Source organism: Pseudoxanthomonas sp., from assembly GCF_036845285.1.
GTDB lineage: Bacteria > Pseudomonadota > Gammaproteobacteria > Xanthomonadales > Xanthomonadaceae > Pseudoxanthomonas_A.
This window is the reverse complement of record NZ_DAIUEE010000020.1, coordinates 1-47,201: the sequence shown is the minus strand read 5'-3', so window position 1 is coordinate 47,201 and position 47,201 is coordinate 1. Positions and strand designations below refer to the sequence as shown.

Sequence of the window (47,201 nt, the reverse complement as noted above, 5' to 3'; positions counted from 1 at the left end):
CCAGGTGCGTGAGAGTGAACGCTCATGCGGGTTGCTGGAGTTTTGCAGGGGCGACCAGGTACGCGTGGCGCTGGATCGCGGCTGCGCCGGTTTCGTCGTCAAGGAAGCCGCGCCGATGGAACTGGAACTCGCACTGCGCGCCGCCGCCAGCGGCCAGGTGTTCCTCAGCCCGCAGGTGTCGTCGAAGATGCTGGCACCGATGCTCAATCCGCAGCGCCCCACCGGCATCGCGGCGCTGTCGCCACGCCAGCGCGAGATCCTGCGCCAGCTCGGCAGTGGCATGAGCAGCAAGGAAATCGCCGCGCAGCTCGGCATCAGCGTCAAGACGGTCGAAACGCATCGCGCGCGGATGATGGAGTCGCTCGGCTGCCGTCGCGCCAACGATCTGCTGCTGCTGGCCGCGCGCCACCAGCACGAACTGGCCTGAGCCTTGCAGTACACCCCGGGCGACGCCCTTTCCGTGACGGAATCCCGTGATCGCAACGCCGCGCCGGGCGCCCGTTCCCGCCATTGAACCGACGTCGTAGGGGAAACCCTGACGGCGCGTGGGGCGTGCCCGCAACACGACCAGAAACGCCCTGATTTTTTTTCCGTCACCCGCCCCGCACAGTGTCAACACGATGTGAAGCCGACCTCGGCACGCCATCGAATCGGGGACGACGGGAATGAAGACGGGACTTTCCACCCAGCTCGGGCAGCAACTCCACCTGACGCCGCAACTGTTGCAGTCGATCCGGCTGCTGCAGCTGGACGGCCTGCAGCTGGAACTGGAAGTGCGCCGTGCGCTGGATCTCAATCCGCTGCTGGAAGTGGAAGAAGCGCAGGACGCCGAACCGGCGGGCGACATCGAAGTGCTGCCCGCCCAGGAAGCCGCAGCGCTCGACACCGCCGCCTTCGACGAACTGCCCGAGTCCAGCCTGTGGGACGTGCCCGGTGCGGGCTGGCAGGACGGCGACGACGACCGCATGCAGCGCGTCGAGGCCGGCGAGTCCAGCGACCCGCACGTGCGCGTGCTCGATCGCCTGGCGCTGGAACTGGATGACCGCGCGCTCGACGTGGTCGCCTTCTGGCTGGAGCACACCAACGACGCCGGCTACTTGGAGCAGGCGCCCGACACCCTGGCGCTGCTGGCCTCGGCCCGCTTCGACCTGACCACCGATGCCGCACTCGCCCTGCGCGACCGTCTGCTGCGCGGCGAATTCCCCGGCCTGACCGCCGCCGACGTGCGCGAATGCCTGCAGGTGCAGCTGGACTGCCTGCAGGGCCGCGTGCCGGCCCGCCATGTCGCCCACCGCATCGTCACCGACGGCATGGCGCTGCTGGCCGCCCACGAATACGACGCCCTCGCCCGGCTGCTGGACCTCGAACTGGACCAGGTCATGGAAGGCGTGCGCCTGGTGCTGTCGCTGGATGCCCGCCCGGGCGCCTCGCTGGCTCCGGCCCCGACCGGCTACATCGTGCCGGACGTGGTCGCCTGGCATGCCGACTGCGCCTGGCGCGTCGCGCTGAACCCGGCCACCACCCCGCGCATCCGCGTCAATGCCATGCAGGAGCGCGCACTGGACCAGGCCGGCCCGTCCGAAGGCGCCGGCAAGCTGCGCGAACTGCTGCAGGAAGCCCGCTGGCTGACCCGCGGCCTGTCGATCCGCTACGACACGCTGCTGCGCACCGCACGCGCCATCGTCGAGCGCCAGGCCGGCTTCCTGACGCAGGGCGACGAAGCCATGGCCCCGCTGACGCTGAAGGAAGTGGCCGACGCCATCGGCATGCACGAGTCCACCGTTTCGCGCATCACCACCGGCAAGTACATGCAGACCCCACGCGGCACCTTCGAGCTGAAGCATTTCTTCGCCGTGCGGCTGGAAGGCGCCAACGTGTCCGGCCCGGCCGTGCGCGCCATGGTGCGCCGCCTGATCGACGCCGAGCCGGCGGGGAAGCCGCTGGCCGACGAGGCCATCGCCGGCCTGCTGGCCCGCCAGGGCATCCACATCGCCCGCCGGACCGTGGCGAAGTACCGGGAACAGCTCGATATCGCTCCCGCCCGGGAACGCCGACGCGCTACCGTATCCGTCTTGGCCAAAGCCGGATAACGGAGCACGACCGCAATGAGCAAGATCACCGTACTGCTGGTGGACGACCACGAAGGTTTCATCAACGCCGCCCTGCGCCACCTGCGCAAGGTGGAGTGGCTGGACATCGTGGGCCGCGCCAGCAATGGCCTGGAAGCCATCGAGCGCTCCGAAACCCTGCGCCCGGACGTGGTGCTGATGGACCTGGCCATGCCGGAGATGGGTGGCCTGCAGGCCACCCGCCTGATCAAGACCCAGGACGCACCGCCCTTCATCGTGATCGCCAGCCATTTCGACGACGCCGAGCACCGCGAACACGCGATGCGCGCCGGTGCCGACGACTTCGTCAGCAAGCTTTCCTACATCCAGGAAGTCTTGCCCATCCTCGAAAAATTCAAAGAGCGCCGCCATGAGTGAATCCCGCATCCTCGTCATCGACGCCGACGCCCCGCGTGCCGAACGCCTGGCCGGACTGCTCGAATTCATGGACCTGACACCCCGCTGGGTCTCCAGCGCCGGTGACGTGGATGTCCGCCGCGCCCGCCCGCACGACTGGCTGGCGGTGGTGGTCGGCTCGCTCGACGACAAGAAGGCCACCGACGGCTTCTTCGCCTGGCTTGGCAAGGCCCAGCTGCCGCCGCCGGTGCTGCTGCTGGAAGGCGACACCGCCGCCTTCGCCGCCGCCCACGGCCTGCACGAGGCCGGCGTGTGGACACTGGAAAGCCCGATCCGCCATGCGCAGCTGGAAGCCTGCCTGCGCCGCGCCAGCCTGAAGCGGCTGGACACCGAACACCAGGCGCAGCAGGTCACCACCAGCGGCCCGACCGGCAACAGCCCGGCCGTCGTCCGCCTGCGCCGCATGATCGAGCAGGTCGCCAATTTCGACACCACCGTGCTGGTGCTGGGCGAATCCGGCACCGGCAAGGAAGTGGTGGCCCGCGCCATCCACGACCAGTCCCCGCGCCGCGACGGGCCGTTCGTGGCCATCAACTGCGGCGCCATTCCGCCGGACCTGCTGGAAAGCGAACTGTTCGGCCACGAGAAGGGCGCCTTCACCGGTGCGCTGAGCGCCCGCAAGGGCCGCTTCGAGATGGCCGAGGGCGGCACCCTGCTGCTGGACGAGATCGGCGACATGAGCCTGCCGATGCAGGTCAAGCTGTTGCGCGTGCTGCAGGAGCGCAGCTTCGAGCGCGTCGGCGGCAACCAGACCATCCGCTGCAACGTGCGCGTGATCGCCGCTACCCATCGCAACCTGGAAGCGCGCATCGCCGACGGCCACTTCCGCGAAGACCTGTTCTACCGCCTCAACGTGTTCCCGATCGAGATGCCGGCGCTGCGCGAGCGCGCCGACGACCTGCCCGACCTGGTGATGACCATCGCAGCGCAGCTCTCCCGCACCGGCCGCGGCGAAGTGCGCTTCGCCAGCGACACCCTGCAGGCACTGCGCGCCTACGCCTGGCCGGGCAACGTGCGTGAACTGACCAACCTGGTCGAACGCCTGGCCGTGCTGCATCCCGGCGGCCTGGTCCGCGTGGCCGACCTGCCCAAGCGCTACCAGCCGGAAGGCATGGAGGCACTGGTCGTCGACGCACCGGCTGCGGTCGTCGCCGCGCCTGCCGCCGCACCGCTGCCGACGGCCGTCGTGGCCGCCGCGGCGATGCCGGCCGACCGCCTGCCCGACGCCGGCATCGACCTGCGCGAACACATCGCCCAGATCGAACTGAACCTGATCCGCGATGCGCTGGACCGCGCCGGCGGCGTGGTGGCGCATGCCGCCCAACTGCTGGGCCTGCGCCGCACCACGCTGGTGGAAAAGCTGCGCAAGTACGGCATCGAGCGCGAGGAAGTGGCGCTGGCGACGGAAAACTGACTGGGCGCGGGCACGGTTTCCGGCACGGGTCTTGCAACTGATCAGGCAAGACACTCCGACGACCGAAGCGCCCGCCCATGTCCGACGTCACCTCCATCCTCTCGCAGATCCGCAGTTACCAGCACCAGGTCGGTACCCGCGCACTCGAGCCGATGCCGAACCCGGGCGCATTCACGCCTAACCGGGTGGGGCTGGAGCAGCCGGGCGTCAAGGCACCGAGCTTCGGCGACACCCTGCAGAACGCACTGGAAGGCGTGAACAACGCGCAGAAGACCTCCGGCGCGCTGGCACAGGCCTTCGAACTGGGCGATCCGCGCGCCGACCTGGCGCGGGTGATGGTGGCCGCGCAGCAGTCGCAGGTCGCCTTCCGCGCCACCGTCGAAGTGCGCAACCGCCTGGTGCAGGCCTACCAGGACGTCATGAACATGCCGCTGTAAGGCGGCGCCCTTCCCTCTTCCCTAGAACCGACCCGTCGCCATGGCCCTCACGCTGTCCAAGGAAGCCCTGAAGGAATCGCTGACCGCCGACAAGGCCGGCGCGGCGCTGACCAAGATCCAGGACGCGCGCGTGTTCAGGCAGATGGGTACGCTGCTGCTGATCGCCGGCGCGGTCGCGGTCGGCATGATGGTGTTCTTCTGGTCGCAGAAGCCGGCCTTCACCCCGCTCTACACCGGCCTGGATGCCAAGGCCACCGCCGAAGCGACCGACATGCTGCGCGCGGCCAAGATCCCGTTCCAGCTGGACCAGGCCTCCGGCGCGATCTCGGTGCCGGAGGAAAACCTGCACGATGCCCGCCTGAAGCTGGCCGGCGCCGGCCTGGCCGAAAGCGGCCGCCTCGGCTTCGAGATGATGGAACGCGATCCCGGTTTCGGCGTCAGCCAGTTCGTCGAGAATGCGCGCTACCAGCATGCGCTGGAAACCGAACTGGTCCGCACCATCACCACGCTGCGCCCGGTCCGCGACGCGCGCGTGCACCTGGCCATCCCCAAGCCCAGCGCGTTCACCCGCCAGCGCGAAGTCGCCAGTGCGTCGGTGGTGCTGGATCTGCGCTCGGGCACGATGCTGGAGCGCAACCAGGTGGATGCCATCGTGCACCTGGTGTCCTCGTCGATCCCCGACCTGGCGCCCGAACGCGTCACCGTGGTCGACCAGAGCGGCCGCATGCTGACCATCAGCGACCCGAACAGCGAGGCCGCGCTCAACGCCGCGCAGTTCGAACGCGTGCGCAAACTGGAAACCTCGTTCAACGACCGCATCCGCGAGCTGCTGGAGCCGCTGACCGGCCCCGGCCGCGTCAACGCCGAAGTCGCCGTGGACATGGACTTCTCGGTCACCGAGGAAGCCCGCGAGACCTTCGCCAACGATCCGGCCAAGATCCGCAGCGAACAGGTCAGCCAGAACACCACCAGCGCCGGTACCGGTCCCGAGGGCGTGCCCGGCGCCACCAGCAATACGCCGCCGGGCCAGAACGCCGCGGCCGCCACGCCGAATCCCGCCGCGCCGGTGGAAACCGCCAGCAGCGCGACCCGCAACTTCGAGATGGACCGCACCCTGCAGCACACGCGCCAGCCGGCCGGTCGCGTGCGCCGAGTCACCGCCGCGGTGCTGGTCGACCATGTGCCGCGCACCGGCGAGAACGGCAAGGCCGTGATGACCGCGCTGGACGCGGCCACGCTGACCCGCATCGAAGCCCTGGTGAAGGAAGCCGTGGGGTTCGATGCCGCGCGCGGCGATTCGGTGTCGGTGATGAACGCTCCGTTCGTGCGCGAGACCGAAGCCCCGGTGGACGTGCCGTTCTGGGAAAGCCCGTGGCTGCACAACCCGATGGTGCGCGACATCGCGCGCTACGGCCTGGGCGCACTGGTGGTCATCGCGCTGCTGTTCGGCGTGCTGCGCCCCGCCATGCGCCAGATCATCAACCCCGCCGCGAAGCAGAAGCGCGTCGACGAGGACGGCGTCGACATCAGCGTCATGGACGACCGCGACGAGGACGGCGTGGTCGCCACGCTGTCGCACGATCACGCGCCGCCGATGCGCGCCCTGCCCTCGGACGCCTACGAAGATCGCCTGCGCCAGGCGCGCGAGGCCGTGAAGACCGATTCCAAGCAGGTCGCGCAGGTGGTCAAGGACTGGGTGGCCAGCGATGAGTAACGCACAGGACACCACGCTGTCCGGCGTGCAGCGCGCCGCCGTGCTGCTGCTCTCGCTGGGCGAGGAAGACGCGGCCGAAGTGCTCAAGCACATGAACGCCAAGGAGGTGCAGAAGCTCGGCATCGCCATGGCCACCATCTCCGGCATCAGCCGCGAGCAGGTGATGCAGGTCATGTCCAACTTCGGCGACGCGCTGGACAAGCAGACCTCGCTCGGCATGGGCGCGGACGACTACGTGCGCAAGGTGCTGGTGCAGGCGCTGGGCGAAGACAAGGCCGGCAGCCTGATCGACCGCATCCTGCTGGGCCGCAACACCACCGGCCTGGACTCGCTGAAGTGGATGGACCCACGCGCCATCGCCGACCTGGTACGCAACGAGCATCCGCAGATCATCGCCATCGTGCTGGCGCACCTGGACAGCGACCAGGCTGCCGATACGCTCAAGCTGCTCGCCGAACGCACCCGTACCGACGTGCTGCTGCGCATCGCCACGCTGGACGGCATCCCGCCCAACGCGCTGAACGAACTCAACGAGATCATGGAGCGCCAGTTCGCCGGCAACCAGAACCTCAAGGCGTCCAGCATCGGCGGCGTCAAGGTCGCCGCCAACATCCTCAACTTCATGGATTCCGGCCAGGACCAGGCGATCCTGGGCAGCATCACCCAGGTCGACGCCGACCTCGGCGCGCGCATCCAGGACCTGATGTTCGTGTTCGACAACCTCGCCGACCTCGGCGACCGCGAACTGCAGGCGCTGCTGCGCGAAGTGCCGAACGACAGGCTGGGACTGGCGCTGCGCGGTGCCGACGCCAAGGTGAAGGAAAAGATCACCCGCAACATGTCGCAGCGCGCGGCGCAGATCCTGCTGGAAGACATGGAAGCGCGCGGTCCCGTGCGCCTGTCCGATGTCGAAGGTGCTCAGAAGGAAATCCTCGCCATCGTGCGCCGGCTGGCTGACCAGGGCGTCATCGCCCTCACCGCCAGCGCCGAGGAAATGGTATGAGCACGCCCCCGCCGCTGCGCTGGATGCCGGCGCCGCTCGATGTCGTGCTGTCCGACGCCGCCGCCGAACAGGACGCGCCGCCGCTGGTGCCACCCACGCTGCAGGAAATCCAGGCCATCCAGGATGCCGCCTACCGCGAAGGACTTGAGCGCGGCCTGGCGGAGGGCCATGCCGAAGGCTTCTCGCAGGGCCAGGCGGACGTGCGCCGGCTCGCCGCGCAGATGGAAGGCATCCTCGACAACTTCTCGCGCCCGCTCGACAGGCTGGAGAACGAAGTGGTCGCCGCGCTGTCCGAACTCGCCGTGCGCATCGCCGGTGCACTGGTCGGCCGCGCCTACCAGACCGACCCGGTGCTGCTGCAGGAACTGGCCACCAGCGCGCTCGACGCCGTCGGCGGCTCGCAGCGCGAGGTCGAACTGCGCCTGCATCCGGACGACATCGCCGCACTGACGCCGGTGCTGGCGATGACCGCGCACACCCGCCTGACGGCCGACACCTCGTTGAGCCGCGGCGACCTGCGCGTACACGCCGAGAGCGTGCGCATCGACGGCACCCTGGAGGCGCGCCTGCGCGGCGCGCTGGATACCGTGCTCAACCGCGGAGTACGCGCATGAGCGCACAGCCGCTGGAATGGCTGACCGCCCGCGACCTGCGCCTGTCGGCGCGGCTGGCGCAGATCAATCCCGAACTCGGTGGCCGTGGCCTGATCCGCGAGGGCATCCTGCGCCGCGCCGTCGGCCTGACCCTGGAAGCGATCGGCTGCGAAGCGCCGATGGGCGCGACCTGCAAGGTGGAGGTCGTCGATGGCGGCTGGGTCGATGCCGAAGTCGTCGGCTTCTCCGGCGAGCGCACCTACCTGATGCCGAGCGCCGAACTGCATGGCCTGCTGCCGAACGCGCGCGTGGTGCCCTCGCGCCGCCGCGGCGGCGTGGAAGTCGGCGAAGGCCTGCTGGGCCGCGTGATCGACAGCGACGGCGTGCCGCTCGACGGCCGTGGCCCGATCCGCGCCGAAGGCAGCGTCAGCCTCGCCGGCGTGGCGATCAATCCGCTCTCGCGCGAACCGATCACCCAGCCGCTGGACGTCGGTGTGCGCGCGATCAACGCACTGCTGCCGATCGGCCGGGGCCAGCGCGTCGGCCTGTTCGCCGGCTCCGGCGTCGGCAAGTCGACGCTGCTCGGCATGATGACCAAGTACACCGCCGCCGACGTGATCGTCGTCGGCCTGATCGGCGAACGTGGCCGCGAAGTGCGCGATTTCGTCGAGACCACGCTGGGCCCGGCCGGCCTGGCGCGCGCCGTCGTCGTCGCCAGCCCCGCCGACCGTCCGCCGCTGGCGCGCCTGCAGGGCGCCTACCGCGCCACCGCCATCGCCGAATGGTTCCGCGACCAGGGTCTGAACGTGCTGCTGCTGATGGATTCGCTGACCCGCTTCGCACAGGCGCAGCGCGAGATCGGCCTGTCGGTCGGCGAACCGCCCACCACGCGCGGTTACCCGCCGTCGGTGTTCGCGCGCCTGCCGGCGCTGGTCGAGCGCGCCGGCAACGGCGCGAAGGGCCGCGGTTCGATCACCGCGTTCTACACCGTCCTGACCGAAGGCGACGACCCCCAGGATCCGATCGCCGACGCCGCACGCGCCATCCTCGACGGCCACATCCTGCTGTCGCGCCGCGTCGCCGACAGCGGCCTGTACCCGGCGATCGACGTGGAATCGTCGGTCAGCCGCGTGGTCACCGAAATCGCCGACGAAACCTGGCGCGACCGCATCCGCAAACTCAAGCGCCTGCTGTCGGCCTACACCAGCAACCGCGACCTCATCGCCATCGGCGCCTACCAGCGCGGCAACGACCCGACCGTGGACGAAGCGCTGGAGCGCTGGCCGGAGATCGTCGAGTTCCTCGGCCAGGACGTCGCGCACGCCGCCGACCTGCCAAGCAGCCGGGCCGCCCTGGAATCGCTTGTCCAACGCAATGCCGCCGTCGGCATCCCGCTGCCGACCGGCCCGCAGTAACGCAAGGAACCCGCGCCATGATGCAATCCCGCCGAATCGATCCCCTGCTGCGCCGCGCCCAGGAGCACGAGGATTCCGTCGCCCGCGAGCTGGCGGAACGCCAGAACGCGCTGGCGCAGCACGAATCGCGGCTGGAGGAACTGCGCCAGTACGCCGAGGACTACGCCAACAGCCAGATGGCCGCGACCAGTCCGGCGCAGCTCGCCAACCGTCGCGCCTTCCTCGAGCGCATCGACCAGGCGCTCAAGCAGCAACTGCAGAACGTCGACCGCAGCCGCGCCAGCGTGGACATCGAACGTGACCGCCTGCTGCTGGCCAGCCGCGACAAGCAGGTGCTCGAACAGCTGGCCGCCAGCTATCGCGTGCAGGAAAAACTGATCGTCGATCGCCGCGACCAGCGCGAGATGGACGACGTGGGCGCACGCCGTGCCCGGCTCGCCGCGACCGCCCGCGAGAACGAGGACGCCTGATGCCGTCGCCGATGTCCGCACTGAACGTTGCCCTCAAGTCGCCGTCCCCGCCGGCGGCATCGGGCAGCAGTGCGTCCACGGGCGAGGATTCCGCGAAGAAGCCGGCGTTCGACGACATGGTCCGTCGCCCCGTGAAGCGCGATGACGCGCCGCGCGCCCCCCATGCACGCGCCAGCGACACGAAGGAACCGGTCCGGCAACGTCCGGACAAGGCCACCAGCAAGCAGGACGAGGCTGCGGCTGCATCCGTCGAGGACGAGAAGCCCGAAGATGCCGTCGTGGCGTCCGCGTTGCCACCGGTCCTGCTGGAACTGCCATCCGCCGTCGCCATACTGCCGGCGGACGCGCCGGCCAACGTACTGGTCGATCCGCCTGGCGCTCCCGTGCCCGGCGGCGCGCTGCCGGCGGCCAACGCCATCGTTGCCGATGCCCTGCTGGCGGGCGCTCGCGCGACGATTCAGACCGCGCTGCCTGGCGCGCCGATAACGAACATGACGACGGACGCCAGCGGCGACGCCGGCCCGGCCATCGCCAGCGGAAACGCCGCAACGCCGCTGCCCGCGGCCACGAGCACGCCCGCGACCGCGATCGATGCCAAGGCGCCGCTGCAGAACCTGCTCTCCTTCGCCACGCATCTGGCCAGCGGCCACGTCGCCGCGGCCGTGCCCGAGGCGATCACCCTCGGCCGCGACCTGGTCGACGCCTTCCGCAACGAGGACGGCGACGCGCCCGCACCGACCGGCCACCTGCTGGCCGGCGTCGGCGCATCCAACCAGGTGCTCGGTCTGTCGCGCACCGACACCGTCAACGCCACGCAGGCACCGAGCGCCGACCTGCACGGCGGCCACTTCGACGATGACATCGGCGACGCCGTGCGCTGGATGGCCGACCAGAAGATCGGCCATGCGCACATCAAGATCACGCCCAACGACCTCGGCACGGTCGAGATCCGCCTGCGCCTGGACGGCGACCGCGTGCATGCCGACTTCAGCAGCGCCCAGGCCGACGTCCGCCAGGCACTGGAAAGCAGCCTGCCCCGCCTGCGCGAGATGCTCGGCCAGCACGGCTTCCAGCTGGCCCATGCCGACGTGGGCCAGCAGCATGCGCCGCCGTCGCGGGGCGGCGGATCCAGTGCCGACGGTGACACCGGCGATGCCGCCGAACCTGCCACCGAAGCACCCCGCACCGTCCGCATGACCGCCCACGGCCTGGTCGACGCGTACGCGTGATGGTTCACCTGTCGGTGGACCCGACTGTGGGAGCGACGTAAGTCGCGAAAGCCATCTATCGGTAGTGGTGTACCGTCCGCCGCCAACGATCTCGGCTTCGATATCGCGACTTACGTCGCTCCCACATCAACCTGCACCGGCCTCCACCCGTCAAAACTCCGTCGGCCTCCAGTCGCCACCCCGGCACACCACTTGCATCACCTGGGCTGACCCCTCAGGAGATCCACCGCCGTGGCAGCCGCCGACAAGAACGCAAGCAAGTCCAAGACCGAGAAGGGCGACAAGCCCAAGGGCGGCAAGTCGTTGCTGACCATCGGGCTGGTGGCGGTGATCGCGGCCGCGGCCGCAGGTGGCGGTGCCTGGTACTTCACCAGTCATGGCGCGAAGGAAGAAAGCGCCGACGCGCCCAAGGCCAAGAAGCCGGGCCAGGTCCCGGCACCGGCCCAGTACTTCGCGCTGGAACCGCCCTTCGTCGTCAACCTCGTCGGCGAAGCCGGCGGCGCGCGCTACCTGCAGGTGGAAGTGCAGTTGATGACGCGCGACCCGGAAGCGATGACCGCCCTGCAGCTGCATGCACCCGCGATCCGCGCGCGCCTGCTGATGCTGTTCGCCCAGCAGGATGCCACCAGCCTGATGTCGCGCGAAGGCAAGGAGCGCCTGCAGAACGCTGCCCTCGGCGAAGTGAAGGCGCTGCTGGTCGCCGAAACCGGCAAGCCCTGCGCCGAGTCGCTCCTGTTCACCAGCTTCGTGATGCAGTGACGGAACCCCGCCGCCATGATGACCAGTGACCTGCTGTCGCAAGACGAGATCGACGCCCTGCTCAACGGCGTCGACACCGGCGCGATCGAGACCGAGGAGCCGCCGCACGATCCCACCGTGGCGCGCACCTACGATTTCGCCAGCCAGGACCGCATCGTGCGTGGCCGGTTGCCGACGCTGGAAATGATCAACGAGCGCTTCGTGCGCACGTGGCGGATCGGCCTGTTCAACATGCTGCGCCGCTCCGCCGAACTGTCGGTGCGTGGCATCGAGACGGTCAAGTTCAGCGACTACCTGCATTCACTGTACGTACCCACCAACCTCAACCTGGTCAAGTTCAAGCCGCTGCGCGGCGTGGGCCTGATCGTGTTCGAACCCAAGCTGGTGTTCACCATGGTGGACAACTTCTTCGGCGGCGACGGCCGCTACCCGGCGAAGATCGAAGGCCGCGAGTTCACCGCCACCGAGATGCGGGTGATCCAGCTGCTGCTGAAGCAGACCTTCGCCGACCTGATCGACGCCTGGGCGCCGGTGATGCCGGTGGATTTCGAATACATCACCAGCGAAGTGAACCCGCACTTCGCCAACATCGTCAGCCCGCGCGAGTACGTGGTGGTCAGCCGCTTCCACGTGGAGCTGGACGGCGGCGGCGGCGACCTGCACGTCACCCTGCCCTATTCCATGCTGGAACCGATCCGCGAACTGCTCGACGCCGGCATCCAGTCCGACCGCGTGCACGACGACGACAGCTTCCGCGTGACCATGCACGAGCAGTTGCGCACCGCCGAAGTGACCGTGTCCAGCGTGCTGGCGGAGAAGCGCATCAACCTGCGCGAACTGACCCGGCTGAAGGTCGGCGACATCCTGCCCATCGACGTACCGAAATCGGTGCCGGTCTGTGTCGAGCAGGTGCCGGTATTCACCGGCGAATTCGGCATCTCCAACGGCCAGAACGCGGTGAAGATCACCGCTCACCACCCGCCCGGAGGACGCCACCAGCCCTCCGCCATCGCCCGCCAGACCCTCGCACCCGTCGCCTTCCAGGACGCCACGCCATGATTCCCGAGAACGAAGAAGCCCTCGCCACCGCCTTCGGCGACACCGAGACCGCCAGCAGCGACCTCCACGCCGGCCAGGAAACGGACATGAGCCTGGACGTCATCCTCGACGTGCCGGTGACGCTGTCGCTGGAAGTCGGCCGCACCCGCATGCCCATCCGCAACCTGCTGCAGCTCAACCAGGGCTCGGTGGTGGAACTGGAGCGCGGCGCCGGCGAACCGCTGGACGTATTCGTCAACGGCACGCTGATCGCGCATGGCGAAGTGGTGGTGGTCAACGATCGCTTCGGCGTACGCCTGACCGACGTGGTCAGCCCCAGCGAACGCATCCGCCGCCTGCGCTGAGCACACCGCCATGCACGCCTTCGCCCTGCTCGCCACTGCCGCGGCACCCGCACAGAAGATCGGACAGCACGCACCGGCCACGCCCGGCATCGGCGGCGCGCTGGTCGGCCTGATCCTGGTGCTGGGCCTGATCCTGGGCCTGGCCTGGCTGCTGAAGCGACTGCCCGGCGCCGGCCTCGGCATCCGTCCCAGCGAACAGCTGCGCGTGGTGTCGATGCTGTCGGTCGGCGCCAAGGAGCGCGTGATGGTGATCGAGGTCGGCAAGGAACAACTGCTGATCGGCGTGAGCGCCGGCGGCATCACCACCCTGCACACGCTGCCCGAACCGCTGGTCGTCGCGCCCGCGCCGACGATGCCCAATTTCGCCGAACTGCTGGCCAAGCGCCTGCGCAAAGAGTCCTGAGATGCGTCGTTTCCTCCTCTCCCTGATCTGCGTGCTGTGGCTGGCCGCGCCGACGCTGGCGTTCGCGCAGGCCGCGACGGCACCCGCCGCCCCGACGGCGTCCGCACCTGCGGCACCGACCGCACCGACGCTGCCGGCCATGCCGAAGGTCGACGTGGGCCAGGTCGGCGACAACACGGTCAGCCTGCCGCTGCAGACGCTGCTGCTGATGACGGCGATCACGCTCATCCCGTCCGCACTGCTCGCGATGACGGCGTTCACCCGCATCATCATCGTGCTCGGCCTGCTGCGGCAGGCACTCGGCACGGGCCAGACGCCGTCCAACCAGGTGCTGGTGGGCCTGGCGCTGTTCCTCACCATGCTGGTGATGATGCCCGTCGGTGAAAAGGCGTGGGCCGAAGGCATGGCGCCGTACCTCAACGGCCAGATCGATTTCTCCACCGCATGGACGCTGACCACCGGTCCGCTGCGCGACTTCATGCTGGCGCAGGTGCGCGAGACCGACCTGATGACGTTCGCCGGCCTGGCCGGACACGGCAGCTACACCGGTCCGGACGCCGTGCCGTTCCCGATCGTCGTCGCCTCCTTCATCACCAGCGAACTGAAGACCGCGTTCGAGATCGGCTTCCTGATCTTCATCCCGTTCGTGATCATCGACCTGGTGGTCGCCAGCGTACTGATGTCGATGGGCATGATGATGCTGTCGCCGATGCTGGTCTCCGCACCGTTCAAGATCCTGCTGTTCGTGCTGGTCGACGGCTGGGTGCTGATCGTCGGCTCGCTGGCGGCGAGCTTCAATTGAAGCTGTGATTCGTGAAGGGTGATTCGTGATTGGAAGAATCAAAAGCCGATCAATGGATAGCACTCCTGTCTCTTCACGAACCACCAATCACCCTTCACCAATCACGGTCATCCAATGAGTCCCGAAACCGCCCTCACCGAACTGCGCGGTGGCCTGGAGATCGCCCTCTGGGTCGGTGGTCCGCTGCTGCTGGTCGTCCTGATCGTCGGCGTGGTCGTCGGCGTGATCCAGGCGGCCACCCAGCTCAACGAACCCACCATCGCCTTCGTGGCCAAGGCCATCGCGCTGACCGCCGCGCTGTTCGCCACCGGCAGCTACCTGCTGGGCGTGCTGGTGGAATACACGACGACGCTGTTCCAGCGGCTGCCGCACCTGATCGGCTGACGCGGCGGACACGACGCGATGGATGCCGCCACCCAGATGGTGATCGATGGCCAGCAGGCCTTCGGCATGATCAACGCCATCCTGTGGACGATGCTGCGCACCGGCGCGCTGCTGATGGCGGCGCCGTTGATCGGCACGCGCGCGGTGTCGGTGCGCGTGCGCGTCATGATCGCCGGCGCACTGGCGATGGCGCTGGCACCGCTGCTGCCGGGCACGCCCGACCGCATCGCCTTCGACGCCAGCACCGTGCTCAACGTGGCGCGCGAACTCGCCGTCGGCGCCAGCATGGGCTTCATGCTGCGACTCGCCTTCGAGGCGGGCGCGATGGCCGGCGAACTGATCTCGCAGGGCACGGGCCTGGCCTTCGCGCAGATGTCGGACCCCCTGCGCGGCGTCAATTCCGGCGTCGTCGGCCAATGGTTCTACCTCGCCTTCGGCCTGCTGTTCTTCACCGTCAACGGCCACCTGGCGCTGGTCTCGCTGCTGGTGGACAGCTACCGCTCGCTGCCGATCGGCACCGCCCTGCCGGACGTGCAGCAGGTGCTGGAAGTCGCGCCGATGCTGTTCACCCACATCCTGCGTGCCGCCGTGGGGCTGGCGCTGCCGGTGATGGTGGCGATGCTGGCGGTGAACCTCGCCTTCGGCGTACTGGGCCGTGCCGCACCGGCACTGAATCCGATCCAGCTCGGCCTGCCCACGGCGCTGCTGCTGGGCCTGTTCCTGCTCGCCCTGCTGGCGGGCGAACTGGGGCCGCCGGTGCAGCGGATCTTCGACCTGTCGTTTGACGCGGCGCGCCAGATCACCGCCTGACGAAACCTGGATTACCCAGCCGGAAGGGGGCCGGAACGCACGGTCGGCGGGCGCCGCGTGCGGGTTTCACATCGCGTTTGCGCCGTGTGTTCCACTCACTGCATGAATTTGTGCAGAATGGGGATGAGGGAACCGCGACATACGCCAGCGCACGGACTGGATCCCATCCAGCCCGATGCAGGAGCGCTTCCCCCGCAAACCGGAGATTGCCCGTGAGCCACAGCCCTACCCACAAGCGACGCACCAGTCAGGAAACACGGGAGGCCGTGCTCGCCGCTGCACGCAGGCTGTTCTTCACCAAGGGATTCGACCAGACCACGCTGATGGACCTGGGCGAGGAAACCGGTCTCAGTGCCCGCGGCGTGATCCTGCACTTCGAAACCAAGGCTGACATCATCGCCACCCTGCTGATCCGGGACTACACCGGTCGCAAGGCACCGATGGTGGAGCGTCCGCAGGGGTCGACGCACGCCCAGCGCATCCTCGACTTCTATTTCTGGATGGCGCGCGAGGATGCGGCCAACTTCATCGCCTTCCCGGCCCTGTGGAGCGTATCGGCCCGCTGGTCGCCGACGGTCGAGGCCGAAATGAACACCGCGCTGCGCCGCATGCGCGAACCGGTGCGGCTGGAACTCAGCCGTGGCATCGGCGCCGGCGAATTCCGCGGCCTGGACATCCAGCATGCCGACGAGATGATCTGGTAGAGCTACCAGCACGGCCTGCGCGCCGTGTCCGTCAACGGCGGGACGCCGGCGATGGCCGTGCCGCAAGTGTTCAAGACGCTGGAAGCGCTGTCGGCCTGAGGCCGCCGCAGCGCCCGATCGACGGTACGTAGCGGACGGTCTCCCGAGGGAGGCCGTTTTCGCTCATGCGAGGTGCGTCGCCGTGCGGCCGCCGCCTCTACGGTTGTTCTTCCTGTCGTTCCTCCCGTTCTCGCACCTCGCGGGACGATCGTCCTGGACGCGCGGCGGATCGCCGATTGCCGCTGCACCGCCACGCAAGGCAAGCGTGATGCGCATCACCCACGGCATCCGGCAACCGCCTACACTGCGCGGGGCCGCGCGTCGGCGCCGCTTTTCCGCTGTTTCCGTCGAGCACCATCTCCATCGATCCCCATCGCACGCATCCGGCCCTTTCCATGAAGCCGAAACGCCGAGACTTCCGCCTGGACATCATCGTCCTGCTGGGTGCCATCACGGCGATGACCATCGCCTCGTTCGGCGTCTACCGCGGCTGGCAGGGACACTGGGCGATGGCGGCGTTCGATGCCGCCGTGGTGCTGGCGGTGACCTCGCCGGTCGTCTACGCGTGGCGTAGCGGCGACGCCCGCGCCGGCAACGTCCTGGCCGTGTTCAACACCGGCGCGTCGTTCGGCGCCTGTGTGATGCTGGGCCATACCGCACTGGGGTGGATCTACCTGGTGCTGCTCACCAACTTCTTCATCGCCCACCGCTGGACGGCGGTGGTCTGCAACCTGCTGCTGATCGCCAGCCTGCAGTTGCTGCCGGGGTTTTTCCACGATGGCGTGCATGCGCTGTCGATGGCGGTCAGCGCGCTGCTGGTGACGGTGTTCTCGCTGATCTTCGCTGCCCGTACACAGGACGACCGCGCACAGCTGGAGCGGCTGGCGGCCATCGATGCGCTGACCGGCGTGCCGAACCGGCGCAGCATGGAGCGCGCCCTGGCGGACGCGGTCGAGCGGTTCCAGCGCGACGAATGCCGCTTCGGCCTGGTGGTGCTGGACCTGGACCACTTCAAGGGCGTCAACGACCAGTACGGCCATGCCGCGGGCGATGCCGCCATCGCCGACCTGGCCTCGATCCTGCGCTTCGAGATGCGCCGCAACGACCAGGTGTTCCGCTTTGGCGGCGAAGAATTCGTGGCGCTGCTGGAACTGGACAACCGCGACGCGCTGGAGTCCGCGACGGAGCGCATCCGCAAGGCGGTACGCGGCTCCCTGCGCGGCCCCGGCGGCCGCATCACCATCTCGCTGGGCGCCGCGCTGCTGCGCGACCAGGAAAAGACCTGGCACGACTGGTTCTCGCGCGCCGACGCCGCGCTCTACCGCGCCAAGTCGGCCGGCCGCGACAGCTACGTCATCGCGGATGACCTGTTCTAGCAGCGGACCGGGTCGCGTTGCCGTGGACGGCATCCACCTCCCGCACCCGCGACACCGTCATCCCAGCGCATCACCGTCGTCCCAGCGAAGGCTGGGACCCATTTACGCTTGTCCCGAAGAATCCGGTCCTCACAGGAAATGGATTCCAGCGTTCGCTGGAATGACGGAGGCAACACAACGACACGCCCCATCACCGTCGTCCCAGCGAAGGCTGGGACCCATTTACGCTTGCGCCGAAGAACCCGGCCCTCACGGGAAATGGATTCCAGCGTTCGCTGGAATGACGGAGGCAACGCAGCGTCACGCCCCACTACCGTCGTCCCAGCGAAGGCTGGGACCCATTTACGCTTGTCCCGAAGAACCCGGCCCTCACGGGGAATGGATTCCAGCTTCCGCTGGAGTGACGGAGGCAACGCAGCGTCACGCCCCATCACCGTCGTCCCAGCGAAAGCTGGGACCCATCTGGCTTGCCCCGTAGAACCAGGCCCTCACAGGAAATGGATTCCAGCGTTCGCTGGAATGACGGGAGCAACGCAGCAGCACGCCCCACTACCGTCGTCCCAGCGAAGGCTGGGACCCATTTGGCTTGCCTCGAAGAACGCGGCCCTCACAGGAAATGGATTCCAGCTTCCGCTGGAATGACGGAGGCAACACAACGACACGCCCCATCACCGTCGTCCCAGCGAAGGCTGGGACCCATTTACGCTTGTCCCGAAGAACCCGACCCTCACGGGAAATGGATTCCAGCTTCCGCTGGAATGACGGGAGCAACGCAGCGTCACGCCCCACTACCGTCGTCCCAGCGAAAGCTGGGACCCATCTGGCTTGCCCCGTAGAACCCGGCCCTCACGGGAGATGGATTCCAGCTTCCGCTGGAATGACGGTGACGGGCCATCCTGCGGGCAGCAGGATGCGCCCCTTACGATTCACTCCTGCTCCACCACCGGTACAGCACCGGCAATACCACCAGCGTCAGCAACGTCGACGATACGATGCCGCCGATCACCACCGTCGCCAGCGGCCGCTGTACCTCCGAGCCTGCGCCGACGTTGAACGCCATCGGCAGGAATCCCAGCGACGCGACGAGTGCCGTCATCAGCACCGGTCGCAGGCGGCCGAGTGCGCCTTCGACCACCGCTTCGTCCAGGCCCGTGCCCTGCTCGCGCAGCTTGCGGATGAAGGCGATCATCACCAGCCCGTTGAGCACCGCCACGCCCGACAGCGCGATGAACCCCACGCCCGCCGAAATGGACAGTGGAATGCCCCGCAGCGCGAGCGCCACCACGCCGCCGGTCAACGCCAGCGGCACGCCGGTGAACACGATGGCGGCGTCCTTCGCCGATCCGAAGGCCCAGAACAACAGCGCGAAGATCAACAGCAGCGTCGCCGGCACCACCACCGCCAACCGCTGGCTGGCCGAGATCAGCTGCTCGAACGTGCCGCCGTAGTCGATCCAGTAACCGGCCGGCAACCGCACCTCCGCGCCGATGCGGCCACGCAGGTCGTCGACGAACCCGCCCAGGTCGCGGCCGCGCACGTTGGCGGTCACCACCACGCGCCGCTTGCCGTTCTCGCGGTTGATCTGGTTGGGTCCGAGCGCGGTCTCGATCTTCGCCACTTCGCGCAGCGGCACCGTGCCCGGCGTCCCCGAGCGCCAACTGGCCGAGCGTGTCGACTCGTCCTCGTTGCCGGCACCACCGAGCGGAACGGGCAGGTCATGCAGCGCGGCCGGATCCTGCCGCAACGCCTCCGGCAGGCGCACGACGATGTCGAAGCGGCGGTCGCCTTCGAAGAGTTGACCGGCCACTTCGCCCCCGATGGCAGTCGCCACGGTGTCCTGCACGTCGCCCGGATTCAGGCCATAGCGGATCAACGCCTGGCGCTCCGGCGTGATGGTGAGCAACGGCAGTCCCGTGGCCTGCTCCACGCGCACATCCGCCGCGCCGTCGACGGATTTCGCCACCGCTTCGATGCGTTCGCCGACCTCCACCAGCGTGTCCAGATCGTCGCCGTAGAGCTTGATCGCCACGTCGGCACGCACGCCGGAGATCAACTCGTTCATGCGCATCTGGATCGGCTGGGTGAATTCGTAGTTGTTGCCGGGGATCTCGGCCAGCGCCCGTTCGAGTTCCGCCACCAGCGTCGCCTTGGGTTTGCGTGGATCCGGCCATTCGCTGCGCGGCTTGAGCATGACGAACGTATCCGCGACCGACGGCGGCATCGGGTCGGTAGCCACTTCCGCGGTCCCCAGCTTGCCGAACACGCGGCGCACTTCCGGGAACTGCGTGATCCGTGCCTCCAGTGTGGACTGCATGCGCACCGCCTGTTCCAGGCTGGTGCCGGGGATGCGCATCGCGTGCAGCGCGATGTCGCCTTCGTCCAGGCTGGGGACGAATTCGGTGCCCAGCCGCGTGGCCAGCAGGCCGCACAGCACGACCAGCACGAACGCGCCGCCCGCCACCGGCAGGCGCGCGCGCAGCGCCCAAGCCAGCACCGGTGCGTACACGCGCCGCGCCCATCCCATCACGCGGGTTTCCTTCTCCTGCACGCGGCCACGCAGGAACAGCGCGATGGCGGCCGGCACGAACGTCAGCGACAGCACCATCGCCCCGCTCAGCGCCAGCACCACGGTGATCGCCATGGGATGGAACATCTTTCCCTCCACGCCGGTGAGCGCGAAGATTGGCAGATAGACGGCGGTGATGATGCCGAGGCCGAACAGGCTGGGCCGGATGACCTCGGCGGTCGCCGATGCGGTGGCATCCAGGCGTTCCTCGTCCGTCAGCACGCGGCCCAGCCGGTGCTGCAGGTCGCCGAAGCGGCGCAGGCAGTTCTCGATGATGATCACCGCGCCGTCGACGATCAGGCCGAAGTCCAGCGCGCCCAGGCTCATCAGGTTGCCCGACACGCCGCCACGCACCATGCCGGTGAGCGTGAACAGCATCGACAGCGGGATTACCGCGGCCGTGATCAACGCGGCGCGGATGTTCCCCAGCAGCAGGAACAGCACCACGATCACCAGGATCGCGCCTTCGACCAGGTTCTTCGCCACCGTGCGGATGGTGCGGTCGACCAGCGAAGTGCGGTCGTACACCGGTTCCGCCCGCACGCCGTCCGGCAGGCTGCGGCTCGCCTCCTCCAGCCGTGCGGCGACCGCCTGCGACACTTCGCGGCTGTTGGCGCCGATCAGCATGAAGGTGGTGCCCAGCACGACCTCCTGGCCGTCCAGCGTCGCCGCACCGGTGCGCAGTTCCGGCCCCTCGCCCACCTGCGCCACGTCGCGCACGCGGATCGGCACGCCGTCGCGGCGGTCCAGCACGATGTCGCGGATGCCGTCGAGGTCGGCGACCTGTCCTGGTGCACGCACGAGGAACTGCTGGCCGTTGCGCTCGATGTAACCGGTACCGACGTTCCGATTGTTGCGCGCCACCGCCTGCACCACGTCGTGCAGGGTGAAGCCCAGCGCCACCAGCCGGGCCGGCTCTGGCGTGATGTGGATCTGCCGCGCGAACCCGCCGATGGTGTTGACCTCGGTCACGCCCGGTACGTTGCGCAACTGCGGTCGCACCACCCAGTCCTGCAGCGTGCGCAGGTCGGTGGCGGTGTACCGCGTGCCGTCCTGCTTGCGTGCCTTCGCGTCCGCTTCCACCGTGTACATGAAGATCTCGCCCATGCCGGTGGCGATGGGACCCATCTCCGGCTCCAGCCCGGCGGGCAGCTGCGACTTCACCTGCTGGATGCGCTCGCCGACCTGCTGGCGGGCGAAGTACACATCGGTGCCGTCCTTGAACACCACCGTGACCTGCGACAGGCCGTAGCGCGAGATCGAGCGCGTGTAGTCCAGTCCGGGCAGACCCGCGAGTGCGGTTTCCAGGGTGAAGGTCACGCGCTGTTCGGCTTCCAGTGGCGAATAGCCGGGCGCCTCGGTATTGATCTGCACCTGCACGTTGGTGATGTCGGGGGTGACGTCGATCGGCAGCTTGCCGAAGCTCCATGCGCCAACCGCGACCAGCACGAACGTCGACACCAGCATCAGCCAGCGGTGCGCGATGGCGAAGCGCAGGATGCGTTCCAGCAGGCCGCGCGGTTCCGGGGTGTCGTACTCAATGGTCATGCGAGGCCCCCGATTTCTCGATGTCGGCCTTCACCAGGTAACTCTGTTCGACCACCACCTGGTCACCCTCCTTCAGGCCGGACAGCACTTCGACCTGCCGCGCATCGCGCTTGCCGAGTTCCACCGGGCGCGCCTCGTACGCCTCGCCGACGCGCACGAACACCACATTCCCGTTGCGGAACGTCTGCAGTGCCGCGAGCGGAACCACCATCGCCGCAGGTTGCTGTTCAACGGTGATGCGCGCCTTCACGGCGGAGCCGGGTCGCCACAGGCCGTCGGCGTTCTGCAGCGTCGCGCGCGCGACCGTGCTCTGGCTGGCCGTCGCGGTGCCGGGTAGCACGCGCTCCAGCGTGGTCTGCGCGGTGGCGCCGTCGCTCAGCCGAGTCACCGTCACCGGCACGCCGGGCACGATGTGCTGCGCGTCGGACCCGAAGATATGCAGGTCCACCCACAGCGAAGACAGGTCGGCGACTTCGAACAGGGTCGCGCCCTCGCCCGCCACGCTGCCGACACTGGCGTTGCGCGCCAGCACCACGCCGCTGATCGGCGATGTCACCGTATAGGTGGTCAGGCTGAGGTTGCTTTCCACGATCGCCAGCGTCTGGCCGGCCCGCACGCGATCGCCCACATTGACCGCGAGGCGGCGGATCGAACCGGGAAAACGCGCGGCGACATTGGCCACGCGGCCTTCCGCCGGCGTCAGCAGTCCCTGCACTTCATGCTCGTCGGCGATCGTGCCGGCCTGCACCGGCGCGACGCGGATGCCGGCATCCTCGGCGATCTTCGCGCCGATGGTGGTGCGGCCTTCATAGCTGTCGTAGGTCCAGCGCAGCGACCTGCCTTCGATCTTCGCCAGCACCTCGACGCCGAAGGAATGCGGTTCGCCGACCACGCTCTTCGCCAGCAGGCTGCCATCGGCCTGCGGCTGCAATACGTGGCTTTCGCTGACATTGCCGAGGCGGACCAGACGGACCTCCACGCTGCCCGCCGCGGCCGGCAGCGGCTTGCCGTCGCGGTAAAGCCACGCCTGCCAGGTGGGTGGCGTGCCTGCTTCGGCGATGGCCAGCTCGACCGTGAAGCCGGCCTGCGTCAGCAGGCGGCCACCGTGCCCGCCGCGCAGGGCGTCTCCATCGCCCTGCGCACCGGCTCCATCGTGGCCATGGCCGGCTTCGCTGTCGTGGCCGTCGTTCTTGCCGCCGCATGCGGCCAGCACCAGGGACAGCGCGAGCGCGCTCATCAGGGGACGCAACGTCATGGGGAGGTTCCTTGTTCAAGCATCGGCGGCGGCACCACGAGGGCCTGGCCGGTGAGGCGCTGCAGTTCGATCAGCGCGAGATGGGCTTCCAGTGCGGCATCCAGTTGCTGCCGGCGCGCTGCGGTGGTCTCGGACTGCAGTTGCGCCCATTCGAGGTAGCTGATGGCACCACCGCGGTAGGCGCGCTCGGCGGCCTGTTCGGCACGCAGCAGGCGCGGCAGCACGTCGTCGCGCGTGCGCTGCACGTCGAGCTGCGCCACCCGATAGCGCCCGTGCGCGTCCGCCAGCGTCGAGTACAACGCGACATCGCGCGACTCGCGCTCGATTTCCAGCGCGGTGAGGTCGGCTTCGGCCGCGCGAATCTCCGGTTGCGCGCGGCGTGCGCCGCCCAGCGGCAGCGACAGGCCGCCGACCAGCGCGGTATCGCCGTTGTCCTGCAGGCGACGCACGCCGACCTGCCAGTCGAGGTCCGGCGTGGCCGCGGTGCGCGCCAGTCGAACGCGCGCCTCGCGGATGCGGCGTTCATCGGCGATCTGCGCCAGTTCGGGCGTGCCCTGCAGCAGGGCGGCCAGTTCCGCCATGTCCGCCACCGGCGGCAAGACGAACGGATCGCCGGCGGCGATCACGAACTGCGGATCGCGTTCGCCCCACAGCGCCGCCAGATGCCGGCGTGCCGCTATCGCCTGCTGCTCGGCCCGCGCCAGCGCGAGTTCCGCGCGCGCCAGCGCGGCCTGCGCGGTCAGCACCACGGATTCCGGCGATGCGCCGGCCTGCAGGCGCTGCCGCGCCGCCGCGACGGTGCGCGTGCGCTGTGCGATGTCGCGGCGCGCCACCTCGGCCGCCGCCCGGGCACCGGTGACGGCGAGGTAACGCCGTGCGACGTCGGCCAGCAGGTCGAGGCGCTGCGCTTCGCGCTGCACCGACAAGGCATCGATGCGTGCCTGCGCCAGGGTGCGGCGGGCGTCGAGCTTGCCGCCACGCTCCAGCACGCCGGCCAGGGTGAGGGTCACCTCGGCCTGGTCTAAGCCGCGCGCCTGGCCGCTGCCGAGGACGTTCTCCACGTCCAGTCCGGCGCGCAGCGCGGGCCGCAACAGCGCGACCTCGCGTTCGGCCAGCAGCGTCTCGGTACGCGCACCGAACAGGCGCAGGTCGGGATGGACGCGGGCGACACGCGCGATGGCGTCGTCCAGCGTCAGGGTTTCAGGGGGAACAGCAGGCGATGGCACCTGTGCGCGCACGCACGGCGCGATCGCGAAGGCGGCCAGTGCCGCCAGTCGCAACCACATGGGAAGTCTCCGGATCGTCGGTGATGGGGCGCGGGCGACAGGACGTCAGCCCGCCGCGGGCATCACGCGGTGATCGGAGGACGCAGCAACGAACCGCGCGGTGCGTGCCCGACCGGCACCGCCGCCATGACGGGTGCCGTGGTGGCCAGCCTCATCGCCGGCACGCGCATCGGCGCCGGCACGATGGCGGTCAGGTGGCCGCAGCAGTGGCTGGCATGCATCAACGCATGCAGCAGGTCGCCTTCGCCGGCGTCGCCATCGGCGTGATTGTGGCCGGTGGCCGCATCGGCATGTTCGTTGACGGCGTGCAGGTGCTCGTTGCCGTTGCCCAGCTCGTGCAGGTCGCCCAGCGAGGCGAGCACGGGGTTGGCCAGTACCGCCAGCAACAGCACCGCCAGCGACGGCAGGCGCAGCAGCATGAAACGGCGGTGGCGAAGCAGGCGGAGCATCGGCGGGCATCCTAGCCGGCCTGCGCGACGTTAGACAATTCCACGGCGGATCCGCGCCCGCGGCTGGAACAGCTCTTGCACGGACCATGCCGACCCCGTCGGAAATGCGCCATGTCTGAGCAGGACGAAAGCGGCGAACGCACTGAATTACCCACCGAAAAACGACTTCGCGAAGCCCGTGAACAGGGCAACATCCCGCGTTCGCGCGAGCTGGCGACGGCGGCGGTATTCGGTGCGGGCGTGCTGGCGATCATCGGCATGGGTCCGGGCCTGGCGCGCAACGCGCTGGGCTGGATGAAGGTCGCCCTCAGCCCGGACCCGTTGCTGATGCGCCAGCCCGACCAATTGTTCGGCTACGTCGGCCTGATGATGCTGAAGCTGCTGGTCGCGATCGCACCGGTGGCCGGCATCTGCGTGCTGGCCGGCCTGGCGGCGCCGACGGCGATGAGTGGCTTGCGGTTCTCGCAGAAATCGCTGATGCCCGACTTCAAGCGGCTCAATCCCGCGTCGGGCCTCAAGCGCCTGTACGGTCCGGAAAGCATCGCCGAGCTGCTGAAGTCGCTGCTGCGCGTCGTCCTGATCGGTGGCGCCGCGGCGATCTGCCTGAAGCTGGGACTCGACCCGCTGCGCGAGCTGTTGACCATGCCGCTGGAGCAGGCGGTGCGCAGCGGCCTGAAATTCACCAGCACCCTGCTGCTGGCCACCACCGGCGGGCTGATCCTGCTGGCGGCCATCGATGCGCCGTACCAGAAGTGGAACTGGCTGCGGAAGCTGAAGATGACCCGCGAAGAGCTGCGCAAGGAAATGAAGGAAAGCGAGGGCAGCCCGGAAGTGAAGGGCCGCATCCGCCAGATGCAGCACCAGATGTCGCAACGCCGGATGATGGAAGACGTGCCGAAGGCCGACGTCATCGTGGTCAACCCCACCCACTACGCGGTGGCCTTGAAGTACCAGGCCGGCCAGATGGGCGCCCCCACCGTCGTCGCCAAGGGCGTGGACGAGTTGGCCATGCGCATCCGCGAAGTCGCCGATGCCCACCGCATCGCCATCGTGTCGGCGCCGCCTTTGGCACGCGCCTTGTATCGCGAAGGTCAGCTTGGCCGGGAAATCCCCGTGAGAATGTACGCCGCCGTCGCCCAGATCCTGTCCTACGTCTACCAGTTGCGCGCCTGGCGCGTGGGCGATGCCCCGCTGCCCGACCTGCCGACCGTCGACGTCGATGAGCACGGAGGCCAGGCATGAGCGCCCAGCCCGCCGGCGGCCTGCGCTGGATGGACATGCTGAAGAACGGCCTCGGCGCGCCGCTGGTCGTGCTGGCCTTGCTGGCGATGATCGTGGTGCCGCTGGCGCCGCCGGTGCTGGACGCGCTTTTCAGCTTCAACATCGCCATTTCGCTGGTGGTGCTGCTGGCGGTGATCTATGTGAAGCGGCCGCTGGACTTCACGATCTTCCCCATCATCCTGCTGATGACCACGATGCTGCGGCTGGCGCTGAACGTGGCCTCCACCCGCGTGATCCTGCTCAACGGCCAGAACGGCCACGATGCCGCCGGCAAGGTGATCGCGGCGTTCGGCGAGTTCGTGGTGGGCGGCAACTACGCGGTCGGCATCGTGGTGTTCGCCATCCTGACCATCATCAACTTCGTGGTCATCACCAAGGGTGCGGGCCGCATCGCCGAAGTCTCGGCGCGCTTCATCCTGGACGCGATGCCCGGCAAGCAGATGGCCATCGATGCCGACCTCAACGCCGGCGTACTGACCCGCGAAGAGGCCAAGGCACGCCGCGAGGAAGTCCGTGCGGAAGCCGACTTCTACGGCTCGATGGACGGCGCCAACAAGTTCATCCGCGGCGACGCCATCGCCGGCATCCTGATCCTGTTCATCAACCTCATCGGCGGGTTCGCCGTCGGCATGTTCCAGCACGGGATGCCGGCGGCCGAAGCGGCCTCGACCTATACCCTGCTGTCGATCGGCGACGGCCTGGTCGCCCAGCTGCCCGCCCTGCTGGTTTCTTCGGCGGTGGCGATGCTGGTCACCCGCGCTTCCCGTTCGGAAGACATGGGCCAGGCCGTGATGGGCCAGGCCTTCGGCCAGCACAAGGCGTTGGCCGTGGCGGCCGGCGTGCTGGGCCTGGTCGGGCTGGTGCCCGGCATGCCCAACGTCGCCTTTTTGACGCTGGCGGCCGGCATCGGCTTTCTGGCCTGGAAGATGTGGAAGCGGACCCAGCAGGGTCCGGACGCGGCGACCGGCGACGTGCCGGCCCTGCCCGGTCCCGGCGCACCCGACCGCAACGCCGAGCTGACCTGGGACGAACTGCGCCCGGTCGATCCACTGGGCCTGGAAGTCGGCTACCGGCTGATCCCGCTGGTCGACAAGCAGCAGGGCGGCGAGCTGATGTCGCGCATCAAGGCGGTGCGCCGCAAGCTGACGCAGGACCTGGGTTTCCTGATACCGCCGGTGCATATCCGCGACAACCTGGAACTGCCATCCAACGGCTATCGCCTGCTGGTGCACGGCGTGCCGGTGGCGTCGGCGGAGATCCATCCCGACCGCGAGCTGGCGCTCGACCCGGGCGGCGCCTTCGGCACCATCGACGGCATCCCCGGCAAGGACCCGGCGTTCGGCCTGGACGCGGTCTGGATCCAGGCGCACCAGAAGGCCACCGCCGAATCGCTGGGCTACACGGTGGTCGATCCGGCCACGGTGATGGCCACCCACCTCTCTCACCTGGTGCGCGAACACGCGCCGGAACTGCTGGGCCACGAGGAAGTGCAGCAGTTGCTGGCGCAGCTGGGCCGCAGCGCGCCGAAGCTGGTCGAGGACCTCACCCCGAAGGCGCTGCCGCTGGCCACCGTGGTGCGCGTGCTGCAGAACCTGCTGATCGAACGCGTGCCGATCCGCCAGCTGCGCCGCATCGCCGAATCGCTGGTCGAATTCGCCCCGCAGAACACCGACCCGGCCGCGCTCACCGCCGCCGTGCGTACGTCGCTGGGCCGCTTCATCGTGCAGGAGATCTCCGGCATGGCGCCGGAACTGCCCGTCTATACCTTGGCGCCGAATCTGGAACGCGTCTTGCAGGACAGCACCCAGGGAACCGGCGCGGCGCTGGAACCGGGACTGGCCGAACGCCTGCACCAGAGCCTCGCCGACGTGGTGACCAAGCAGGAAGCCCGCAGCGAGCCTGCGGTGGTGCTGGTACCGGGAACGGTCCGCGCCGCCCTCGCCCGCCTGGTCCGCCACAGCGTCCCCTCGCTGTCGGTACTGGCCTACAGCGAGGTTCCCGAGGACAAGCGGTTGAAGCTGGTGGGAACAATCAGTTGAGAGCCGGGATTGGTGATTGGTGATTCGTGATTCGTGATTGGCAAAAGCGGGTCACTTCATTCGGAGAAGGCGGGAATGAGTCTGAAAGAAAAAGCCGATAGGCACCGACGAACAGGACGCCATCGTTCCGCCGCTGGTGCTGCCTTTGCCAATCACGAATCCCCAATCACGAATCACGGCTTCCGCCCATGAAAATCAAACGCTTCGTTGCCCCCGACATGCGCACCGCGTTCGCGATGGTGCGCCAGGAGCACGGCCCGGATGCGGTGATCCTGTCCAACCGGGTCACCGAGGATGGCGTCGAGATCGTCGCCGCCAGCAACTACGACGAAGCGCTGGTGCAGCGAACCCTGGACGCGATGCGCCCGGCGACGGCCACCACCGCTGCGCCGCTGCATCCGCTGCTCGATCCGGCACCGTCGGCGACCGCGCCAGCACTGTCGCCCGCCGAAGCCGCCGCCAGTTACTTCGCACGCCGCCAGCCGGCCGCTCCCGCCGCCCCGCGTGCGGAGACGGCAAAGCCTGCCGCCGCCGCGCCAGCCCCGGTCACGGCACCTGCTGCCATCGTCCCGCCGCGTGCGCCGGCACCGGCCAACGACATCCCGATGCCGGTCGTGCGCGACATCGCGCCGCTGCTGATCGAACCCGAATCCTTTGCCGCCAAGCTGGCGGCCTGCCTGCCTGCCTCGCCGGCCAATGAGCCCGTCGCCGCCATCGAACCGGTCGTGGCGTCGCGTCGCCCGGTCGCCGCGCGCGCCGAGGCCGACGACACCCTGGACCTGGAAGCCCTGCTGCCTTCCATCGCACCGCCGGTGTCGCTGCCGGAACCCGAACCCGCGCCGGTGGTCGCGCTGCACGCCACCCGCGCGCCGGTCGCCGCGACCGTGCCGGCGCCTGCGGCCGTCACCGTGCCGACACTGACCATCGTCGCCGACGATGCCGCGCAGGCCCGCGAGAGCGACGAGCAACTGGTGCAGATGCGCGGCGAGCTGTCCGCCATGCGCGAGATGATCGAGCGCGAGATGCACCGCCTCACCGACGAACGCCTGCGCGGTTCGCCGGTGCGCATGCAGGCGATGGAGCTGATGGAGGACTACGGCTTCGACGCCGGCATCACCCGCGACATCGCGCTGCAGATCCCCGCCGATACCGAACTGCATCGCGGCCGCGGCCTGATGCTGGGCCTGCTGTCGAAGAAGCTGCCGGTGCTCGACACCGACCTGCTGGATACCGGCGGCGTCATCGCGCTGGTCGGGCCGACCGGCGCCGGCAAGACCACCACCATCGCCAAGCTGGCCGCCTGCTTCGCGCAGCGCCACAACGCCCGCGACGTGGCGCTGGTCACCACCGACACGGTGCGCGTCGGCGGCCGCGAACAGCTGCACGGCTACGGCCGCCAGCTCGGCATCGCCGTGCACGAAGCCGACAGCGCACAGGCCCTGGCGCTGGTGCTGGAGCGCCTGCGCGACTACAAGCTGGTGCTGATCGACACCGCCGGCCTCGGCCAGCGCGATCGCAACCTGGTCGGCCAGCTCAACTGGCTGCGCGCCTCCGGCCAGGTGAAGACGTTGCTGTGCCTGCCCGCGAACTCGCACTTCTCCGACCTGGACGAAGTCGTCCGCCGCTTCAGCACCGTGCAGCCGCAAGGCGTGTTGCTGACCAAGCTGGACGAAACCGGTCGCCTGGGCAGCGCGCTGAGCGTGGTCGTCGACCATCAGCTGCCGATGACCTGGGTGACCGACGGCCAGCGCGTCCCCGACGATCTCCACCGCGCCAACAGCGCCCACCTCGTGCTGCGGCTGGACCAGCTGCGCCGCGAAGCCGACGAACCCTGCTCCACCGAGGCCACCCATGTCGCCTGATCAGACGCTGCAGACGAATCCCCGCAGCACCCCGCCATCGCCCGGCGCCTTCCATCCCGTGCGCGTCGTCGCCGTCACCGGCGGCAAGGGCGGCGTCGGCAAGACCAACGTGTCGGTGAACCTCGCCGTGTCACTGGCCGAGATGGGCAAGCGCACGCTGCTGATGGACGCCGACCTGGGCCTGGCCAATGTGGACGTGCTGCTCGGCCTGTCGCCGAAGTTCACCCTGGCCGACCTGATCGCCGGCCGCTGCGGGCTGGAGGACGTGCTGCTGGAAGGCCCCGAGGGCGTGCTGGTCGTACCGGCCTCGTCGGGGTTCCGCCACATGGCCGAACTGACCCCGGCCGAGCACGTCGGCCTGGTCAACGTGTTCTCCGAACTGCAGCGCGCCCTCGATTTCATGGTCGTCGACACCGCCGCCGGCATCAGCGACAGCGTGCTGACCTTCTGCCAGGCCGCGCAGGACACCGTGGTGGTGGTCTGCGACGAACCGGCCTCGATCACCGACGCCTACGCCCTGATCAAGGTGCTGGCGCGCGAACGCGGGCTGGACCGCGTGCACGTCGTCGCCAACATGGTCCGCGACCCCAACGAGGGCCGGAAGCTGTACGAAAAACTCGCCCGCGTCTGCGAACGCTTCCTCGGCGACGTCGCCCTGCACTACCTCGGTGCGGTGCCACAGGACGACTGGCTGCGCCGTGCCGTGCAGCGCCAGCAACCCGTCGTGAAGGCCTACCCGGGCAGCCCGTCCGCCCGCGCCATCACCGAGATCGCGCGCACCACGGCCCGCTGGCAACCGCCGGTCGGCGCGCGCGGCAACGTGGAATTCTTCGTCGAGCGCCTGATCCAGCGCGGGGTGGCCGCATGAACACCGCCGCCGCCCAGTACCGCGCGGTGCAGCGCGCCAGCGCGAACGACTTCGTCACCCAGCACGCCGACCTCGTCCGCCGCATCGCCCACCACCTGGCCGCGCGCCTGCCCGCCAGCGTGGAGATCGACGACCTGATCCAGGCCGGCATGATCGGCCTGCTCGAAGCCTCGCGGAGCTACGATTCGGAACAGGGCGCGTCGTTCGAGACCTACGCGTCCATCCGCATCCGCGGCTCCATGATCGACGAGATCCGCCGCGGCGACTGGGTCCCGCGCTCGGTCCACCGCCGTGCCCGCCAGGCGGCCGCCACCGTGCGCGAGATCGAACAGCGCACCGGCCGTGCCGCCATCGCCACCGAAGTGGCCAGCGCCATGGAGATTCCGCTGCCGGAATACCTGCGGCTGATGGAAGACGCCGCGCGCGGCCAGGTGCTGAGCCTGGAGTCGCACATCGACGACCACGGCGAGCCGAACACCACCCGCACCGGCGGCCCGTCGCCGCAGCAGCACCTGGAGCGCAGCGAGTTCCGCCAGCAACTGGTCAAGTGCATCGGCCAGTTGCCGGAACGCGAACAGCTGGTGCTGTCGATGTACTACGAGCAGGAACTCAACCTGAAGGAAATCGGCGCGGTGCTGGGCGTCAGCGAATCGCGCGTCTGCCAGATCCATGGCCAGGCGATGGTGCGCCTGCGCGGCCGCCTGCAGGTGTTCGAGAAGGCGGATGCCGGTCTGGGAGACGACGAGTGATGGGGCCGGGAATGGGGAATGGGGAATAGGGAATGGCGCGCTGCGTTGTCCGCAGGTCCGCGTTCCTTCGGACGCAACAACACCGCTCCCCGTTCGCGATTCCTCATTCCCTGTTCCCTATTCCCGGTTCCCTGGCCTCAACCTTTCCCGCCCCCGGCCGATATCCCCACCAGTCCCACCGTCCACGCACCACCGGAGCACCCGTGACCAACAAGAACATGCGCATCCTGATCGTGGACGATTTCTCCACCATGCGCCGCATCATCAAGAACCTGCTCAACGACCTCGGCTACACCAATACGGCCGAGGCCGACGACGGCAATACCGCGCTGGTCGCGCTGGCGCAGGGCAGCTTCGATTTCGTGGTCACCGACTGGAACATGCCCGGCATGACCGGCATCGAGCTGCTGAAGGCCATCCGTGCCGACGACCGCTTCAAGACGCTGCCGGTGCTGATGGTGACCGCCGAGGCCAAGCGCGAGCAGATCATCGAAGCGGCGCAGAACGGCGTGAACGGCTACATCATCAAGCCGTTCACCGCGCAGACGCTGGAAGAGAAGCTGGGCAAGATCTTCGAACGCCTCGGGGCGGCCGCCTGATGAACGCCGTCGCCGAGGCAGGCAGTGCACGCGCGGCCCTCGTGGAAAAATTGCAGTTCGCACTCGACGCGCTGGAACAGGGCGACGAGGCCGGCTGGCGCCGCGAGCTGGATGCCATCGCCGCCTGGCGCACGCAGCCGATGATGCAGGGCCTGGGCCGCTTGGCCCGCGAACTCGCGCAGACGCTGGGCGAACTGCCGCCGACCGATGCAGGCGAACTCGACGATGCCTGCTCACGCCTGGACCACGTGGTCGAAATGACCGAGCAGGCCAGCCACAAGACGCTGGACCTGGCCGAGCAGTGCCGCGGCTATGCCACCGAACTGAAGGGCACCGACCTGTCGCCGGCCCAGGCCGCGCTGGTGGACCGCATCGGCAAGGGCCTGTCCGAGATGGCATTGGCGCAGAGCTACCAGGACCTCACCGGCCAGATCATCCGCCGCGTGGCCGGCATCGTGCGCCGCGTGCACGAAGGCTTCGGCGCGCTCGGCATCCCGCCGCCGGAAAAAAACCGCGACAAGGGTTCAGAACTCGCCGGCCCGGCCGTTGCTGGTCTTGACCGCAACGCATTTTCGCAGGGCGACGCCGACGACCTGCTGTCCGGCCTGGGGCTGTAGCCCCGGGGGACGCGCGCTGCGGAACCGGAGACCCGCCATGTCCGCCGCTGCCGCCCGCCGTTCCCGCCATCCCCTCGTCCTGCTGTTCGTCGGCTCGCTGCTGGTCTGCGATGTCGTGCTCGGGCGCTTCCTGCGCCGCCGCCACGTCCGCGCGATGCAGTTGCTCGATTCCTCCCGCTGATCGCCCGCACCGGTACCCGTCCCGCCCATGTCCGCCGTCACCCCAGAAATCGCCGCCGACTTCCTGATCGAAGCCCAGGAAATCCTCGACCGGCTCGGCGAACAGCTGGTCACGCTGGAACACGATCCATCCGACAGCGGGCAGCTCAACGCGGTGTTCCGCGGCTTCCACACGCTGAAGGGCGGCGCCGGCTTCCTCGGCATCCAGGCGATGGTCAACCTCTGCCATGCGGCCGAAGAGACGCTCGGGCTGGTGCGCGCTGGCAAGGCCACGCTGGAACCGCAGCACTTCGACGCCGCCCAGCAGTCGCTGGACTGGCTGCAGCAGATGCTTGACGCCGTCGGCGCCGGCGAAGACCCGCCGCATGCGCCGCAGGCATTGATCGAACAGTTCGACGTGCAGGGCGATACCTCCTCGCCCGCCCCCCGCGTCGCCGCCATCGCCAGCCCGGCCGCGTCGGGCGACGACATGATCGGCGACGACGAATTTGAAGCGCTGCTCGACCAGTTGCATGGCGGCGGCGCGCCCACCAGCGTCACGCCACCGCCGCCACGCACCGTGCACGCGCCTTCGCCCCCGCCAGCGAAACCCGCTGCGCCGAAGCTGGCGGCCAAGGCCGGCGGTGAAGCCGAGCAGACCATCCGCGTGGACACCAAGCGGCTGGACGCCATCGTCAACCTGGTCGGCGAACTGGTGCTGTCGCGCAACCGCCTGAAGACCCTGCGCGCGCGCATCCGCGACGAAGAACTCGACCGCGCGGTCAGCAGCCTGGACATCGCCACCGCACGCCTGCAGACCGCCGTCATGCGCACGCGCATGCAACCGGTCGGCAAGGTGTTCTCGCGCTTCCCCAAGGTGGCGCGCGACGTCGCCCGCCAGTTGCAGAAGGAAGTCGACCTGGAACTGGTCGGCGCCGATACCGAACTCGACCGCAACCTGGTGGAAGCGCTCGCCGATCCGCTGGTGCACCTGGTGCGCAACGCGATCGACCACGGCGTGGAAGTTCCGTCGTTGCGCGAGGCCTGCAGCAAGCCGCGCGCCGGCCACGTGCGACTGTCGGCGCAGCAGGAAGGCGACTTCGTCACCATCGAGATCCGCGACGACGGTGCCGGCATCGACCCCGAGCGCCTGCGCGCCAAGGCACTGGAAAAAGGCCTGATCGATCCCGAGGCCGCCGCCCGCCTGACCCACGACGAATGCCTGCAGCTGATCTTCCTGCCCGGTTTCTCCACCAAGGCCGAGGTCACCGACATCTCCGGCCGCGGCGTCGGCATGGACGTGGTGCAGTCGCGCATCCGCGAACTCAGCGGACAGATCACCATCCATTCCGACGTCGGCCGCGGCAGCCGTTTCGTCATCCGCGTGCCGCTGACACTGGCCATCCTGCCGACGCTGCTGGTGCAGGCCGGCGAACCGGTCTACGCCCTGCCGCTGGCGCGCGTGATGGAAGTGCTGCATGCGCCTTCGGAAAGCCTGCGCTGGTTCGACGGCCAGGCCGTGCTCGACCGGCAGAGCCACACGTTGCCGCTGGTCGATCTTCGCCAGTGGTTGCGCGTGGACCCGGTGATGGCGCCGCTGCTCACCATCGTCGTGCTGCAGATGGGCGAGCAACGCTTCGGCCTGATCGTCGACCAGGTCCGCGGCCGCGAGGAAGTCGTCATCAAGCCGCTGCCACGTGCCGTGCGCGGCCTGCCCGGCTACGCCGGCGCCACCCTGATCGGCGACGGCCGCATGGCACTGATCCTCGACGTGGACGGACTGCGCGCGACGGCGTGAAGCGATGGCGGTCTGTGGGACCCGGGCTGTTGTGGGAGCGACGTAAGTCGCGATGGCCGCGAGACGCAATAGGACCGTGTCTCGATGCCCGAAGAAAAGAGCTCGCGACTTACGTCGCTCCCACAACGACAAAGAGCCGGGTGTGACCCCGGTCGCGACTCACGTCGCTCCTGCAGGGGCTTCACCTCAAGTCCAACTGAACCGGGCCGATAGATCAGCACATGGACATCTTCAGCCTCATCGGACTCCTGCTGGCGCTGGTCGCCCTGGTGGGCGGCAGCATCCTCAAGGGCGCAGGCCTGTCGTCGCTGTGGTCGTCGGCGGCGTTCGTCATCGTCATCCTCGGCACCATCGCCGCGATCCTGGTGCACACGCCGCCGCCGGTGTTCAAGCGTGCGATTTCCATCGCGCGCTGGGTGATCCGGCCGCCAGGCAACGAAGGCGATGCGCTGGTCGCGCAGATCGTCGAGTGGAGCAACATCGCGCGCAAGCAGGGACTGCTCGGGCTGGAGCCGCTGGTCAACCAGCAGGAAGACCCGTTCCTGAAGAAAGGCCTGCAGATGCTGGTCGATGGCGTGGAGCCGGAATCCATCCGCCACATGATGGAGATCGACCTCAACGGCCAGGAGCACCAGGACCTCGCCGCCGCCAAGGTATTCGAGGCGATGGGCGTCTATGCGCCCACGCTGGGAATCATCGGCGCGGTGTTCGGCCTGATCGCGGTGATGAAGAACCTCGCCGACCCCAGCAAGCTGGGGCACGGCATCGCCGCCGCCTTCACCGCGACCATCTACGGCATCGCGTCGGCCAACCTGTTCTTCCTGCCGGTCGCCAGCAAGCTGAAGAGCGTGATCGGCAGCCGCAGCCGCGAGCAGGAAATGATCATCGAAGGCCTGATCGCCATCGCGCAGGGCGAGAACCCGCGCAACATCGAGGCCAAGCTGGCCGGCTTCCTGCACTGAGCCGGGACGACGTCGATGGCACGCCGCAGGAAGCACGAAGACCACGTCAACCACGAGGCCTGGGCGATTCCCTATGCCGACCTGATGACGCTGCTGCTGGCCTTCTTCGTGGTGATGTACGCCATCTCCACCGTCAATGAAGGCAAGTACCGGGTGGTGGCCGATTCGCTGACCGCCGCGTTCGGCGGCGCACCGCGCACCATCAACCCGGTGCAGGTCGGCAACCACCAGTTGCAGGGCGCCGATTTCGACCGCCCGTCACCCATCAAGTCCGGCGCCAAGAAGGGGCCGTCCGCGCCTTCGCCTTCGCCCAACGTCACGCTGCTGGCGGCGATGGCCTCGCAGATGAACATGTCGCTCGATGCCAACGGCCTGCAGGCCGCGCAGGGCGAGCTCAAGCGCATCGCCGACGACCTGGAACGCGCGCTGGCGCCGCTGATCGACGAGAAGCTGGTGACCATCAAGCGCTCGGCGCTGTGGCTGGAAGTGCAGATCAACAGCGACATCCTGTTCGCCACCGGCTCGGCGGCGCTTGATCCGCAGGCGCAGGAAACCGTCGGCAAGCTGGCCGCGGTGCTGGCCGACGTGCCCAACTCGGTGCGCGTGGAGGGGTATACCGACGATCGTCCGATCCGCACGGCGCAGTTCCCTTCCAACTGGGAACTGTCGTCGGCGCGCGCCGCCAGCGTGGTGCACCTGTTCGTGCGCGACGGGATTCCGCCGGAGCGGCTGGCGATGATCGGCTACGGCGAGTTCCGCCCGATCTCCGACAACGCCACGCAGGAGGGCCGCAACGCCAACCGCCGCGTGCTGCTGATCATCCTCGCCAGCCCCACCGCTCCGGCACCGGACTTGCATGCGCAGGAGCAGGCCGTCGCTCCGCCGTCAGTGATCTCGCTGCCGCCATTGCCGGCCCACGCCGCGTCGCCCATGCCCGGAGCGCCGCCGGCGCCCCAGGTCCATGAAGGAGTCCAGTGATGCGCGTGTGGGCAATCGCCAACCAGAAAGGCGGCGTCGGCAAGACCACCACCACCCTCGCCCTCGGGCGCGGCCTGGCCATGCGCGGCCATCGCGTGCTGCTCATCGACCTGGACCCGCATGCGTCGCTGACGCGCGCGTTCGGCGTCGCCACCGATCCGCAGCCGACCGGCGTGCTGGACCTGTTCGACGAGCCGCCGCCCACGCTCGCCAGCGTGGCCCGCGCCACCGAGATCGAGAACCTCTCCTTCGTCGCCGCGCAGACGCCGCTGGCCACGCTGGAGCGCCGCAGCGCCACCCAGCCCGGACTCGGCCTGGCCCTGTCCAACGCGCTGGCGCGCGGTGGCCACGCCTGGGACCACGTGCTGTTCGACTGCCCGCCCACGCTGGGCCTGCTGATGGTCAATGCCCTGGCCGCGGCCGACCACGTCATCATCCCGACGCAGACCGAACCGCTGGCGCTGCACGGCCTGAAAGGCATGTGCCGCACCGCGGAGATGATCCAGCGCTCGCGCCACCGCGTGTTGCCCGTGTCGATCCTGCCCACGCTGCACGACAAGCGCACCCGCACCGGGGCCGAGACGCTCAAGGCGATGCAGGACGAATACGGCGAGCGCGTCTGGAACGACGCCATCCCCAACGACACCCGCATCTGCAGTGTCGACGCGCTGACCCGGTCCAGCCCCGCCGCGCAGTATCCCGGCCGCGGTCTGTCGGCTTACCGCCGCGCGCTCGACTGGCTGCTGCTGACCGAAGCCCGCGACACGGAGCAGGCCGCATGAATACCCCCGCCGTCCTCGACGACTACCTGCTCGACCTGCTCGGCGATGTCGCCGCGCCGACCGTGCAGGCCGCCGAGCCGGCGATGGCGGCCACGCCGGTATCCGAACCGGAACCCGCCACGGTTCCGGCACCCGTCCTGGCCGTGGCGCCCGTGCGCGCCGGCGGCGAAGCCGACCTGATCAGCGACGACGAATTCGAAGCCCTGCTCGACACCTTGCATGGCGACGGCGCGCCGACTGCGGTCGTGGCCGCGCCTGCGCCTCCGGCGGCGGCACCCGCCCTCGCCGTCGCACCGGTTCGTCCCGGCGCCGGTGGCGACCTGATCAGCGATGACGAATTCGAAGCCCTGCTCGACGACCTGCACGGCGGTGCCGCGCCGACGTCGCGCGTCACGGCACCTGCGGCGGCACCGGCACCGGCCGTGCCGCCGTCGATGCCCGCCGCTCCCTTGCCCTACGCTGCCGTGCCGCTGCCGGCGAAGCCCTTCCTGCAAGCACAGGTCGACACCGGCGAACGTCGTCGCGCCACCGAGCGCAAGACCCGCTGGCTGCGCCTGCGCTGCGACCAGCAGCACTACGCGCTGGAACTGCTGAAGGTGCAGGAAGTGGTTCGCCCGGCCATCCTGCTGCCATTGCGCGGCGCGGCGCCGCACATGCTGGGCGTGATGAACCTGCGCGGCCAGGTGGTGCCGGTGATCGACATGGGCCTGTACCTGGGCCGCCGCGCGATCGAGGTCGATGCCGTTACCCGCATCGTAGTGCTGGAGGAGCACGGTGAAACCCTCGGCCTGCGCGTGACGGCCGTCGAAGACGTCGCCAACCTCACTGACCAGCAGATCGAATCGCCCGACAACGCCCGCGTGGGCCGCATCGCCAACCCGCTGTTCCGCGGCGTGGCACGCCTCAACGAGTGCGCGGTGATCCTGCTGGACGCCTCGCAGATCCTGCAGTGAGGCCGGGCGCGAGGGGACAGAAATGAGGTCAGGCCGCGCCTGCTTCCGCTCACGCCTCACGTCTCCCCAGTCGCGCCCCGCATTTCCCCAACGCCGTCACACATTCACACCCGTCCCTCAAGAGCCGACCTCGTGCGCCGATACCTCACCAGAGCCGCCTTTCCGGAGACACGATGAGCGCTGTGCCATTGGGTGACGACCTCGGTATCGAGGCCGCCACCGACCTCAAGCAGCACCTGGCCCCGCATGTCGCGCAGCCCGGACCGCTGGCGCTGGACGCCGGCACCGTGCAGCGCGTGCATACCGCCAGCCTGCAGGTGCTGTGCAGCTTCGTGCGCCAGCGCGAGCAGGCCGGCCTGGCCACCGATTTCAGTGCGGTCAGCCAGAGCTTCCGCGACGCCGCGCGGCTGCTCGGCATCGCGCCGCAGCTCGGCCTGGCCAACGACAACGAACACAACACGCAACAAGTGGAGAACGCCGCATGAGCGCACGCATTCTGGTAGTGGACGATTCGGCCTCGATGCGACAGATGGTCGCCTTCGCCCTGAGCTCGGCGGGTTTCGCGGTGGATGAGGCCGAGGACGGCCAGGTCGCGCTGGGGCGCGCGCAGGGCCAGAAGTTCAATGCCGTGGTCACCGACGTCAACATGCCCAACATGGACGGCATCTCGCTGATCCGCGCGTTGCGCGGCCTGCCGGACTACAAGTTCACGCCCATGCTGATGCTGACCACCGAATCGGCCGCCGACAAGAAGGCCGAAGGCAAGGCCGCCGGCGCCACCGGCTGGCTGGTCAAGCCGTTCAACCCGGAACAACTGGTCGCCACCGTCCAGAAAGTCCTGGGCTGATCGCCCACCTCCTCCGCTTCCCTTCCGACCGCACCAGGGCACCGTCGCCATGAACATGGACATGCAGCGCTTCCACGCCACGTTCTTCGAGGAAAGCCGCGAAGGGCTGGAAGCCATGGAAGCCGGCCTGCTGTCGCTGGAACAGGGCAACCGCGACGGCGACCTGATCAATTCCATCTTCCGCGCCGCGCACTCCATCAAGGGCGGCTCGGCGACGTTCGGCTTCGACGCCATCGCCGGCATGACCCACGTGCTGGAAACGCTACTGGACGAACTGCGTGCCGGCCAGCGCGCCGTCAGCCCGCCCGCGGTCGATGCGATGCTCGCCTCGGTCGACGTGCTGCGTGCGCTGCTGGCCGAAGCCGAACACGGCACGCCGGCCGATCCCGCCGCTGTGCAGGCCATGAAGGACCGCCTGAACGCGGTGCTGTCCGGCCAGGACGCCCCCGCCGCCGCCGCGCCTGTGGCCGCAGCGGTCGCCGATGCCGAACCCGACGGCTGGAAGATCGGCTTCACACCGGCGCCGTCGCTGTTCATGAGCGGCAACGATCCGCTGCGCATCCTGCGCGAGCTGGAACACCTCGGCCCGCTGGAAATCGCGTGCCGCATGGAGCGCCTGCCCGGCTTCGAACAGATCGATCCGCTGGAAGCCTACCTGGCGTGGGATCTCGGCCTGATCGGCAAGGTACCGCGCAGTGCGGTGGACGACGTGTTCGCGTGGGTCGTCGACGACTGCGAACTCGACATCCAGCCGATGCAGCGCAACGCGGTGCCGGTCGAAGCCGCCGCCGTCGCCGCACAACCGGTCGCCGCCATTGCCGCCAGCGGCACGCAGGCGCCTGCCGCAGCGGCACCCGCCGCCAACGATGCCGCCGAAACCTCCATCCGCGTCAGCGTCGACAAGATCGACGGGCTGATCAACCTGGTCGGCGAACTCGTCATCACCCAGGCCATGCTGAAGCAGGTGTCCGGCCTGATCGACCAGGCCCAGTGCGAGCGCCTGTTCGCCGGCCTCGACCTGCTGGAGCGCAACACGCGCGACCTGCAGGAAGCCGTCATCGGCGTGCGCATGCTGCCGGTGGACGCCGTGTTCCGCCGCTTCCCGCGCCTGGTCCGCGACCTGTCCGCGCGCCTCGGCAAGCAGGTGCGCCTGCGCACCATCGGCGAAGGCACCGAACTGGACAAGGGCCTGATCGAACGCATCGCCGATCCGCTGGTGCACCTGGTGCGCAATTCGATCGACCATGGCCTGGAAATGCCCGATGTGCGCACGCAGGCCGGCAAGGACGAAACCGGCACGATCACGCTGGCGGCCTCGCACCAGGGCGGCCACATCGTCATCGAAGTCAGCGACGACGGCCGCGGCCTCAACCGCGACCGCATCCTCGCCAAGGCGGCCGAGCGCGGCCTCGCCGTGCCGGAGAATCCCACCGACGCGCAGGTGTGGGACCTGATCTTCCAGCCGGGCTTCTCCACCGCCGAAGCCGTCACCGACCTGTCGGGCCGCGGCGTCGGCATGGACGTGGTCCGCCGCAACATCCAGGCACTGGGCGGCGAAGTGCAGCTCGAAAGCGCCGCCGGCCAGGGCACCCGCGTGGTGATCCGCCTGCCGCTGACGCTGGCCATCCTCGATGGCATGGCCGTCTCGGTCGGCGAGGAAACGCTGATCCTGCCGCTGACCTACGTGCTGGAAGCGCTGCAACCGCAGGCCGAAGACGTGCGCACCGTGGGCGGCGAAGGCCGCGTGCTGCGCGTGCGCGGCGAGTACCTGCCGATCGTCGCGCTGAACCAGTACTACCGCTACGGCGACAACCGCAACGCCGACCCGCTCGTCGTGGTGGTGGAAGCCGATGGCCAGAAGCTCGCGCTGGAAGTCGACGAACTGATCGGCCAGCAGCAGGTCGTGGTGAAGAACCTGGAAAACAACTACCGCCGCATCGAAGGCATTTCCGGCGCCACCATTCTCGGCGATGGCCGCGTCGCGCTGATCGTCGATGTCGGTGGCCTGGTGCGTGCGCGCCGGATGCAGCAGGCCGCCTGACCCTTCTCTTCGCGCTGTCGCGGATGCGTCGCCCCACGCGGGCGACGTCCGGTGGCGCGCGCCCTACACTATCGGCACCCGCATGAAGCTCGTTCTCTCCACCCTCGCCCTCTCCCTGCTGGCCGTGCATGCCGGCGCCCGTGCCGACGACGGCGCTGCCAGGGCCACCGCGTGGCCGCCGAAGATCGCCTTCGCCGGTGGCACCGAGCTGAGCCTCGGCGGCAACCTGCAATACGACCTCAACCGCTTTTCCGGCGACGGCTACAACGGCGCCGACCTGCAGGACGACGACGCCTGGCGGCGACAGGAACTCGGCCTGACCCTGCGCAAGAAGGGTGTCTACGACCTCGGCGTGACCTACGATTTCCATGCCAGGAGCTGGAACGACGTGGCGTTGCGCGTGGAGACCAAGGCCCTGCTCGGACGTGACCTCGGCAAGCTGCGCATCGGCCAGATGAAGGTGCCGCTGGGCTTCGAGGGCAACACCGCCACGCGCGCCGTCAGCTTCCTGGAAAGCGCGCTGCCGACGCAGGCGTTCTACGAGAACCGCCGCAGCGGCATCGACTGGGCGTTCGAGCGCGAGCGCTACATCGTCAACGCGGGCTACTTCTTCGAATCGGACCTGCTTGGCAACAACAAGGGCGACACCGCCGCGCTGCGCCTCGCATGGACGCCACGCAAGGCGGCAGGCGACGTGCTGCACCTGGGCATCGCCGGGGCGCAGGAGCGGCCGGACAGCGAGGTCAACGGCCTGGGCGTCACCGTGCATCCCAGCGTGCGATGGCGCGCCCGTCCGGAAGCCGCGCTTACCAGCGTGCGCCTGGTGGATTCCGGAACCCTGACACGGGTGGAGCGCATCGACCGCACCGGCCTGGAAGCGCTGTGGATCCATGGCCCGTGGTCGCTGCAGGGCGAATACCTGCGGCAGGAGACCACACGCGAGCCGGGCTTGCCGTCGTATTCGGCCGATGGCGGCTACGTGTTCGCCAGTTGGCTGGCGACCGGGGAATCGCGCGGTTACAGCGGCGGCAACGTCGCCAACCCCAGGCCCAAAGGAAAGCACGGCGCGCTGGAGCTGCTGGCCCGCTACAGCCGCATCGACCTGGACAGCGACGGCATCGCCGGCGGCCGCGAACACAACTGGACGCTCGGCGCCAACTGGTACCTGACGCCGTACTTCAAGGTCCAGGCCAACGTCGTGAAGACGGATGCCACGCGCGGGTTGTTCTCCGCCGACCCGACCGTGTTCCAACTGCGCGCACAGATGCATTTCTGATCGTTTCAGCCCCCTGGCGCGCGACGCGTCACGATTTGCGCGCGCTCGCGGCACCAGTTTCGCCACTCGGCCCGCCTTTCTGCCGAACGGTTGTAAAGAAGCCGTCACAAGCGCCGCTACCCCGTTGCAGACGTCGCGCCGTTGCGATGCGAGCCCTCCGGATTCAAGGCTATCCGGGAGACTCGGCCCACGGTCCGTGATGTCCGCCGCCTGCGCGCTTCTGTTGCTCTATCGGAGAACTCCCGGATGAACTGGTTCCAGAACCTTCCCATCGCCCGCAAGCTGGCGCTGGCCTTCACCGTCACCACCGCCCTGACGCTGCTGCTTGGCGGCTTCTCGCTGTGGCGCCTGAATGTCAGCGACACGCAGATCGGCGACATCAACGAAAACTGGATGCCGGCCGTGCAGCACCTTGGCGAGATGCGCGTGCAACTGGGCGAATTCCGCGCCTACGAGCAGGCCCAGCTGACCAAGCAGGGCGATGCAGCGGAAATCGCCGACTACGACAAGCGGCTGGCCGATACCCGCAAGCTGATCGAGGCATCGGAAGCGGCCTACAACGCCATTCCGGCCGAGTCCTCGCCCGAGGAACTGGCGCTCTACGGGAGGGTGAAAGCCTCGCGGGCCGCCTACTTCGAAGCGCACGACCGCATCGCCGCCGCCGTGGCGGCCGACGATTTCGCGGCCGCGCAGGCCGTCTCCGGCAGCGAATCGCGCAAGTTGCGGCGCGAATTGTTCGAGCACCTGAAGGCGCTCTCGCAGTACAACGTGGACAACCTGGCCGAAGACGTCGCCGCGTCCGAGCGCGCTCACCAGCGCACGGTCGCCACGATGGTGACGGGCCTGGCTCTGGTGCTGGCGTTGGCGGGGCTGCTGGGCTGGTCGATCACGCGGTCGATCGTGAAGCCGGTGGGCGAAGCCGTGCGTGTGGCGAACGATGTCGCCGCCGGCAAGCTGGACGGCAAGATCTATACCTCGCGCAAGGACGAAGTCGGACAGTTGCTGGCCGCCATGCAGCGCATGCAACGGCAGGTCGTATCGCTGATCGAGGCGCTGGCCGAGATGACGCGGCGCCACGACGAAGGCCAGATCAGCTTCCGCATCGACGACAGCAACTTCCCCGGCGACTATGGCCGCATGGTGCGCGACACCAACATGCTGGTCGCCCAGCATATCGGCGTGAAAATGCGCGTGGTCGACGTGATGCGCCGTTATGCAGTGGGCGATCTGTCGGTGGACATGGACCGCCTGCCGGGCGAGAAGGCTGTCATCACCGATGCCATGGACATATGCAAGGCTAACCTGTCCGCCATCAACGGCGACATCCAGCGCCTGGCGTCGGCCGCCGCCGCAGGCGACTTCTCCCTGCGTGGCGATGCGGACAAGTACGAGCACGACTTCCGTGACATGGTGCAAACGCTGAACCGGCTGATGGAGACCACCGACGGCAATCTCGGCGACGTCTCCGCCCTGTTGCGGGCGATCGCCCGCGGCGACCTGACGGCACGCATGGAAGGCGACTTCCACGGCGTGTTCGCCACCATGCGCGACGATGCCGATGCCACGGTCACCCAGCTGACAGAGATCGTGGGCGGCATCCAGATCGCGGCACTGAGCATCAACACCGCCGCCGGCGAGATCGCCTCCGGCAACAACGACCTCTCCCGCCGTACCGAACAGCAGGCCGCCAACCTGGAAGAAACCGCCGCCTCGATGGAGGAACTGACCTCCACCGTGCGCCAGAACGCCGAGTCGGCCCGCCAGGCCAACCAGCTCGCCATCGGCGCCGCGTCCGTTGCTTCGCAGGGCGGCGACGTGGTCGGCAAGGTCGTTACGACCATGACCGACATCGAACAGTCGTCGAAGAAGATCGCCGAGATCATCTCGGTCATCGATGGCATCGCCTTCCAGACCAATATCCTGGCGCTCAACGCGGCGGTGGAAGCGGCGCGTGCCGGTGAGCAGGGTCGCGGCTTCGCCGTGGTCGCCTCGGAAGTGCGCACGCTGGCGCAGCGCAGCGCCAACGCCGCCAAGGAGATCAAGGGCCTGATCGAAACCTCGGTGGACAAGGTGGCCGATGGTTCGGCGCTGGTGAACCAGGCCGGCGCGACCATGGCCGAGATCGTCGCCAGCGTGCAGCGCGTGACCGACATCATGGCCGAGATCTCCGCGGCCTCGCAGGAGCAGAGCGCCGGCATCGAACAGGTCAACCAGACCATCACCCAGATGGACGAAGCGACCCAGCAGAACGCCGCGCTGGTGGAGGAAGCCACCGCTGCCGCACGTTCGATGGAAGAGCAGGCCCAATCGCTTACCGAGTCGGTATCGGTGTTCAAGCTGCAGGCAACCGCCACGGCTGCACCTGCACGCAACGCGGTGGCAGTCGCCCACGTCGCCCCCGCCGCAGCGAAGCCCCGACCCGCGCCGCGATCGGTCGCACGCAAGCCGGCCACGCGCGCACCGGAACCGGCGCTCGCCGACGGCGACTGGCAGGAGTTCTAGACGGCCGTCCGTTCCGACGGCGGCTCCCCGCTCAAAGACGGCCCGGCGATGTCCGGGCCGTTTGCTTTCCCGCGACTTACGCACCGGCTGGCGTTATTCAAGTTACTGATGGAAAGGGAAAAATGTGAGTCAAGCGCAGGCCACTTCGCGCCGATAGCTAGGGAGCCACCGGCCCGATGACGGACCGGATCCACATCAACCTGGTGACTCTCCATGTCTCACGCACGTTGCGTCCTGCCGCTGTTCCTTTCCGCCGCCGCGATCGCCGGTGCGCAGGCCGCCGAGCCCATCGCCACCGATCGTCCCGACTTCGTCGAATCCAGCCAGACCGTCGGTGCGCACCGTGTCCAGATCGAAACCAGCGTCGCGTGGGAGAAGGACAGCGACGCGCGCACGTTCGCCACCCCCACCCTGCTCCGCCTCGGCGTCTCCGAACATTGGGAACTCCGCCTGGAAGGCGACGGCTGGTTGCGCAGTGCTGCGGCCGGCGAGCGTGAGCGCGGCATGGCCGATATCTCGGTCGGTGCCAAGTACCACGTCGCCGGCTCCGGCGAACGCGGACCGTCGCTGGCCTGGCTGGTGCACGCCGATCTGCCCAGCGGCGACCGCGCTTTCCGCGGCCATGGCGTGCGTCCGTCGGTGCGCCTTGTCGCCGAGTGGGAACTGGCCGACGACTATTCCCTCGGCGTAATGCCCGGACTGGTGCGCGAAAGCGACGACGAGGGCCGTCGCTATACCGCAGGCATCCTCGGCGTGGTCGTCGGCAAGGCATGGACGGACCGGTTCCGTACCTTCGCCGAGGTCGCCCTCCCGCAGATCGCACGCGCCGAGGATGGCGGCACCGTCGCCACGCTGGACCTGGGAGGCGCCTGGCTGCTCAACGACGACGTGCAGCTCGACCTGGCCTATGGCGCCGGCCTCAACCACCGCACGCCCGACCACGCCGTGACCGTCGGCGTGTCGGCGCGCTTCTGACCGTCGCCGCCCTGACCGGACAACCGCCATGAAGACCACCCACATGCTCGCCACGCTGATTTCCGCCGCCCTGCTGGGGCTGGTGGCGATGGGCGTGATCGGCCACCTCGGCCAGCGCGACCTGCTGACGTCGCTGGAAGACCAGAACGCCAGCGCACGATCGCTTCGCCACCACATGCAGGCCGACATGATGCACGACGCGCTGCGCGGCGACGTGCTGGCGGCGATGCTCGCCGGACGCCAGGAGGACACCGCCGGCATCGCCGCCGCGCGCCAGGCCTGGCAGGAGCACGCCGCCACGTTCCGTGAGGCGATCGCCGCCAATGCACAGGCGAGGCTGCACCTCGATGCCGCCACCGCCAGGACGATGCAGGAGATCGGCCCGGCGCTCGATGGCTACATCGGCCACGCCGGCACCGTGATCGGCCAGGTCGAAGACCGCGCCGCCACCGTCGACCAGACCTATGCCAACTTCATCGCCAGCTTCGAGGATCTCGAAACACGGATGGCGGCCATCAGCGACGGCATCATGGCCGCCGATCGGCTCGCGCATGACGAGGCGGATGCCCGTGCGGCCGGCGTGGCGCGCCGGCAGTGGCTCAGCGCGGTGCTCGCCATTCTGGCGCTGTCCATGCTGGGCGCATGGATCGCACGCGCATTGCGTCGCCTACTCGGCGGCGAGCCGGCCGATGTGGCCGATATCGCCCGCCGCATCGCCGCCGGCGACTTCAGCCGGACCGTCGCGCTGCGGGACGGCGATCGCGGCAGCCTGGCGCACAGCATGCAGCAGGTGCAGGAACAGGTGCAGGCGGTGATCCTGGCGCAGCGCCACATGGCGGAACGCCACGAACAGGGCACGATCAGCTTCCGCATGGATGAAGCCGCCTTTCCCGGCGACTACGGGCACATGGTGCACGACACCAATGCGCTGGTGGCCGCGCATGTCGACGTGAAGACGCGGCTGGTCGAGTTGATGCAGCGTTATGCCGTCGGCGACCTGTCGGACGACATGGATCGCCTGCCGGGCGAAAAGGCCGTGATCACCGAGGCGATGGACATGTGCAAGGCCAACCTGTCGGCGATCAATGGCGACATCAAGCGCCTGGCCGCGGCGGCAGCCGAAGGCGACTTCTCCCAGCGTGGCGACGTGGCGCGGTACCGCCATGATTTCCGCGAGATGATCGCCAGTGTGAACGCACTGATGGAAAGCGCGCATGACAACCTGGGCAAGGTCTCCGCGCTGCTGCAGGCGATCGCCCGCGGCGACCTGACGGCGCGCATGGAAGGCGACTTCCATGGCGTGTTCGCCACCATGCGCGACGACGCCAA

42 protein-coding genes and 2 pseudogenes are annotated in these 47,201 nt (G+C 68.8%); 40 read left to right on the top strand and 4 right to left on the bottom strand.

Annotation, left to right across the window (positions count from 1 at the left end; all coding sequences use genetic code 11):
• From V7060_RS17620 to V7060_RS17525, 20 genes are all read left to right on the top strand, one after another.
• On the top strand, positions 1-427 hold a 427-nt coding region (locus V7060_RS17620), incomplete at its 5' end, for a response regulator transcription factor (RefSeq protein WP_334180516.1).
• Between the two features lie 238 nt (positions 428-665).
• Complete coding sequence (gene rpoN / locus V7060_RS17615) at positions 666-2,090, top strand: RNA polymerase factor sigma-54 (protein WP_334180515.1); 1,425 nt, start codon at positions 666-668, stop codon at positions 2,088-2,090.
• A gap of 15 nt (positions 2,091-2,105) precedes the next feature.
• Positions 2,106-2,486 (top strand): response regulator transcription factor, encoded by a 381-nt coding sequence (locus V7060_RS17610; RefSeq protein WP_334180514.1) that lies wholly within the window; start codon positions 2,106-2,108, stop codon positions 2,484-2,486.
• Positions 2,479-3,939 carry a sigma-54 dependent transcriptional regulator gene (locus V7060_RS17605; protein ID WP_334180513.1) on the top strand — a complete coding sequence of 487 codons (1,461 nt, stop codon included), beginning with the start codon at positions 2,479-2,481 and terminating at the stop codon, positions 3,937-3,939. The genes V7060_RS17610 and V7060_RS17605 overlap by 8 nt, the downstream gene beginning before the upstream one ends.
• 77 nt (positions 3,940-4,016) lie before the next feature.
• Entirely contained in the window at positions 4,017-4,376 is a 360-nt protein-coding gene (gene fliE / locus V7060_RS17600) for a flagellar hook-basal body complex protein FliE (RefSeq protein WP_192267821.1), read from the top strand.
• Between the two features lie 40 nt (positions 4,377-4,416).
• Positions 4,417-6,090, top strand: coding sequence for a flagellar basal-body MS-ring/collar protein FliF (fliF, locus tag V7060_RS17595; RefSeq protein ID WP_334180512.1), 1,674 nt, complete (start codon positions 4,417-4,419; stop codon positions 6,088-6,090).
• Positions 6,083-7,093, top strand: coding sequence for a flagellar motor switch protein FliG (fliG, locus tag V7060_RS17590; RefSeq protein ID WP_334180511.1), 1,011 nt, complete (start codon positions 6,083-6,085; stop codon positions 7,091-7,093). The genes fliF and fliG overlap by 8 nt, the downstream gene beginning before the upstream one ends.
• Before the next feature lie 23 nt (positions 7,094-7,116).
• On the top strand, positions 7,117-7,707 hold the full coding sequence (locus V7060_RS17585; RefSeq protein WP_334180518.1) for a FliH/SctL family protein: 591 nt from the start codon (positions 7,117-7,119) through the stop codon (positions 7,705-7,707).
• Positions 7,704-9,101, top strand: a complete 1,398-nt coding sequence (gene fliI / locus V7060_RS17580) for a flagellar protein export ATPase FliI (protein ID WP_334180510.1) — start codon at positions 7,704-7,706, stop codon at positions 9,099-9,101. The genes V7060_RS17585 and fliI overlap by 4 nt, the downstream gene beginning before the upstream one ends.
• Positions 9,102-9,118: 17 nt before the next feature.
• Complete coding sequence (fliJ, locus tag V7060_RS17575; RefSeq protein WP_334180509.1) at positions 9,119-9,571, top strand: flagellar export protein FliJ; 453 nt, start codon at positions 9,119-9,121, stop codon at positions 9,569-9,571.
• 11 nt (positions 9,572-9,582) lie between these two features.
• Positions 9,583-10,800, top strand: a complete 1,218-nt coding sequence (locus V7060_RS17570) for a flagellar hook-length control protein FliK (RefSeq protein ID WP_334180508.1) — start codon at positions 9,583-9,585, stop codon at positions 10,798-10,800.
• A 231-nt stretch (positions 10,801-11,031) separates the two neighbouring features.
• On the top strand, positions 11,032-11,559 hold the full coding sequence (locus V7060_RS17565; RefSeq protein ID WP_334180507.1) for a flagellar basal body-associated FliL family protein: 528 nt from the start codon (positions 11,032-11,034) through the stop codon (positions 11,557-11,559).
• Between the two features lie 15 nt (positions 11,560-11,574).
• The gene (fliM, locus tag V7060_RS17560; RefSeq protein WP_334180506.1) at positions 11,575-12,618 is read left to right on the top strand and encodes a flagellar motor switch protein FliM; all 1,044 of its coding nucleotides are present in this window, start codon (positions 11,575-11,577) and stop codon (positions 12,616-12,618) included.
• Positions 12,615-12,962 (top strand): flagellar motor switch protein FliN, encoded by a 348-nt coding sequence (gene fliN / locus V7060_RS17555; RefSeq protein ID WP_334180505.1) that lies wholly within the window; start codon positions 12,615-12,617, stop codon positions 12,960-12,962. The genes fliM and fliN overlap by 4 nt, the downstream gene beginning before the upstream one ends.
• 10 nt (positions 12,963-12,972) lie before the next feature.
• Positions 12,973-13,365 (top strand): flagellar biosynthetic protein FliO, encoded by a 393-nt coding sequence (gene fliO, locus V7060_RS17550; protein WP_334180504.1) that lies wholly within the window; start codon positions 12,973-12,975, stop codon positions 13,363-13,365.
• A 1-nt stretch (position 13,366) separates the two neighbouring features.
• Positions 13,367-14,167, top strand: a complete 801-nt coding sequence (gene fliP, locus V7060_RS17545) for a flagellar type III secretion system pore protein FliP (protein WP_334180503.1) — start codon at positions 13,367-13,369, stop codon at positions 14,165-14,167.
• Between the two features lie 114 nt (positions 14,168-14,281).
• Positions 14,282-14,551 (top strand): flagellar biosynthetic protein FliQ, encoded by a 270-nt coding sequence (locus V7060_RS17540; RefSeq protein ID WP_334180502.1) that lies wholly within the window; start codon positions 14,282-14,284, stop codon positions 14,549-14,551.
• Between the two features lie 18 nt (positions 14,552-14,569).
• Positions 14,570-15,361 (top strand): flagellar biosynthetic protein FliR, encoded by a 792-nt coding sequence (fliR, locus tag V7060_RS17535; protein WP_334180501.1) that lies wholly within the window; start codon positions 14,570-14,572, stop codon positions 15,359-15,361.
• 212 nt (positions 15,362-15,573) lie between these two features.
• Positions 15,574-16,065 (top strand): TetR/AcrR family transcriptional regulator, encoded by a 492-nt coding sequence (locus V7060_RS17530; protein WP_334180500.1) that lies wholly within the window; start codon positions 15,574-15,576, stop codon positions 16,063-16,065.
• Positions 16,066-16,499: 434 nt separating this feature from the next.
• Positions 16,500-17,480, top strand: a complete 981-nt coding sequence (locus V7060_RS17525; RefSeq protein WP_334180499.1) for a GGDEF domain-containing protein — start codon at positions 16,500-16,502, stop codon at positions 17,478-17,480.
• Positions 17,481-18,399: 919 nt separating this feature from the next.
• Here V7060_RS17525 and V7060_RS17520 read toward each other — a convergent pair.
• The 4 genes from V7060_RS17520 to V7060_RS17505 all read right to left on the bottom strand — a co-directional run bounded on the left by V7060_RS17520 (position 18,400) and on the right by V7060_RS17505 (position 24,584).
• Positions 18,400-21,558 (bottom strand): CusA/CzcA family heavy metal efflux RND transporter, encoded by a 3,159-nt coding sequence (locus V7060_RS17520; RefSeq protein WP_334180517.1) that lies wholly within the window; start codon positions 21,556-21,558, stop codon positions 18,400-18,402.
• Positions 21,559-21,583: 25 nt separating this feature from the next.
• On the bottom strand, positions 21,584-22,849 hold the full coding sequence (locus tag V7060_RS17515) for an efflux RND transporter periplasmic adaptor subunit (RefSeq protein ID WP_334180498.1): 1,266 nt from the start codon (positions 22,847-22,849) through the stop codon (positions 21,584-21,586).
• Positions 22,846-24,135: a TolC family protein gene (locus V7060_RS17510; protein ID WP_334180497.1), complete on the bottom strand. Its 1,290-nt coding sequence runs from the start codon at positions 24,133-24,135 to the stop codon at positions 22,846-22,848. Before V7060_RS17510 ends, V7060_RS17515 begins: the two co-directional genes overlap by 4 nt.
• 62 nt (positions 24,136-24,197) lie before the next feature.
• On the bottom strand, positions 24,198-24,584 hold the full coding sequence (locus V7060_RS17505; protein ID WP_334180496.1) for a hypothetical protein: 387 nt from the start codon (positions 24,582-24,584) through the stop codon (positions 24,198-24,200).
• A gap of 111 nt (positions 24,585-24,695) precedes the next feature.
• Between V7060_RS17505 and flhB the strand changes: the two genes are divergently transcribed.
• The 20 genes and pseudogenes from flhB to V7060_RS17405 form a co-directional block, all read left to right on the top strand.
• On the top strand, positions 24,696-25,826 hold the full coding sequence (gene flhB / locus V7060_RS17500; protein ID WP_334180495.1) for a flagellar biosynthesis protein FlhB: 1,131 nt from the start codon (positions 24,696-24,698) through the stop codon (positions 25,824-25,826).
• The gene (gene flhA, locus V7060_RS17495) at positions 25,823-27,904 is read left to right on the top strand and encodes a flagellar biosynthesis protein FlhA (RefSeq protein ID WP_334180494.1); all 2,082 of its coding nucleotides are present in this window, start codon (positions 25,823-25,825) and stop codon (positions 27,902-27,904) included. Before flhB ends, flhA begins: the two co-directional genes overlap by 4 nt.
• 188 nt (positions 27,905-28,092) lie before the next feature.
• Positions 28,093-29,766: a flagellar biosynthesis protein FlhF gene (gene flhF, locus V7060_RS17490; protein WP_334180493.1), complete on the top strand. Its 1,674-nt coding sequence runs from the start codon at positions 28,093-28,095 to the stop codon at positions 29,764-29,766.
• Positions 29,767-29,821: 55 nt separating this feature from the next.
• Positions 29,822-30,634, top strand: a pseudogene (locus tag V7060_RS17485) (MinD/ParA family protein); the annotation flags it as partial.
• Positions 30,631-31,383 (top strand): RNA polymerase sigma factor FliA, encoded by a 753-nt coding sequence (locus V7060_RS17480; RefSeq protein ID WP_334180492.1) that lies wholly within the window; start codon positions 30,631-30,633, stop codon positions 31,381-31,383. The pseudogene V7060_RS17485 and the gene V7060_RS17480, both read left to right, overlap by 4 nt.
• 218 nt (positions 31,384-31,601) lie before the next feature.
• Positions 31,602-31,982: a chemotaxis response regulator CheY gene (locus V7060_RS17475; protein ID WP_327482154.1), complete on the top strand. Its 381-nt coding sequence runs from the start codon at positions 31,602-31,604 to the stop codon at positions 31,980-31,982.
• Positions 31,982-32,599, top strand: a complete 618-nt coding sequence (locus tag V7060_RS17470; protein ID WP_334180491.1) for a protein phosphatase CheZ — start codon at positions 31,982-31,984, stop codon at positions 32,597-32,599. Before V7060_RS17475 ends, V7060_RS17470 begins: the two co-directional genes overlap by 1 nt.
• A 37-nt stretch (positions 32,600-32,636) precedes the next feature.
• Positions 32,637-32,780, top strand: a complete 144-nt coding sequence (locus V7060_RS17465; protein WP_334180490.1) for a hypothetical protein — start codon at positions 32,637-32,639, stop codon at positions 32,778-32,780.
• A 27-nt stretch (positions 32,781-32,807) separates the two neighbouring features.
• Positions 32,808-34,556, top strand: a complete 1,749-nt coding sequence (locus tag V7060_RS17460) for a chemotaxis protein CheA (RefSeq protein ID WP_334180489.1) — start codon at positions 32,808-32,810, stop codon at positions 34,554-34,556.
• 221 nt (positions 34,557-34,777) lie between these two features.
• Positions 34,778-35,518: a flagellar motor protein gene (locus V7060_RS17455; RefSeq protein WP_334180488.1), complete on the top strand. Its 741-nt coding sequence runs from the start codon at positions 34,778-34,780 to the stop codon at positions 35,516-35,518.
• Positions 35,519-35,533: 15 nt separating this feature from the next.
• A complete protein-coding gene (motD, locus tag V7060_RS17450) occupies positions 35,534-36,496 on the top strand; it encodes a flagellar motor protein MotD (RefSeq protein ID WP_334180487.1) in 963 nt (320 codons plus the stop codon).
• Positions 36,496-37,278 carry a ParA family protein gene (locus V7060_RS17445; protein WP_334180486.1) on the top strand — a complete coding sequence of 261 codons (783 nt, stop codon included), beginning with the start codon at positions 36,496-36,498 and terminating at the stop codon, positions 37,276-37,278. Before motD ends, V7060_RS17445 begins: the two co-directional genes overlap by 1 nt.
• A complete protein-coding gene (locus V7060_RS17440) occupies positions 37,275-38,231 on the top strand; it encodes a chemotaxis protein CheW (RefSeq protein WP_334180485.1) in 957 nt (318 codons plus the stop codon). The genes V7060_RS17445 and V7060_RS17440 overlap by 4 nt, the downstream gene beginning before the upstream one ends.
• Before the next feature lie 173 nt (positions 38,232-38,404).
• The gene (locus V7060_RS17435) at positions 38,405-38,716 is read left to right on the top strand and encodes an STAS domain-containing protein (protein WP_062358032.1); all 312 of its coding nucleotides are present in this window, start codon (positions 38,405-38,407) and stop codon (positions 38,714-38,716) included.
• Positions 38,713-39,078: a response regulator gene (locus tag V7060_RS17430; RefSeq protein ID WP_162338451.1), complete on the top strand. Its 366-nt coding sequence runs from the start codon at positions 38,713-38,715 to the stop codon at positions 39,076-39,078. The genes V7060_RS17435 and V7060_RS17430 overlap by 4 nt, the downstream gene beginning before the upstream one ends.
• 49 nt (positions 39,079-39,127) lie before the next feature.
• Positions 39,128-41,119, top strand: coding sequence for a chemotaxis protein CheA (locus V7060_RS17425; RefSeq protein WP_334180484.1), 1,992 nt, complete (start codon positions 39,128-39,130; stop codon positions 41,117-41,119).
• 82 nt (positions 41,120-41,201) lie between these two features.
• Entirely contained in the window at positions 41,202-42,395 is a 1,194-nt protein-coding gene (locus V7060_RS17420; RefSeq protein ID WP_334180483.1) for a porin, read from the top strand.
• 246 nt (positions 42,396-42,641) lie between these two features.
• Positions 42,642-44,897 (top strand): methyl-accepting chemotaxis protein, encoded by a 2,256-nt coding sequence (locus tag V7060_RS17415; RefSeq protein ID WP_334180482.1) that lies wholly within the window; start codon positions 42,642-42,644, stop codon positions 44,895-44,897.
• A 213-nt stretch (positions 44,898-45,110) separates the two neighbouring features.
• On the top strand, positions 45,111-45,872 hold the full coding sequence (locus V7060_RS17410; RefSeq protein ID WP_334180481.1) for a transporter: 762 nt from the start codon (positions 45,111-45,113) through the stop codon (positions 45,870-45,872).
• Positions 45,873-45,900: 28 nt separating this feature from the next.
• Positions 45,901-47,201: pseudogene (locus V7060_RS17405) on the top strand (hypothetical protein); the annotation flags it as partial.

Excerpts from the sequence above, each read along its gene's own strand:
- V7060_RS17420 (WP_334180483.1), top strand. The coding sequence starts at position 41,202 with ATGAAGCTCGTTCTCTCCACCCTCGCCCTCTCCCTGCTGGCCGTGCAT.
- fliE (WP_192267821.1), top strand. The coding sequence starts at position 4,017 with ATGTCCGACGTCACCTCCATCCTCTCGCAGATCCGCAGTTACCAGCAC.
- rpoN (WP_334180515.1), top strand. The coding sequence starts at position 666 with ATGAAGACGGGACTTTCCACCCAGCTCGGGCAGCAACTCCACCTGACG.
- V7060_RS17455 (WP_334180488.1), top strand. The coding sequence starts at position 34,778 with ATGGACATCTTCAGCCTCATCGGACTCCTGCTGGCGCTGGTCGCCCTG.
- motD (WP_334180487.1), top strand. The coding sequence starts at position 35,534 with ATGGCACGCCGCAGGAAGCACGAAGACCACGTCAACCACGAGGCCTGG.
- fliR (WP_334180501.1), top strand. The coding sequence starts at position 14,570 with ATGGATGCCGCCACCCAGATGGTGATCGATGGCCAGCAGGCCTTCGGC.
- V7060_RS17425 (WP_334180484.1), top strand. The coding sequence starts at position 39,128 with ATGAACATGGACATGCAGCGCTTCCACGCCACGTTCTTCGAGGAAAGC.
- flhF (WP_334180493.1), top strand. The coding sequence starts at position 28,093 with ATGAAAATCAAACGCTTCGTTGCCCCCGACATGCGCACCGCGTTCGCG.
- V7060_RS17515 (WP_334180498.1), bottom strand. The coding sequence starts at position 22,849 with ATGACGTTGCGTCCCCTGATGAGCGCGCTCGCGCTGTCCCTGGTGCTG.
- fliO (WP_334180504.1), top strand. The coding sequence starts at position 12,973 with ATGCACGCCTTCGCCCTGCTCGCCACTGCCGCGGCACCCGCACAGAAG.
- V7060_RS17460 (WP_334180489.1), top strand. The coding sequence starts at position 32,808 with ATGTCCGCCGTCACCCCAGAAATCGCCGCCGACTTCCTGATCGAAGCC.
- V7060_RS17410 (WP_334180481.1), top strand. The coding sequence starts at position 45,111 with ATGTCTCACGCACGTTGCGTCCTGCCGCTGTTCCTTTCCGCCGCCGCG.
- fliP (WP_334180503.1), top strand. The coding sequence starts at position 13,367 with ATGCGTCGTTTCCTCCTCTCCCTGATCTGCGTGCTGTGGCTGGCCGCG.
- V7060_RS17610 (WP_334180514.1), top strand. The coding sequence starts at position 2,106 with ATGAGCAAGATCACCGTACTGCTGGTGGACGACCACGAAGGTTTCATC.
- V7060_RS17435 (WP_062358032.1), top strand. The coding sequence starts at position 38,405 with ATGAGCGCTGTGCCATTGGGTGACGACCTCGGTATCGAGGCCGCCACC.
- V7060_RS17480 (WP_334180492.1), top strand. The coding sequence starts at position 30,631 with ATGAACACCGCCGCCGCCCAGTACCGCGCGGTGCAGCGCGCCAGCGCG.
- V7060_RS17465 (WP_334180490.1), top strand. The coding sequence starts at position 32,637 with ATGTCCGCCGCTGCCGCCCGCCGTTCCCGCCATCCCCTCGTCCTGCTG.
- fliN (WP_334180505.1), top strand. The coding sequence starts at position 12,615 with ATGATTCCCGAGAACGAAGAAGCCCTCGCCACCGCCTTCGGCGACACC.
- V7060_RS17415 (WP_334180482.1), top strand. The coding sequence starts at position 42,642 with ATGAACTGGTTCCAGAACCTTCCCATCGCCCGCAAGCTGGCGCTGGCC.
- V7060_RS17445 (WP_334180486.1), top strand. The coding sequence starts at position 36,496 with ATGCGCGTGTGGGCAATCGCCAACCAGAAAGGCGGCGTCGGCAAGACC.
- V7060_RS17605 (WP_334180513.1), top strand. The coding sequence starts at position 2,479 with ATGAGTGAATCCCGCATCCTCGTCATCGACGCCGACGCCCCGCGTGCC.
- flhB (WP_334180495.1), top strand. The coding sequence starts at position 24,696 with ATGTCTGAGCAGGACGAAAGCGGCGAACGCACTGAATTACCCACCGAA.
- flhA (WP_334180494.1), top strand. The coding sequence starts at position 25,823 with ATGAGCGCCCAGCCCGCCGGCGGCCTGCGCTGGATGGACATGCTGAAG.
- V7060_RS17570 (WP_334180508.1), top strand. The coding sequence starts at position 9,583 with ATGTCCGCACTGAACGTTGCCCTCAAGTCGCCGTCCCCGCCGGCGGCA.
- fliI (WP_334180510.1), top strand. The coding sequence starts at position 7,704 with ATGAGCGCACAGCCGCTGGAATGGCTGACCGCCCGCGACCTGCGCCTG.
- V7060_RS17470 (WP_334180491.1), top strand. The coding sequence starts at position 31,982 with ATGAACGCCGTCGCCGAGGCAGGCAGTGCACGCGCGGCCCTCGTGGAA.
- V7060_RS17440 (WP_334180485.1), top strand. The coding sequence starts at position 37,275 with ATGAATACCCCCGCCGTCCTCGACGACTACCTGCTCGACCTGCTCGGC.
- V7060_RS17510 (WP_334180497.1), bottom strand. The coding sequence starts at position 24,135 with ATGTGGTTGCGACTGGCGGCACTGGCCGCCTTCGCGATCGCGCCGTGC.
- V7060_RS17505 (WP_334180496.1), bottom strand. The coding sequence starts at position 24,584 with ATGCTCCGCCTGCTTCGCCACCGCCGTTTCATGCTGCTGCGCCTGCCG.
- V7060_RS17540 (WP_334180502.1), top strand. The coding sequence starts at position 14,282 with ATGAGTCCCGAAACCGCCCTCACCGAACTGCGCGGTGGCCTGGAGATC.
- fliJ (WP_334180509.1), top strand. The coding sequence starts at position 9,119 with ATGATGCAATCCCGCCGAATCGATCCCCTGCTGCGCCGCGCCCAGGAG.
- V7060_RS17475 (WP_327482154.1), top strand. The coding sequence starts at position 31,602 with ATGCGCATCCTGATCGTGGACGATTTCTCCACCATGCGCCGCATCATC.
- fliM (WP_334180506.1), top strand. The coding sequence starts at position 11,575 with ATGATGACCAGTGACCTGCTGTCGCAAGACGAGATCGACGCCCTGCTC.
- V7060_RS17585 (WP_334180518.1), top strand. The coding sequence starts at position 7,117 with ATGCCGGCGCCGCTCGATGTCGTGCTGTCCGACGCCGCCGCCGAACAG.
- fliF (WP_334180512.1), top strand. The coding sequence starts at position 4,417 with ATGGCCCTCACGCTGTCCAAGGAAGCCCTGAAGGAATCGCTGACCGCC.
- fliG (WP_334180511.1), top strand. The coding sequence starts at position 6,083 with ATGAGTAACGCACAGGACACCACGCTGTCCGGCGTGCAGCGCGCCGCC.
- V7060_RS17525 (WP_334180499.1), top strand. The coding sequence starts at position 16,500 with ATGAAGCCGAAACGCCGAGACTTCCGCCTGGACATCATCGTCCTGCTG.
- V7060_RS17430 (WP_162338451.1), top strand. The coding sequence starts at position 38,713 with ATGAGCGCACGCATTCTGGTAGTGGACGATTCGGCCTCGATGCGACAG.